Annotated in this window: 26 protein-coding genes; 12 read left to right on the top strand and 14 right to left on the bottom strand. The window is 74.0% G+C overall.

Annotated elements, in window-relative coordinates; genetic code table 11:
- Positions 1-112: 112 nt before the first annotated feature.
- Entirely contained in the window at positions 113-1,039 is a 927-nt protein-coding gene (locus ACIRPX_RS41740) for a phytanoyl-CoA dioxygenase family protein (RefSeq protein WP_404205328.1), read from the bottom strand.
- 595 nt (positions 1,040-1,634) lie between these two features.
- On the opposite strand from ACIRPX_RS41740, the gene ACIRPX_RS41745 reads away from it, so the two are divergent.
- Entirely contained in the window at positions 1,635-2,960 is a 1,326-nt protein-coding gene (locus ACIRPX_RS41745; protein ID WP_404205329.1) for a PLP-dependent aminotransferase family protein, read from the top strand.
- A 188-nt stretch (positions 2,961-3,148) separates the two neighbouring features.
- On the opposite strand, the gene ACIRPX_RS41750 is transcribed toward ACIRPX_RS41745, so the two are convergent.
- Positions 3,149-3,910, bottom strand: coding sequence for an ABC transporter permease (locus ACIRPX_RS41750; RefSeq protein ID WP_404205331.1), 762 nt, complete (start codon positions 3,908-3,910; stop codon positions 3,149-3,151).
- Positions 3,907-4,887: an ATP-binding cassette domain-containing protein gene (locus tag ACIRPX_RS41755; protein ID WP_404205332.1), complete on the bottom strand. Its 981-nt coding sequence runs from the start codon at positions 4,885-4,887 to the stop codon at positions 3,907-3,909. Before ACIRPX_RS41755 ends, ACIRPX_RS41750 begins: the two co-directional genes overlap by 4 nt.
- A gap of 247 nt (positions 4,888-5,134) precedes the next feature.
- Between ACIRPX_RS41755 and ACIRPX_RS41760 the strand changes: the two genes are divergently transcribed.
- Both ACIRPX_RS41760 and ACIRPX_RS41765 read left to right on the top strand, forming a co-directional pair.
- On the top strand, positions 5,135-5,710 hold the full coding sequence (locus ACIRPX_RS41760) for an IS607 family transposase (RefSeq protein WP_404205333.1): 576 nt from the start codon (positions 5,135-5,137) through the stop codon (positions 5,708-5,710).
- On the top strand, positions 5,703-7,334 hold the full coding sequence (locus ACIRPX_RS41765) for an IS200/IS605 family accessory protein TnpB-related protein (protein ID WP_404205334.1): 1,632 nt from the start codon (positions 5,703-5,705) through the stop codon (positions 7,332-7,334). Before ACIRPX_RS41760 ends, ACIRPX_RS41765 begins: the two co-directional genes overlap by 8 nt.
- On the opposite strand, the gene ACIRPX_RS41770 is transcribed toward ACIRPX_RS41765, so the two are convergent.
- The 9 genes from ACIRPX_RS41770 to ACIRPX_RS41810 all read right to left on the bottom strand — a co-directional run bounded on the left by ACIRPX_RS41770 (position 7,327) and on the right by ACIRPX_RS41810 (position 33,341).
- Positions 7,327-8,049 carry a thioesterase II family protein gene (locus ACIRPX_RS41770; protein ID WP_404205335.1) on the bottom strand — a complete coding sequence of 241 codons (723 nt, stop codon included), beginning with the start codon at positions 8,047-8,049 and terminating at the stop codon, positions 7,327-7,329. The two genes, ACIRPX_RS41765 and ACIRPX_RS41770, sit on opposite strands and share 8 nt — an antisense overlap.
- Complete coding sequence (locus ACIRPX_RS41775) at positions 8,046-13,028, bottom strand: amino acid adenylation domain-containing protein (protein WP_404205336.1); 4,983 nt, start codon at positions 13,026-13,028, stop codon at positions 8,046-8,048. The genes ACIRPX_RS41770 and ACIRPX_RS41775 overlap by 4 nt, the downstream gene beginning before the upstream one ends.
- Positions 13,025-20,821: an amino acid adenylation domain-containing protein gene (locus ACIRPX_RS41780; protein ID WP_404205337.1), complete on the bottom strand. Its 7,797-nt coding sequence runs from the start codon at positions 20,819-20,821 to the stop codon at positions 13,025-13,027. Before ACIRPX_RS41780 ends, ACIRPX_RS41775 begins: the two co-directional genes overlap by 4 nt.
- Before the next feature lie 10 nt (positions 20,822-20,831).
- Positions 20,832-28,601, bottom strand: a complete 7,770-nt coding sequence (locus ACIRPX_RS41785) for an amino acid adenylation domain-containing protein (protein WP_404205338.1) — start codon at positions 28,599-28,601, stop codon at positions 20,832-20,834.
- A 40-nt stretch (positions 28,602-28,641) separates the two neighbouring features.
- On the bottom strand, positions 28,642-29,832 hold the full coding sequence (locus tag ACIRPX_RS41790; protein ID WP_404205339.1) for an NAD(P)/FAD-dependent oxidoreductase: 1,191 nt from the start codon (positions 29,830-29,832) through the stop codon (positions 28,642-28,644).
- Positions 29,833-29,989: 157 nt separating this feature from the next.
- The gene (locus ACIRPX_RS41795) at positions 29,990-30,220 is read right to left on the bottom strand and encodes an acyl carrier protein (RefSeq protein ID WP_404205340.1); all 231 of its coding nucleotides are present in this window, start codon (positions 30,218-30,220) and stop codon (positions 29,990-29,992) included.
- Between the two features lie 63 nt (positions 30,221-30,283).
- On the bottom strand, positions 30,284-31,894 hold the full coding sequence (locus tag ACIRPX_RS41800; protein ID WP_404205341.1) for an amino acid adenylation domain-containing protein: 1,611 nt from the start codon (positions 31,892-31,894) through the stop codon (positions 30,284-30,286).
- A 47-nt stretch (positions 31,895-31,941) separates the two neighbouring features.
- Entirely contained in the window at positions 31,942-32,997 is a 1,056-nt protein-coding gene (locus ACIRPX_RS41805; protein WP_404205342.1) for an LmbU family transcriptional regulator, read from the bottom strand.
- 131 nt (positions 32,998-33,128) lie between these two features.
- Entirely contained in the window at positions 33,129-33,341 is a 213-nt protein-coding gene (locus tag ACIRPX_RS41810) for an MbtH family protein (RefSeq protein ID WP_384266276.1), read from the bottom strand.
- A 570-nt stretch (positions 33,342-33,911) separates the two neighbouring features.
- Here ACIRPX_RS41810 and ACIRPX_RS41815 point away from each other — a divergent pair.
- The 7 genes from ACIRPX_RS41815 (at position 33,912) to ACIRPX_RS41845 (ending at position 42,126) form a co-directional block, all read left to right on the top strand.
- Positions 33,912-35,090, top strand: a complete 1,179-nt coding sequence (locus ACIRPX_RS41815) for a serine hydrolase domain-containing protein (RefSeq protein WP_404205343.1) — start codon at positions 33,912-33,914, stop codon at positions 35,088-35,090.
- 131 nt (positions 35,091-35,221) lie between these two features.
- The gene (gene argC, locus ACIRPX_RS41820) at positions 35,222-36,250 is read left to right on the top strand and encodes an N-acetyl-gamma-glutamyl-phosphate reductase (RefSeq protein WP_404205344.1); all 1,029 of its coding nucleotides are present in this window, start codon (positions 35,222-35,224) and stop codon (positions 36,248-36,250) included.
- Positions 36,247-37,398 (top strand): bifunctional glutamate N-acetyltransferase/amino-acid acetyltransferase ArgJ, encoded by a 1,152-nt coding sequence (gene argJ / locus ACIRPX_RS41825; RefSeq protein WP_404205345.1) that lies wholly within the window; start codon positions 36,247-36,249, stop codon positions 37,396-37,398. The genes argC and argJ overlap by 4 nt, the downstream gene beginning before the upstream one ends.
- 74 nt (positions 37,399-37,472) lie before the next feature.
- Entirely contained in the window at positions 37,473-38,378 is a 906-nt protein-coding gene (gene argB / locus ACIRPX_RS41830; RefSeq protein ID WP_404205352.1) for an acetylglutamate kinase, read from the top strand.
- Entirely contained in the window at positions 38,375-39,655 is a 1,281-nt protein-coding gene (locus tag ACIRPX_RS41835; protein WP_404205346.1) for an acetylornithine transaminase, read from the top strand. Before argB ends, ACIRPX_RS41835 begins: the two co-directional genes overlap by 4 nt.
- Positions 39,656-39,976: 321 nt before the next feature.
- Positions 39,977-40,630, top strand: a complete 654-nt coding sequence (locus tag ACIRPX_RS41840) for an LmbU family transcriptional regulator (RefSeq protein ID WP_404205353.1) — start codon at positions 39,977-39,979, stop codon at positions 40,628-40,630.
- Positions 40,631-40,881: 251 nt separating this feature from the next.
- Entirely contained in the window at positions 40,882-42,126 is a 1,245-nt protein-coding gene (locus tag ACIRPX_RS41845; protein ID WP_404205347.1) for an RNA-guided endonuclease InsQ/TnpB family protein, read from the top strand.
- A gap of 13 nt (positions 42,127-42,139) precedes the next feature.
- Here ACIRPX_RS41845 and ACIRPX_RS41850 read toward each other — a convergent pair whose 3' ends face one another.
- Positions 42,140-42,802: an FMN-binding negative transcriptional regulator gene (locus tag ACIRPX_RS41850; protein ID WP_404205348.1), complete on the bottom strand. Its 663-nt coding sequence runs from the start codon at positions 42,800-42,802 to the stop codon at positions 42,140-42,142.
- A 246-nt stretch (positions 42,803-43,048) separates the two neighbouring features.
- Here ACIRPX_RS41850 and ACIRPX_RS41855 point away from each other — a divergent pair, with 246 nt between their 5' ends.
- Together ACIRPX_RS41855 and ACIRPX_RS41860 are read left to right on the top strand one after the other, a co-directional pair.
- Positions 43,049-44,407, top strand: coding sequence for a lysine N(6)-hydroxylase/L-ornithine N(5)-oxygenase family protein (locus ACIRPX_RS41855; protein ID WP_404205349.1), 1,359 nt, complete (start codon positions 43,049-43,051; stop codon positions 44,405-44,407).
- Positions 44,408-44,965: 558 nt separating this feature from the next.
- Positions 44,966-45,448 carry a hypothetical protein gene (locus ACIRPX_RS41860; RefSeq protein ID WP_404205350.1) on the top strand — a complete coding sequence of 161 codons (483 nt, stop codon included), beginning with the start codon at positions 44,966-44,968 and terminating at the stop codon, positions 45,446-45,448.
- Between the two features lie 202 nt (positions 45,449-45,650).
- On the opposite strand, the gene ACIRPX_RS41865 is transcribed toward ACIRPX_RS41860, so the two are convergent.
- On the bottom strand, positions 45,651-46,115 hold the full coding sequence (locus ACIRPX_RS41865) for a nuclear transport factor 2 family protein (RefSeq protein WP_404205351.1): 465 nt from the start codon (positions 46,113-46,115) through the stop codon (positions 45,651-45,653).
- Between the last annotated feature and the right edge of the window lie 204 nt (positions 46,116-46,319).

The following is a 46,319-nucleotide window of genomic DNA, read 5'->3' on the forward strand; positions in this document are numbered from 1 at the left end:
GCGGGGGGGGGGGGGGGGGGGGGGGCGGGGGGCCCCCCCCCCCCCCCGCCGGGGGGCCCCCCCCCCCGGGGGGGGGGGGGGGGGGCCCCCCCGCCGCCCGGGCCCGGGGGTGTCAGCGCTTGGCGGTGCCCGCCCGCAGCCGGTCGATCATGTGCCGGGTGGTGTCCAGGGGGCTCTCCTCGACCGGTCCCGCGGAGCGGGCCGGCAGCGCCGCGTTCAGCTGCGCCACCCGGGCGTCCCAGGCGTCCTGCCCGGCGAAGGGCACCGTCTCGCCCTCCTGGAAGGCGGGGAAGGGGCGGTAGGTGTTCAGGCCGGCCTCGTCGGTGCCGCGCACCAGCAGCGGGTCGAGGTAGATCCCGTCGCTGTGGATGCGGGTGGTGGTGGAGATGTAGCCCATGTCCAGGCCGCAGCGCCGCTTGGCGGAGGTGTTGGGCTCCGAGCAGTGCAGCAGGTTGGGGTGGTGGATGGACACGTCACCGGGCTGCAGCTCGATGTCCACGACGCCGCGCTCCTCGGCCCACTCGCGCACCAGGTCCTCGTCGGAGGCGGAGAAGAGCATGTTGTCGGTGTCGGTGCGCACCGACGGCTTGTGCAGCGGCAGCACATGGCTGCCGGGGATCATCCGCAGGCAGCCGTTCTCGGTGGTGGACTCGTCCACCGCCAGCCACACCGTCAGCGCCTGCATGGGGCTCAGCGACCAGTAGGCGCCGTCCTGGTGCCACAGCACGGGCTGCCCGTCGTAGGGCGGCTTGCAGATGTAGTGGGCGGTGAAGCAGGCCAGGTCCGGGCCGAGGAAGAACTCCGCGATGTCCACCAGGCGGCGGTCGGAGACCAGCCGGGCCCAGAAGGCGTCGTTGCGGATCAGCGGGTGGTGGAAGTGCTCGGGGCGCAGGTCCGGATACTTGCGGGTGAGCCAGTCGACGTGGGCTGCCACCTCCTCCAGGAGGTCCTGCGGCACGACGTTGCGGATGATGGAGAAACCCTGCTCGGCGTATTCCGCCGCGGCCTTCTCCAAGACCCCGTCGCCAAGTGTGGTCATGCGTCAGCTCCTTCTCAGGTGTCAAGTACCGCCGCTCGGCGGGAAACGGCTCTCTTCCGGCGGCGAGGCGCACACGGCGCTGCCGCTCGTCGAGTTCACTCCCGGAAATCCGGATATGGAGAGGTGGCCGAACCGGAATGCCCGTGCGGCAGCGCCAGGACAATGCGGTGGATGATCGGCCGGGCGGCTCGCTTCGTGGTGTGCGGATCGACGGCTCATGCCCTGTCGCGATTCGACCGGGCCGGGTCAGCTCCGGCCACGTCGCGGCGGCAGGCCCTGAGCTTTCTCGCCATTCCTCAGCAATCCCATACTCTGTCCGCCGGGCAGGGGGTGTCAATGTCCGAAAGCCCCGCGGGAAGGGGCCTTTCGGGGCCTTCGGCGGAAGGCCGGTGTCCCGCCGACGGGACGGTGGAAAAGAGGTGCCTTCACCGCGGCGGGCAGGTTCGCTCTTCACGTCCCGCCGGGCGGAGTTCTATTCTTGAAAGCCCGCGATCGGGAATTCCATGGAGCACTGCCCTACATCAACGACACCAGCTCGAGGCTGAGTTGTCCGGCGGATGAGGATGACGCGACTATGCCCCCAAAACCAGGGCCGATGCGGCTGAGTGTCACCGATCTGCACGCCTCGGTCGACGATCCCGCGCTCACCTCCATGACCTTGCTCAACGAACTCGCGGGACGGTATCCGGACGCGGTCTCCTTCTCGGCCGGCCGGCCGTTCGAGGGCTTCTACGACGTCGACGACCTCGCCCGTCATCTCGCCACGTTCCGCCGTCACCTCGAGCACGACAAGGGCCTGCCCGCGGAGCTGGTGCGGCGCACGTTCTTCCAGTACGGCCGCACCAAGGGGTTCATCCACGAACTCATCGCCCGCCAGCTGCAGATCGACGAGGGCCTGACGGTGGACCCGGAGAGCATCGTGGTCACCACCGGCTGCCAGGAGGCGATGGTGCTGCTGCTGCGCGCCCTGGTGCGCGACCGGCGCGACGTCGTGCTGGCCGCCACGCCCAACTACGTCGGCTTCATCGGCGCGGCCCGGGTGGCCGGCGCCCCGCTGCGGGCCGTGCGCGAGCACGAGGGCGGCATCGACCTGGACGACCTCGCCCGGCAGATCCGGGCGGCCCGGCGCGAGGGGCTGCGCCCGCGCGCCTGCTACGTCGTGCCGGACTTCGCCAACCCCAGCGGCGCGAGCATGTCGCGCTGCGACCGCGTCGCCCTGCTGGAGCTGGCGGCGCGGGAGGAGATCCTCGTCATCGAGGACAACCCCTACTCCCTCTTCCACGCCGGCACCGCCGCGCCGCCCACCCTCAAGGCGCTGGACGAGCGGCACCAGGTGGTCCACCTCGGCTCGTTCGCCAAGTCGGCGTTCGCCGGCTCCCGGGTGGGCTACGTCATCGCCGACCAGCCCGTCACGGCCGGCGCGGCACCCGGTGTGCTGCTCGCCGACCACCTGGCCAAGCTCAAGAGCATGGTGACGCTGAACACCTCCACCGTCGCGCAGGCCGTCATCGGCGGCTACCTGCTGGAGAACGGCTGCAGCCTGAAGCGGGCCACCGCCCGCGAGGCCGCGGTCTACCGGCACAACCTCGCCACCCTGCTGCGGCGGCTGCGCTCGGTGTTCGCGCCCGCGCCGGGCACGGCGCCGCAGGTGTCCTGGAACACGCCGCAGGGCGGCATGTTCGTCGTCCTGACGCTGCCGTTCCCGGCCGACGACGCGCTGCTGGAGTACTCCGCCTCGCGGTTCGGGGTGCTGTGGACGCCGATGCACCACTTCTACGGCGGCACCGGCGGCTTCCACCAGGCCCGGCTGTCCTTCAGCGTGCTGACCCCGGACCAGATCGCGCTGGGCGTGGACCGGCTGGGCAAGCTCGTCCAGGACCAGCGCGCCCGGCGCCCCGCCGCCGCGGCCGCCCACGCCTGAGACACCCCTCTCCCCTCTCCCCCGGCCCGCGTACAACGGCCCCCGAACTCTGCGGAGTGCGGGGGCCGTTGACCGTCCACCCGACGGCGGGATGTACGGCGGCGGGCGTACGGAGCCGCCCCGGCGGCGTGGCGCCGGGGCGGCTGGAAGGGGGAAGGGGGTGATGGTGGCCGGGGCGGGGCGGGGGGTCAGGCCCGCTTCTTGAAGGTGGAGACCGCCCAGAGGTAGCCGACGACGGCGAAGCCGACGCACCAGGCCAGGGCGGCGGCCGCGTCGGAGCCGGAGGGGTGGCCCTGCAGCAGGCCGCGCAGGGTCTCGATGATCGGGGTGAAGGGCTGGTACTCGGCGAACTGCCGCACGCCGGCGCCCATGGTGTCGGCGGGCACGAACGCGCTGCTGAGGAACGGCAGCATGATCAGCGGGACGGTGCCCAGGCCGGCCGTCTCCACCGACTTCGCGGCCAGTCCCAGGGCGACGGTCAGCCAGCCGGCGCCGAAGCTGAGCAGGACGAGCAGGCCGATCGCGCCGAGCCAGTCCGCCGCGCTCGCGGAGGGGTCGAAGCCCATCGCGAAGGCGACGCCGATCAGGGCGGCCTCGGCGACCAGGCAGCGCACCGTGGTGATGACGACGTGTCCGGTCAGCACCGAGCCGCGGGAGACGTCCATGGTCTTGAACCGGTTGATGATGCCCTTGGTCATGTCGTCGTTGACAGCCGTGGCGGTGGCGCCCAGGCCGTAGCTGACGGCCATCACGAGCAGGCCCGGGGTGGCGTAGTCGATGTAGGCGTCGCCGACGCTGAACGCGCCGCCGAACACCTTCACGAACATCAGCATGATCACGATGGGGAACAGCACCGCGTTGAAGACCGTGGTGGGGTTGCGCAGGGTGTGCTTGAGATTGCGGCGCAGCATGATCGAGGAGTCGGCCAGCGGGGTGGCGAGGGTGCTCATCGTGCGATCGCCTCCTCGGCGCGCTCGGCGTCCGCCTGTCCGGCGGCGGCGGATCCGGTGGCCGTGCGGTCGGTCAGGGCGAGGAACACGTCGTCCAGGTCCGGCGTGTGCACGGAGAACTCCTGGGCGTTGAGGGTGTGTTCGTCGAGCCGGTCCAGCAGGGCGCGCAGCGAGCGGGACTGGCCGTCGCTGGGCACCCTCAGGGCCAGTTCCTCCTCGTCGCGGGTGGAGCCGGGCAGGAGGCGGGCGGCCGCGTCGAGTTCGGCCGGCTCGGCGAAGCGCAGCCGCACGTGGGTGCCGGGGATCTGCCGCTTGAGCTCCTCGGCGGTGCCCTGGGCGACCAGCCTGCCCTGGTTGAGGACGGCGATCCGGTCGGCGAGCTGGTCGGCCTCCTCCAGGTACTGGGTGGTGAGGAAGACGGTGGTGCCCTCGGCGACCAGTTCGCGGACGATGCCCCACATGGTGCGCCGGCTGCGCGGGTCCAGGCCGGTGGTGGGCTCGTCGAGGAAGATGATCTGCGGGCTGCCGACCAGGGTCATCGCCAGGTCCAGCTTGCGGCGCATGCCGCCGGAGTAGGTGGCGGCCATCTTGTCCGCCGACTCCCCCAGGTCGAACCGTTCGAGCAGGCGCGTGACCACCTCGGCCCTCGCGGGCACGCGTTTCAGGTCCGCCACCAGCTGCAGGTTCTCCCGGCCCGACAGCAGATCGTCCACCGCGGCGAACTGGCCGGTCACGCCGATGGCCGCGCGGACGTCCTTGGTCGCGCTCGCCACGTCGTGTCCGGCCACGCGCGCCGTGCCGGCGTCGGCCGCCAGCAGCGTGGTCAGGACGTTCACCGTCGTGGTCTTGCCCGCCCCGTTGGGGCCGAGCAGGGAGAAGACCGATCCCGCGGCGACCTCGAAGTCGATGCCGTCGAGCACGACCTTGTCGCCATACGCCTTGCGCAGCCCTGAGACTGCAATCGCGGAACTCTTCATGCTGCCACTGTCCCCAGCCGGCCTGACGGCGGCCTGTCACGGCCCTGCCATGCCCCTCGAGAGCTGCTGGAGGCGGCCCGTCGCGGCCGCCGCACGGCGCGGAGGGCGTCCGCGGCCGCGGACGCCCTCCGGTCAGATCCCCAGCCCGTGCCGGGGCGTTGTGGTGCCGTCAGGGGGTTTCAACTGCTGACCCTTGAGATCGGATAAGTGAGCGTAACCACATGTGAGTGAGTGTCGTTGTCGGAGTGTGAATCTGACGGAATGGGCGAAGACGCAGGGTGTGCATCCGCAGACCGCGTATCGCTGGTTCCGTGAGGGGACGTTGCCGGTACCGGCTCAGCGGGTCGGACCGCGCACGATCCTGGTGAACATCGAGACCCGCATCGCTCCGGAGGCGGTGGGCGGCCTGGGGCTGTATGTCCGCGTCTCCTCCCACGACCAGAAGGGCGATCTGGAGCGGCAGTTGGCCCGGTTGTCCGCGTGGGCGGTCAAGGCGGGCGGCAGGGTCGTCCGGGTCGAGTCCGAGATTGGCTCGGGTATGGACGGCAGCCGCAGCAAGGTCCGTCGCCTGCTGGCCGATCCGGACGTGACCTGCGTGGTCGTGGAGCACAAAGACCGGCTCGGTCGCATGAACGTCGAACTCATCGAGGCTGCCCTGTCCGCACACGGTCGCCGTCTCGTTGTCCTGGATGACGGCGAGGTCGAAGACGACCTGGTGCGGGACATGGTGGAGGTGCTGACGTCGTTCTGCGCCCGCCTGTACGGGCGCCGGTCGGCGAAGAACCGGGCCAGGGCCGCGCTGGAGGCCGCCGAACGTGGCTGATTCCAAGTTGCGGGCAATCAAGGCGCCGTTCGTGGCGCTCGGGCCGTCCGGGGTGGCGATCCGCGACCGACTGGGGCACCTCACACCCGAGGATGAGAAGGTCTTGCGGCTGGTCGGCGGTCATCTGGGCACGCTGGCCGGGCGGGACCTCAAGGCCCGATGCCAGGCTGGGCTGGACCATGACACCGACGCCTGGGCGGAGCGCAAGCGCGCTCTGACCGAGGAGTCGTCGTCGAGGTGGGCCGGTTCGATCACGAAGGCCACGCACGATCAGTGGGCTCTGTCCCGCCGGGCTCAGCTCGCGCATATCCACAACCTCGAAGCAGGGGTGCGCACCATCGCGCACCGCCTGTCCCTGCCGGTCGGTGAAAGGGGAAGCAAAAGGGCGCCGGGCGGATACCGCAGCGCGCAGGAGTGGTTCACCAAGACCCGCCGTCTCCACCTGCTGGAAGACCGGCTGGAGGCCGCACGCGCCGACCGTGAGTGGGGAGTCGTACACGTGGTGCGGGGAGGGAAGCGGCTGGCGCGCACCCGGCACAACCTTGAGGCAGCCCAGCTCACCGAGACCTGCTGGCGCCGGGAGTGGGAGGCCGGGCGGCGTTTCCTCCAGGCAGACGGGGAGTCCGGGAAGCGATTGGGGAATGAGACGATCCGCGTCACCCCGGACGGCGAAGTGAGCATCAAGCTCCCCACACCGCTGGCGCACCTGGCCAACGCCCGGCATGGCCGGTACGTGCTCACCAGCACCGTCCAATTCCCCTACCGAGGCGACACCTGGCGCGATCGCGTCACCGCGAACCGGGCCGTGGCCTACCGCATCCACGAGAACGTGGAGCGGGGCCGCTGGTACCTGACTGCGTCGTGGACGATTCCGCCGGTCAAGACCGTTTCCCTGGACGCCGCACGCGCCGGCGGCATGGCCGGGGTGGACACCAACGCCGATCATCTCGCCGCCTGGCGGCTGGACGAGCACGGCAACCCGATCGGTGAGCCCCGCCGCTTCTGCTACCAGCTCGACGGCTCCGCGGATCATCGTGACGCACAGGTCAGGCAAGCTCTCATCCGACTCCTGCACTGGGCTGCCCGGCACAACCTGAGCATCGCGATCGAGGACCTGGACTTCACGGCGGAGAAGACCCGCGAGAAGCACGGCCGCCGCAAAAAGTTCCGCAAGCTGATCTCCGGCATGCCCGTGGCCAAGCTGCGTGCCCGGCTCGTGTCCATGGCCGCCGAACTCGGCGTGACGGTGGTCGCAGTCGATCCCGCCTACACATCGAAGTGGGGCGCCCAGCACTGGCAGAAACCGCTGACCAGCACGAACCGCAAAACCACCCGACATGACAGCGCTGCTGTCGCGATCGGACGACGCGCCCTGGGGCACCCGATCCGGCGACGGACGGCACCGCCCCCGCACGACCGGAGCGATTGTGCGGGGCATCGGACCGTCCAGGCCGAACCGGGCACCCCAGGGCGTGAGGGAACCCGCCCCCACATCCCCGGACCACGGACACGATCCGTGTCGCCGGACGCGGAGCGAAAGCGGGCGACCAGGACACCCAAAACCGTTCGGGATGTCCGCAGTGCACAGGTATGGGTCCAAGACTCACTCCTGCTCACTAATTAGGAACGGTGGAGTGTGCCTCGATGACGTCGAGGATCTGCGGGCCGTGGTCGACGAGGTACATGTGGTCGCCGGGCAACTCCGTGTAGTGGAAGCCGGCCGTGGTGGCGTCCCGCCACTGCCGGGCCTCCTCGGCGGTGACCAGGCCGTCGTGGTCGCCGCGCAGGGAGCAGATGGGGACCGGCACGGGGGTGTCGGTGCTGGGCCGGTACGCCTCGTGCATCTCGCAGTCGGCCTGCAGGGCGGGCAGGATCAGCTCCCGCATCTCGGGGTGGTCCAGCGCCTCGTGCCGGAAGCCGGCGAACTCCTCGACGCGGGCGAGGAATTCGTCGCCGCGCAGGCCCGCCGCGCGGCGTTCGCGCTGGGTCCAGGGGCCCGGTGAGCCGCTGACGACGAGCCCTTGGACGGGCACGCCGCGGGCGAGCAGCAGGTGGGTGAGCTCGTAGGCGAGGACCGCGCCCAGGCTGTGGCCGAACAGCACCGTGCGGGTGCCGGGGCCGAGGTCGGCCGCCACCCGGTCGATCTCGTTCTTGGCCGCCTCGACGACGTTGCGGTAGGGCTCCTGCATCAGCCGGCGTTCCCGGCCCGGCAGTTCCACTGCCGTAACCCGCCAGCGGCCGGCGGCCGGCTCTCGCCAGGGGTGGAAGAAGGAGGGGCCGGCCCCGGCGAACGGCACGCACAGCAGTGTGGCCCGCTCCCCCGCGTCCGCGGCGCTCACCGGGCGGCCAGCCTGCGGGCGATGACCTGCATGATCTGGCCCGCCGGTTTGGGCATGTGCAGGTCGTGGTGGGTGGCGTCCACGTCGAACTCCTCGATGGTGCCGGCCACGTGCGGGCGCCAGTCGGGCCCGTAGGAGGTCAGGCCGTCGACCTTGTCCAGCTTGGCGTTGAAGTACAGCAGGTCGCCGCGGTAGACGGGCGAGTCGAACACGCCCATCTTCTGCAGGTTGTTGGCGCCGACCCGGGCCATGGTGTCCAGGAAGGCGTCCATGTTGCCGGTGTTCATGAACTTGCCGAAGACCTCCTCGACGTCGGCCCGGTAGAGCTCCTTGGTGCGGCCGGCGACCTCGCGGAAGCCGTTGTCGGGATCGGAGTTGGCGGGCTGGGAGTCCAGCACGGCCAGCAGGGCCACCTCGAGGCCGCGCTGCTCCATCGCGGCGGCGACGGCGTGGGCGATCGGCCCGCCGAAGGACCAGCCGATCAGGTGGTAGGGGCCCTCGGGCTGCACGGCGAGGATCTGGGCGAGGTAGTCCTCGACCATGTCCTCGACCGAGTCGGCCACCGGCTCGGTGCCGTCGGAGCCGCGGGACTGCAGGCTGTAGGCGGCCCGGTCCGGCACGTGCGGGGCGAAGGTGAAGAACGCCCAGCCCAGGCCGCCGCCGCCGTGGAAGAACCAGACCGGCTCCTTGCCCGTGCCGGGGTCCCGGTTCAGCGGCAGCACCACGCCGAAGGAGTCGGCGTGGTCGCCGGGGATGCTGCCGACCAGCAGCAGCGCGGCCAGTTCGGCGACCGTGGGGTACTGGATGATGGTGCGCAGCGGCATGTCGACGTCGAACCGCTTGCGGATGCGGGCGCTGAGCCGGGTGGCGAGCAGGGAGTGCCCGCCCAGGGCGAAGAAGTCGTCGTTGATGCCGACCCGCTCGAGTTTGAGCAACTCGGCGAAGAAGTCGCACAGTTGCTCCTCGTGGGAGTTGCGCGGCTCGCCGCTGCCGGCGGTGGGCGCCTGCTCGGCCGGCAGCGCCGAGCGGTCGATCTTGCCGGCCGGGTTCAGCGGCAGCCGCGAGAGCGCCACCATCGCGGCCGGCACCATGTAGTCCGGCAGCCGGGCGGCCAGGTGGGCGGGCAGTTCGGCCAGCAGCGGGCCGATCGCCTGGGCCAGGGCGGGGGTGTTGGCGCGGATCCGGCCGGCCACCGGGCTGGGCACGAACGAGCCGGTCACCGGCCGGGGGGCGGGCAGCAGCAGCGCGTCGAAGCTGTGCGGGGCGTCGGTGGCGGGGGTGAGGACGGGGTGGAGGTTCTTGCGGCGGGCCAGGGCGGCGACGTCCTCGGGGTCGACGGGCCGGCCGGCGGGCGCATCCAGGTCGACGACGCCGGCGTAGAGGGCCGCGACGCTCTCCTCGGCCAGCCGGGCGCTGGGGATCGCGGTGAGGCGGAGGGGGCCGCGGGCGTGGTCGGCGAAGTCGCTCAGCGCGGCCAGGTCGCCGACCTCGGCCCACGGCACCGCGGGCACGCCGGACAGGTCCAGGACGGCGGCCGGGTCCTTGTGCAGGACGACCTCGTAGCGGTGGCGGGTCAGCGCGTTGTGCGCGGCGCCGGCCTTGAGGCGGATGTCGACGCCGGTGCCGTGCGCGGCGGCGAAGTCGGTGAACCATTCGGGGGCCAGGGCCAGTTCGCGCTGGGCGAGCAGGGCCGCCTCGACCGCGGAGCGGATCTCCTCGTGGGAGGCGTAGGGCTGGGCGGCCTGCTGCTGGGCGGCCGCCGCGATGCGCAGGGTGGCGGCGTTCTTGACGTCGCCGACGATCAGCCGGCCGCCGGGCGCCAGCAGGCCGAGGGCCTGGGTGAGGACCTGGGCGAGGTAGCCGGCGCTGGGGAAGTACTGCACCACCGAGTGGACGACGATGGTGTCGAAGACGCCGGCGGGCAGGCCGCCGATGTCGTCGGCGGCCTGCACGCGCAGGCGGACCCGGTCGCCGAGGCCGGCGTCGGCGACCTGGGCGCGCAGCCGCTTGACCGCGGCGGCGCAGAAGTCCGTGGCCCAGTACTCCTCGACCTGGCCGGCGACCTTCGCCAGCAGCAGGCCGGAGCCGGCGCCGATCTCCAGCAGCCGGCGCGGGGAGTGGGCCAGCACGTGCGCGGCGGCCGCGTCCTGCCACTGGCGCAGCTGGCCGGGCGGGACGGGTTCGCCGTCGTAGAGGGCCGTCCAGGTCTGCACGTCCTCGCCGAGCGGCTCCTCGGCGGCCTGCGCGTAGTGGTCGTCGTGGATACGGCGCCAGGCCTCGACCTGGGCGTCGTGGTCGGCGACGGCGGTGTCCGGGTCGGGTTCGACGTAGGCGACCAGGCGCGCCTCGCCCTTGTGGTCCTCGCGGACCACGACGGCGGCCTGCTTGACCGAGGGGTGGGCGCTGAGCACGTGCTCGATCTCGCCCAGTTCGATGCGGAAGCCGCGGACCTTGACCTGGGAGTCGGTGCGGCCCAGGTATTCGACCTGGCCGTCCTTGTTCCACTTCACCAGGTCGCCGCTGCGGTACATGCGCCGGCCGGGCGCGCCGAACGGGCAGGCCACGAAGCGCTGGGCGGTCAGGGCGCTCTGGCCGAGGTAGCCGCGGGCCAGGCAGGTGCCGGCCAGGTAGAGCTCGCCGGCCACGCCGGGCGGGACCGGGCGCAGCGCCGCGTCCAGGATGTAGACCTGGTTGTTCCAGATGGGGCGGCCGATGGGCACCCGGTCGGCGCCGGGCACGTGCTGGTAGCCGGTGATCTCCACGGTGGCCTCGGTGGGGCCGTAGAGGTTGTGGGCGGCGCAGCCGGGCAGCAGGTCGGTGAACCGGTTGGCCAGGGCGGCGGGGAAGGCCTCGGCGGCGACCTCGATCCAGCGCAGGCTGGTGCAGCCGGCCGCGGCGGGTTCGGTGACGAACGCCGACAGCAGGGAGGGCACGAAGAACGCGCCGGTGACCCGTTCGCGGCGGATGAGGCCGGCGAGGTAGGCGGGGTCGCGGCGGCCCTCGGCGCCGGCGACGACGACGGCGGCGCCCGTCTGCAGGTGGGAGAACATCTCCGGCACCGAGGCGTCGAAGCTGGCCGAGGTGTGCACCAGCATGCGGTCGGCGGGGGTGACGTCGAAGTGGTCCAGGCCCCAGGCCAGCCGGTTCATGATGGAGCGGTGGGCGACCGGGACGCCCTTGGGGCCGCCGGTGGAGCCGGAGGTGAAGATGACGTAGGCGGCGTTGTCCTCGGACAGGGCGCGCACCGGGTCGGTGTCGGGGTGGCCGGTGGTGTCGGGCAGGGTGTCCTCGAGCAGCAGCAGCGGGTCGGCGCCGGCCAGGATGTGCCGTACCCGGTCGGCGGGCAGTTCGGTGTCCAGCGGCACGTAGGCGGCGCCGGCCTTGACGACGGCGTAGACGGCGACCAGCAGGTCGACGGAGCGGGGGATCTTCACCGCGACGATCTTCTCGGGGCCGGCGCCCTGGGCGATCAGCCAGTGGGCGAGGCGGTTGGCGCGCCGGTTGAACTCCGCGTAGGTGAGGCGCTCGTCCTCGCCGATGACGGCGGTCGCCTCGGGGGTGCGGGCCACCTGGGCCTCGAAGGCGTCCGGCAGGGTGGTGGGGGCCAGCGGGCGGGCGGTGTCGTTGATCTGCCGTACCAGCCGGTCGTGTTCGTCGGCGTCCAGCACCTGCAGGGAGCTGATGGGGGCGTGCGGGGCGGCGGCCAGCTGCTCCAGCAGCCGCACGAAGCGGGCGGCGATCCGTTCGGCGGTGTCCCGGTCGAAGAGCTGGGTGGCGTACATCAGGTCGCCGCGCAGCGCCCCGGCCGGGTCGTGGGCGAGGCTGAAGAACAGGTCCGCCAGGGAGGTGTGGGTGAGGAACTGCTCGAACCGGGCGGTGAGGCCGGGCAGTTCGAAGTCGGCCTTCTCGAAGCTCTGCCAGGCGAACATCACCTGGAACAGCGGCTGGTAGGAGGTGGAGCGGTCGGGGTTGATCAGCTCGACCAGCGTCTCGAAGGGCACGTCCTGGTTCTCGTAGGCGGCCAGGGCCTTGTCGCGGATCTGCGGCAGCAGGTCGGCGAAGGAGGGGTTGCCGCTCAGGTCGACGCGCAGCACCTGGGTGTTGACGAACAGGCCGACCAGGTCGGCCAGGCCCTCGTCGGTGCGGCCGGCGATCGGGTTGCCGATGGTGACGTCGTCGCCGCCGCCGAGGGTGTTGAGCAGCACCCCGAGCGCGGCCTGCACCACCATCGACATGGTCATGCCGCGCTCGTCGGCGAGTTGTTGCAGGGCGGCCGCCACCGGGGCGGGCACCTCCAGGCCCAGGGAGTCGCCCTGGGAGGTGCGGGTGGCCGGCCGCGGCCGGTCCAGCGGCAGGCTCAGCGGCTGCGGCACACCGGCCAGTTCCTTGCGCCAGTAGTTGGCCTGCGCCGCGGCCAGCGAGCCGGCGTCGGTGACGTCGCCGAGCAGTTCGCGCTGCCACAGCGCGTAGTCCTTGTAGGTCACCGGCAGCGGCTCGTAGTCGGGTGCGCGGCCCTTCAGGCGGGCGGTGTAGGCGAGGGTCAGGTCGCGGGCCAGCGGGCCGCCGGAGACGCCGTCGGAGGCGATGTGGTGGATCAGCAGGACCAGGAGGTGTTCCTCGGGGGCGCACCGAAACAGCCGCACCCGGAAGGGGATGTCGGCCATCAGGTCGAAGCGGTGGGCGATGAAGGCGTCCACCGCGCCGGGCAGTTCCTCGGGCGTCACCTCGACGACGGCGACCTCCACCGGCGCCTTGGCGGCGGGCAGGATCAGCTGGTGCGGCTCGTCGTTGTCGTCCAGCACGTAGGTGGTGCGCAGCGTCTCGTGCCGGGCGACCACGTCCCCGAGGGCCGCGGCGAGGGCGTCCTGGTCCAGCGGCCCCGACAGGCGGAACGCCGGGGAGATGTTGTAGGTCTCGGCCCCGCCCTCCAGCTGGTGCGTGAGCCACATGCGGCGCTGCGCGAACGAAAGCGGAATCACGAGTTCTGCTCCTCTACGATCATCCTGCGGAGAGCGGGGCGGAGGGGGACGGCCGACTCCTCGGCCCAGGCGGCCAGTTGGGCCACCGTCGGCAGGTCGAAGATCTTGCGGATGGGGATCTCCATGCCGATCTCGGCGCGGGCCCGGGTGATCAGCCGGGTGGCGAGCAGGGAGTGCCCGCCCCGTTCGAAGAAGCCGTCGTCGATGCCGACCTGCTCCACCCCCAGCACGTCCGCGAACAGGGCGGCCAGGGCCCGTTCCTGGGCGGTGCGCGGCGCCCGGAAGGCGGTGGTGGCGGCCAGTTCGGGTGCGGGCAGGGCCCCCAGGTCGAGTTTGCCGTTGGGTGACAGCGGCAGCCGCTGAAGCGGCACGTGGACGGCCGGCACCATGTACTCGGGCAGCCGGCCGGCCAGGTGCGCGTGCAGGGCGGCGGTGTCCGGGACGGGCCGGCCGGGCGCGGGCACCAGGTAGGCGGCCAGGTAGGGGGTGGTGCCGTCGGGCTGCCGGGTGACGACGGCGGCCTGGGCGATGTGCGGGTGGGCGGTCAGCGCCGCCTCCACCTCGGCGGGTTCGACCCGGTAGCCGCGGATCTTGACCTGGGTGTCGATGCGGCCCAGGTGGCGTATCTCGCCGTCGTCGGTGAGGCTGGCGAGGTCGCCGGTGCGGTACATGCGGGTGCCGGGCGGCCCGTAGGGGTCGGGCACGAACCGGTCGGCGGTCAGGGCGCTCTGGCGGTGGTAGCCGCGGCCGGCGCCGGCCAGGTACAGCTCGCCGGGGGTGCCCGGGGGCAGCAGGGCGAGGCCGGGGTCCAGGACGTAGGCCCGCACGCCGGGGAAGGGCCGGCCGATGGGCACCCCGTCCGGATACGGCTCGTCGGGGTCCAGCAGGTGGCCGGTGGCGTAGAAGGTCTCGCTGGGGCCGTAGCTGTTGATGACGCGGGCCTTGGGCCAGCGGGCGCGGACCCGCTCGGCCAGCGCCGGGGTGAGCACCTCGCCGGAGATGTTCAGGGCGGTGGGGGTGATGCGGTCGGCGAGCTGGTCGACGAGTTCGGCGAAGGCGGAGGGCACCGAGCAGACGACGTCGACGTCCCAGCTGTCGCGTTCGGCCAGCTCCAGCACGTCGCGGACGATCTCGGCGGTGCCGCCGGTGGTCAGCGCGGCGAACGTCTCGAAGGTGGCGACGTCGAAGCCGAACGAGGCGGCCACCAGGATGCGCCGCCCGTCCTGCGCGCCGGCCTGGCCGACCATCGTCTCGACGGCGTTGACGACCGTGGTGTGGGTGACGCCGACGCCCTTGGGCACGCCGGTGGAGCCGGAGGTGTAGATGACGTAGGCCAGGCTGTCGGGGCCGGCCGCGGCCCGCCGCCCCGCCGCGGCCGGCGCCGGGGCGGGGGCGGTCAGGTCGACGTCGTCGAGGAGCAGCAGCGGGATGTCGGTGGCCGGCACCAGGGGCCGGCGGCCGGTGTCGGTGAGGATCAGGTGCGGGCGGGCGGTGGGCAGCACGTGCGGCAGCCGGGCGGCGGCGTAGGCGGGGTCGACGGGCAGGTAGGCGCCGCCCGCCTTGAGTACGCCCAGCAGCGCCACCACGGTGTCGACGGTGCGCGGCAGGACGACACCGACCACGCGCTCCGGGCCCACCCCGCGCGCGGCCAGTTCGGCGGCCAACGCCTCGGCGCGGGCGTCGAGTTCGGCGTAGGTCAGCGAGGCGCCCTGGGCGGTGACGGCGACCCGCTGGGGGGTGCGCGCCACCTGCGCCTCGACCAGCTCGGTGAGCGTGGTGCGGTGGGCGCGGGCCGCGTCCTGGTCGAAGCGGGCCAGCATCCGCTCCCGCTCCCCCGGCTCCAGCGCGTCGAGCTGGGCCAGCTTGCGGTCCGGGTCGCCGGCCAGCTGCCGCAGCAGGCGCACCAGCCGGCGGCCGTGGCGCTGCACCGTCGGCCGGTCGAAGACGGCCGGCGCGTACTGGATGACCAGCTGCAGGTGCGGGTCGGCGGCCGCGGTCAGGCACAGCGCGTAGTGGTTGCCGGCCGAGGGGCGCAGCCCGGTGAAGGTGATGCCGTCGGCGGCGTCGCTGGCCGCGCCCAGGCCCTCCCGGTCGACCGGGTAGGACTCGAAGACGACGAGGGTGTCGAACAGGGAGCGCACCCCGGCCGACTTCTGGATCTCCGCCAGCCCGTAGTAGTGGTGCTCCGCCAGGGCCGCCTGCCGGCTCTGCAGCCCGCCCAGCATCTCGCCGACGCTCTGCCCGGGCGGGCAGGTGACCCGCACGGGCAGGGTGTTGATGAACATGCCGACCATCGACTCCACGTCCGCCACCGCGGGCGGCCGGCCGGAGACGGTCGCCCCGAACACCACGTCCTGGCGGCCGGTGAGCCGGCCCAGCAGCAGCCCCCAGGCGGCCTGCACCAGGGTGTTGACGGTGACGCCCAGCTGCGCGGCGCGGCGCACCAGGTCGTGCGCCTCCTGCGCGTCCAGCTCCACCTCGACCTGGTCGCGGCGGCCGTCGTCGCGGCCGGCGGCGTCCGGTGCCAGCAGCGCCGGCTCGGCGATGCCCTCCAGCTCGGCCGCCCAGGCCGCCGCCGCGGCTTGCGTGTCCTGCCGGGTCAGCCAGGACAGGAACTCGCCGAAGTCGCGGGGGGCGGGCAGCGCGGACAGGTCGCCGTCGGCGGCGTACAGCAGCAGCAGGTCCTGCATCAGCAGCGGTGTGGACCAGCCGTCGTAGAGGGCGTGGTGGGCGGTCAGCACCAGTTCGGGCCGGTCGGGGTCGAGGTCGGCGAGGGCCAGCCGGATCAGCGGCGGCGCGTCGGCGCGGAAGTAGCGGGTGCGGTCCTGTTCGAGGAAGGCCTCGAACCGTTCGCCGCGTTCGGGTTCGGGCAGCGCGGTCAGGTCCAGGTGCTGGAAGGGCAGGGTCACCGTCTCGGGCACGACCTGCACGAGGTCGCCGTCGGCGCGGGGCACGAACGCCGCGCGCAGCGCCGGGTAGCGGTCCAGCAGGGCCTGCCCGGCCCGCTGCATGCGCTGCGCGTCGACCCGGCCGGACAGGTGGAAGACCAGCTGGATGTGGTACGGGTCGAAGGACGCCCCGGCCAGCATGGCCTGGAAGAGGATGCCGGACTGGGCGGGGGTGGCGGGCCACAGGGTGGTGAGGGCGCCGAAGCGCTCCTGCCAGCGGTCGATCTCGTGCTGGCCGACCTGGACCAGGGGGGCGTCGCTGGGGGTGAGGCCGCCGGCGTCGGCGCGCAGGGTGTGCCGGGCCAGCGCGGTCAGTGCCTGGACCCACAGCCCGGCCAGCTCGGTGACCTCCTCGCGGGTCAGGACGGTGGTGGCGAAGCCGAAGTAGGCGGTCAGTTGTTCGCCGTCGCCGGTGTCGGCGGCGACCGCGTTGATCTCCAGCGCGGACAGCACCGGCATGTCGGCGTCGGGGGCGGCGATCAGGTCCTGGTGGCCGGTGTCGGGGGCCCAGCCCAGGTGGCGCAGCTCCTCGGGCAGGTCGGCGGCGGAGGCCTTGCCGAGGTAGTTGAAGCCGATCTGCGGCCGGCGGGCGGTGCGCAGGGCGGCGGCGGTGCGCGGGTTGAGGTGGCGCAGCAGCCCGTAGCCCAGGCCGTGGTCGGGCAGGGCGCGCAGCTGTTCCTTGACGGCCTTGACGGCCTGGCCGGCCGCCGGGCCGGCGGCGAAGGCGTCGGTGAGGTCGATGCCGGTGACGTCCAGGCGGGCCGGGTACATGGCGGTGAACCAGCCGACGGTGGCCGACAGGTCGGCGCCGGGCACGAGGTGTTCCTCGCGGCCGTGGCCCTCCAGCCGGACCAGGGTGGGGGCGGGCCGGGTGCCGCGGCCGCGGTGCCAGCGGGCCAGTGCGAGGGCGAGGCCGGCCAGCAGTCCGTCGTCGGCGCCGCCGCGGAAGACGGCCGGCAGCGTGTCCAGCAGGGTCCGGGTGACGTCGGCGGGCAGCTGCACGCGGACGGTGTCCACGGTGGAGGCGACGTCGCGGGTGCGGTCCACCTCCCGCGCGCCCAGCAGTGGTTCGTCGCCGTCGAGCAGTTCCTGCCACAGCGGGAGCCGGGCCATCTGTTCGTCGCTGGTGGCGGCCTCGGCCAGGGCGTGGCACCAGCGGCGCAGCGAGGTGGCGCCGGCGGGCAGTTCGGGCTCCCTCCCGGCCCGCACGTGCTTCCAGGCGGCGGCGAGGTCGGGCAGCAGGACGCGCCAGGACACGCCGTCGACGACGAGGTGGTGCAGCACGATCAGCAGCCGGTCCGCGGCCGCGTCCGGGGTGGTCAGGTGCACGAACTGGGCCATCCGGCCGGCGTCCGGGTCCAGGCGGCCGGCGGCGGCGTCCAGGTCGGCCTGCACCCGGGTGGCGTCGTAGGGGGTGTGGTGCAGCAGGGCGGCGGCGCGCACGCTGCCGGCCGGCTGCATGCGCAGGCCGGGGTTGACCCGGTCCAGGCGGGCGCGCAGCGCGTCGTGCCGGTCCAGCACCGCCTGCAGGGTGGCGAGCAGGTCGGCCCGGTCGATGCCGCGGGGCAGGGTCAGCAGCGCCGACATGCAGAACCGGCCGATGCCGCCGCCCAGTTCGAGGACGTGGGCCGCGGTCGGCGGCAGCGGGGCCCAGCCGACGGCGCCGCCGGGCAGTTCGGCCAGCACCACGCGTTCCTGCTCGCCGCGTTCGGCGACGAGTTCGGCGAGCCGGGCGACGGTGCGGTGCTCGAAGATGTCGCGGGTGGTGACCAGCACGCCGCGGGTCTTGGCGCGGGCGACGACCTGGATGGAGCGGATGCTGTCGCCGCCGCTGGTGAAGAAGTCGTCGTCGACGCCGACCTGTCCGGCGCCCAGGACGTCGGCGTAGACGTCGGCCAGGACGCGTTCGGTCGCCGTGCCGGGGGCGCGGTAGGCGGTGCGGGTGAACTCCGGGGCGGGCAGGGCGGCCCGGTCGACCTTGCCGTTGGCGGTCAGCGGCAGCCGGTCCAGGACGACGAGCTGGGCGGGCACCATGTAGTCCGGCAGGCGTTTGGCGGCGAAGCGCCGCAGATCCGCCGCCGACACCGCGGCGTTGATGTCCACGTCGCCGCCGGCCGCGTCGGTGCCGCGCGGGGCGACATGGCCGACCAGGCGTGTGGTGCCGGTGGGGTCGGCGCAGACGGTGACCACGGCCTGGCCGACCGCGGGGTGCCGGGCCAGCACGGCCTCGATCTCGGTGGGCTCGACCCGGATGCCGTTGACCTTGACCTGGTGGTCGGCGCGCCCGGCGTAGGTCAGCTGCCCGTCGCCGTCGAAGCGGGCGAGGTCGCCGGTGCGGTACATGCGGGTGCCGGGCGGGCCGAAGGGGCAGGCCACGAAGCGTTCCGCGGTCGCGGCCCCGTTGCGGTGGTAGCCGCGGGCGAGGGGGCCGGCCAGGTAGAGCTCGCCGGCCACGCCCGGCGGGAGCGGGGTGAGTTCGGGGCCCAGGACGTGGGCGCGCAGGTTGGCCAGCGGGGCGCCGATGGGCACCGCGCCGCTGCCCGGCCACGGTCCGGGCACGGTGAAGGTGGTGGCGTAGAAGCTCTCGGTCTGCCCGTAGGCGTTCATCACGCGGGTGGCGGGCAGGGCGGCCTGCACCTTGCGCACCAGGTCGCCGGAGAGGGCCTCGCCGGCGAACACGACGGTGTCCACGGCGAGGTCGAGGCCGCCGTCGCCGCCGGCGGCGATCTGGTCCAGCAGGGCGGCGAACACGGCGGGGACGGCGCTGAGGGTGGTGCCCGACCAGCTGTCGCGTTCGGCGAGTTCGAGGACGTCGCGGACGATCTCGACGCTCGCGCCGCTGGTGAGGGCGGTGAACAGTTCGAACACGGAGACGTCGAAGTTGACCGAGGTGGCGGCCAGCATGCGCGCGCCGGGGCCGACGCCGGTGCGGCGGCGCAGCTCGGCGAGGCCGTTGACGACGGTGGCGTGGGTGAGGGCGACGCCCTTGGGGGTGCCGGTCGAGCCGGAGGTGTACATCACGTAGGCGAGGTGGTCGGGGCCGGTGCCGCTGTGGGCGGGGTCGGCGACCGGGCCGTCCAGGGCGAGGTCGAGGTCGAGGCCGTCCAGGTGCAGCACGGGCGGCCGGCAGCCGGCCACCGTCCGCTCGGTGTCCTGGTCGGTCAGGACCAGGGCGGGCGCGGCGCTGTCCAGGAGGCGGTGGACGCGGGCGGAGGGGTAGCCGGGGTCGATGGGCAGGTAGGCGCCGCCGGCCTTGAGCACGGCGAGCAGGGCGACGGCCAGGTCGGTGCCGCGGGGCAGGGCGACGGCCACCAGGGCGTCCGCTCCCACGCCGTGCTCGCGCAGGATCGCCGCGAGCCGGCCGGCGCGCACCTCCAGCTCGCCGTAGCTCAGGCAGTCGCGGCCGGCGAGGACGGCGGGGGCGCCGGGGGTGCGGGCCGCCTGCGCGGCCACCAGCTGTGCGACGGTGGCGGCGGGCCGCGGCGCGGTGGTGTCGTTCCAGCGGGCCAGGCGCTCGTGTTCGGCGGCGGTGAGCACGTCCACCGCGCCCAGCCGGGTCTCGGGTGCGGCGACCACCTGGGTGAGGATGCGCACGAACCGGTCGACGAGGAGTTCGGCGGTGGTGTGGTCGAACAGCTCGGTGGCGTACTCCAGGCGGCCGTAGGCGCCGCCGGCGGCGGCCGGGACGATGTTGAAGAACAGGTCGAACTTCGCGGTGTCGGTGCCCGCCGGGAGCGGGGTGATCTGCAGGCCGGGCACGTCGAGGTCGGACCAGGCGAACTGCCAGGCCAGCATGACCTGGAACAGGGGCTGGTAGGCGGTGGTGCGTTCGGGGCTGAGGAGTTCCACCAGGTGCTCGAAGGGCACGTCCTGGTGGTCGTAGGCGCCCAGCGCCCGCTCGCGCACCTGCTCCAGCAGTTCGCGGAAGGTGGGGTTGGCGGACAGGTCCACTCGCAGCACCCAGGTGTTGGCGAAGAACCCGACCAGGTCCTCCAGCTGCTCATCGGCGCGGCCCTCGATGGGGCTGCCGATGGTCAGGTCGTTGCCCGCGCCGAGGTGGTGCAGCAGCACGGCCAGGACGGCCTGGGCGAGCATCGGGGCGGTCGCGCCGTGCGCGGCGGCCAGCCGGCCCACCGCGGCGATCAGTTCCGGTTCGAGCTGGAAGTCGACGTGCCCGCCGTGGTGGCCGGCCCGGGTGGGGCGCGGCCGGTCCAGCGGCAGCTGCACCGGCTGCGGCACGCCCGCCAGTTCGCCCCGCCAGTAGGCGAGTTGCTCGGCGGCGACGCTGTCGGGGTCGTCCTCCTCCCCCAGCATCTGGCGCTGCCACACGGTGTAGTCCTTGTACTGCACCGGCAGCGGCTGCCACTGCGGCGGCGTGCCGTGGCGGCGGGCGGCGTAGGCGGCCAGCAGGTCCCGCAGGAAGGGGCCCATCGACGCCCCGTCGGCGGCGGTGTGGTGGAAGACGAACACCAGCACGTGCCGGTGCGGTGATTGCCGCAGCAGGCCGGCGCGCAGCGGCAGGTCCGCCTCCAGCGCGAACCCGGCGGACGCCATCTCGCCGACGGCCGCCTGGACCGCGTCGGCGGCCACCTCCCGCACCGGCAGCGGCACGTGGGCCTGGGCGGGGGTGAGGATGTGCTGGGCGGGGGTGCCGTCCTCGTGCTCGACCAGCAGGGTGCGCAGGCTCTCGTGCCGGGTGACGACGTCGCCGATCGCCGCGGCCAGCGCGTCGGTGTCCAGCGGGCCGTCCAGGCGCAGCACGAACGGGATGTTGTACGTCGCCGACGGTCCCTCCAGACGGTGGAGGAACCACAGCCGGCGCTGAGCGAAGGACAACGGGATCATCGCGGAACTCCTAAACGTTCATCTGGCGCAGCTGGGGGCGGTTCGACTTGCCCGACGTGGCGATCCGGCCGGCCAGTTCGGCGACGGTGGGGCTGCGGAAGACCGTGGTGACCTTGATGTCGGCGCCCAGTTCGGTGCGGATGCGGCCCACCAGCCGGGTGGCGAGCAGGGAGTGCCCGCCGACCTCGAAGAAGTCGACGTCGATGCCGACCTCGTCGACGCCGAGGAGTTCGGCGTACAGCCGGCACAGCACTTCCTCGTGGTGGTTGCGCGGTCCGCGGCCGGTGGCGGTCTCGGTGCGTTCGGGGGCGGGCAGGGCGTTGCGGTCGAGCTTGCCGCTGGGGGTGGTGGGGAACGCGGCGAGCGGCACGACGGCGGAGGGGATCATGTAGTCGGGCAGGTGGGCGCGGGCCTGCTCGGTCAGGGCGGTGAGGTCCACCGCGGCCGGGCCGGTGCCGGGGGCGGGCAGGACGTAGGCGACCAGGCGCTGGTCGTCGGGGGTGTCCTCGCGGACCACGGCGACCGCGGCGTCCACCTGCGGGTGGGAGGCCAGGACCTGTTCGATCTCGGCGAGTTCGATGCGGAAGCCGCGGATCTTGACCTGGAAGTCGGCGCGGCCGACGTATTCGACCTGGCCGTCGCCGCTGAAGCGCACCACGTCGCCGGTGCGGTACATGCGGGCGCCCGGCGGGCCGAAGGGGCAGGCCACGAAGCGGTGCGCGGTCAGGGCGCTCTGGGTGAGGTAGCCGCGGGCGAGCTGGTCGCCGGCCAGGTACAGCTCGCCGTCGACGCCGGGCGGGACCGGGCGCAGCGCCGCGTCCAGGACGTAGACCTGGGTGTTCCAGACGGGCCGGCCGATGGGCAGCCGGTTCTCGCCGGGCCGGTGGCGGTAGGCGGTGACCTCGACGGCGGCCTCGGTGGGGCCGTAGACGTTGTGGACCGCGCAGCCGGGCAGCAGGCGGGTGAACTTCTCGGCCAGGGCGGGCGGGAAGGCCTCGCCGGCGACCTCGATCCAGCGCAGGCTGGTGCAGCCGGCCGCGGCGGGTTCGGCGACGAACGCCTCCAGCAGGGAGGGCACGAAGTCGGCGCCGGTGACCTGTTCGCGGCGGATGAGGCCGGCGAGGTAGGCGGGGTCGCGGCGGCCGTCCGGGCGGGCGATCACGACGGCGGCGCCGGCCTGCAGCGGGGCGAACAGTTCGGGCACCGACACGTCGAAGCCGGCGGTGGTGGACAGCAGCACCCGGTCCTCGGGGCCGACCTGGAAGTGGTCCAGGCCCCAGGCGAGCCGGTTCATGATGGCCCGGTGGGCGACCGGGACGCCCTTGGGGCCGCCGGTGGAGCCGGAGGTGAAGATGGTGTAGGCGGCGTTGTCCTCGGACAGGGCGCGCACCGGGTCGGTGTCGGGCCGGCCGGCGGTGTCGGGCAGGTCGGTGTCCAGGACGAGCAGCGGCCGGGCCCGGTCCAGGATGTGCTGGACGCGGTCGGCGGGCAGTTCGGTGTCGATGGGCAGGTAGGCGGCGCCGGCCTTGACGACGGCGTAGATGGCCACCATCAGCTCCACCGAGCGGGGGATCTTGACGGCGATCAGCTGTTCGGGGCCGGCGCCCTGGTCGATCAGCCAGTGGGCGAGCCGGTTGGCGCGCCGGTTGAACTCGCCGTAGGTGAGCGTCTCGTGCTCGCCGATCAGGGCGGTGCGCTCGGGGGTGCGGGCCGCCTGGGCCTCGAAGGCGTCGGGCAGGGTGGTGGGGGCCAGCGGGTGGGCGGTGTCGTTGATCTCCCCTACCAGCAGCCGGTGTTCGTCCTGGGCCAGGACGTCGACGGCGGCCAGGGGCTGGGCGGGGTCGGCCAGGACGTGCTCCAGGACGCGGACCAGGCGGGCGGCGATCTCCTCGGCGCCGGCCCGGTCGTAGAGGTTGCGCTGGTAGTCCAGGGACAGGCGCAGGTAGGGGTCGGAGGAGTTGAGGGTGAGGGGGTAGTGGGAGCCGGCGAAGGGGCGGATGGCGTCGATGGTGAAGCCGGCCGCGTCGTTGGCCTCGACGATGCCCTCGCGGTCGATGGGGTAGTTCTCGAAGACGACGATGGTGTCGAACAGGGCGGGCAGGCCGGTGGCGCGCTGGATGTCGGCCAGGCCGTAGTAGTGGTGGTCGAGCAGGCTGATCTGCCGGTCCTGCAGGTCGGTGATGATCTCGCCCAGGGTGCGTCCGGGCGAGCACCGGGCGCGGGTGGGCAGCGAGTTGATGAACAGGCCGACCATCTCGTCGCTGCCGGCCAGGTCGGCGGGGCGGCCGTTGACGGCGGCGCCGAAGACGACGTCCTGCTGCCCGGTCAGCTTGGCCAGCAGGATCGCCCAGGCGCCCTGCAGCAGCGTGTTGAGGGTGACGCCCAATTGGGCGGCGCGGCGGGCCAGTTCGCGGCCCTGGTCGATGGAGAGCGGCACCTCGACGCGGCCCAGCGAGGTGGCGGTGCCGTGCGCGGTGCGGCCGGCGGCGATCAGGGTGGGCTCGTCGAAGCCGTCGAGTTCGGCGGCCCAGGCGGCGGCGGAGGCGTCCCGGTCCTGGCGGGTCAGCCAGGCCAGGTAGTCGCCGTAGGAGCGGACCGGGCCGAGGTCGCCGGCCTGCGCGTACAGCCGTACCAGGTCGGTGATGACCAGGGGGGAGGACCAGCCGTCGAAGAGGGTGTGGTGGGCGGTGAGGATGAGCTTGGCCTGCCGCGGGCCGCAGGTGAGCAGGGCCAGGCGCAGCAGCGGCGGCCGGGTGGGGTCGAGCGGGTCGGCCCGGTCGGCGGCCAGGGCCTCCTGCAGGGCGGTGTCCTGCTCGGCCGGGGTGCGGCCGGTCAGGTCGAGGTGGCGCCAGGGCAGGGTGACGGTGTCCGGGACGACCTGGACGGGTTCGCCGTCGGCGGTGGTGGTGAACGCGGAGCGCAGGTTGGGGTGGCGCTCCAGCAGGGCCTGTCCGGCGGCGCGCAGGCGGGCCGGGTCGACGCCGCCGGACAGGTGCAGCACGAACTGCATGTGGTAGACGTCGAAGGCGCCGTCGGCGAGCGCGGCCTGGAACTGGATGCCCAGCTGGCCCGGGGCCTGCGGCCACACCTGCCGCAGGCGGCCGTAGCGCTGTTCGAAGGCGTCGATGTCGGGCTGGGTGACGGTGACCAGGGGGGCGTCGGCGGGGGTGAGGCCGCCGATGTGGGGGCGGGCGGCGTAGGCGGCCATGCCGTGCAGCACCCGCGTCCAGGTCTGGGCGAGTTCGTCGGCCCGGGCGCGGGTGAGGAGGGTGGTGGGGAACATGAACGCGGCCTGCAGCCGGGTGCCGTCGGGGGTGTCGGTGGCCACCGAGTTGACCTCGAGGGCGGACAGGGCGGGCAGGTCGGGGTCGGGTTCGGGGATCAGCTCGGCCGACCAGTCGGCGGGCCCCCAGCCGTGCTGGCGCAGCTGCTCGGGCAGGTCGGTGGCGGAGATCCGGCCGAGGTAGTTGAAGCCGATCTGCGGTGCGGCCAGGCCGTCGAGCTGTGCGGCGGTGGCGTCGTTGAGGTGGCGCAGCAGGCCGTAGCCCAGGCCCTTGTCGGGGATGGCGCGCAGCTGTTCCTTGACCTGCTTGACCAAGGCCGCGGTGGCGGGGCCGCCGGCCAGGACGTCGGCCGGGTCGATGCCGGCGGGGTCGACGCGGGCGGGGTACATGGTGGTGAACCAGCCGACGGTGCGGGTGAGGTCGGCGCCGGGCACGGCGTCCTCCTCGCGGCCGTGTCCCTCCAGCCGCACCAGCAGGGGGTCGCCGGTGCCGCGCCAGTGGCCGACGGCCAGGGCGAGCGCGGCCAGCAGCACGTCGGTGGCGGTGCCGCGGAACGCGGCGGGCAGGGTGGTCAGCACCGCCTCGGTGACGTCGGCGGGCAGCTCGACGCGGACGGTGTCGACGGTGGCGAACACGTCGACGGCCGGGTCGGGGCGGCGGGCGCCCAGCGGCGGGTCGGGGGTGCTCAGCACGTCCTGCCAGTGGCCGAGTTCGGCCTCCCGCCCGGGGGTGTGCGCCTGCTCGTCGAGGGCGGCGGCCCAGCGGCGGGCGGAGGTGCCCACGGCGGGCAGGTGGGGGGTGCGGCCGGCCCGGACGTGCTGCCAGGCCTCGGCCAGGTCGGACATGAGGATGCGCCAGGAGACGCCGTCGACGACCAGGTGGTGCAGCACGATCAGCAGCCGGCCCGGGCCGGCGGGCGGCGCGAAGTGGACGAAGGCCGCCATGACGCCGGCCCGCGGGTCGAGGCGGCCGGCCGCGGCGTGCAGCTGGGTGCGGGCGGCGGCCGGCACGGCCGCATCCTGCCAGTGGCCCTCGCACTCGACCCGGTGCACGAGGTCCGCGGCGCGCACGCTGCCGGCCGGGCGGACGCTCAGGGCGGGCGTGCCGGTGCCGGTCAGCCGGGCGCGCAGCAGGTCGTGGTGGTCCAGGACGGTGTCCAGGACGGCGGTCAGCTGGGCGGTGGTGATGCCGTCGGGCAGGTCGAGGACCATCGACATGGCGAACCGGTCCAGGCCGCCGCCCGCGCCGAACACCTGCCGGGCCACCGGCGGCAGCGGCAGGGTGCCGAGGCCGCCGTCCGCGTCCTCGGCCAGCACCGGCGTCTGCTCGCCGCGGGCGGCGGCCACCTCCGCGAGGCGGGCCGCGGTGCGGCATTCGAAGATCTCCCTCGTGGACAGGGTGAGGCCGCGGGCGCGGGCGCGGGCGACGACCTGGATGGAGCGCAGGCTGTCGCCGCCGGCGGCGAAGAAGTCGTCGTCGACGCCGACGCGGTCCACGCCCAGCACATCCGCGTAGGCGGCGGTGATGATCTGCTCGGTCTCGGTGCGCGGGGCGCGGTAGGCCGCGCCGGTGAACTCCGGTTCGGGCAGGGCGGCGCGGTCGAGTTTGCCGGTCGGCCCCAGCGGCAGCCGGTCCAGGGCCACGAACGCGGAGGGCACCATGTAGTCGGGCAGCCGGGCGGCGGTGAACGTGCGCAGTTCCGCGGCCGAGGCGCCGGCCAGCACGTCGACGTCGCCGATGCCGCCGGCGCCGTCGTCGCCGACCGCGCCCTCGCCGGTGTGCACCACGTAGGCCACCAGCCGGCGCCCGCCCGCGGGCACCTCCCGGCTGATCACGACGGCCTCGCTGATGCCGGGGTGGGCGGTGACGGCCGCCTCCACCTCGGCGGTCTCGATGCGGAAGCCGCGCACCTTGACCTGGCCGTCGCTGCGGCCCACGCACTCCAGGTGGCCGTGTGCGGTGTGGCGGGCCAGGTCGCCGGTGCGGTACATGCGCGCGCCGGGCGGGCCGAAGGGGTCGGGGAGATAGCGCTGCGCGGTCAGTGCGGGCCGGCCGTGGTAGCCGCGGCCCAGGCAGCTGCCGGCCACGTACAGTTCGCCGACCACGCCGGGCGGCACCGGTGCCAGGCCCGGGCCCAGGACGTGGGCGCGCATGCCGGTCAGCGGGCGGCCGATGGGGGCGACGGTGTCCTGCGGCCACTCCTGCCCGGCCGCCAGGGTGAAGGTGGTGGCGTAGAAACTCTCGCTCTGGCCGTAGGAGTTGACGATGCGGGCGGCGGGCAGCGCCCGGCGGATCTGCCGCACCAGCCGGCCCGGCAGCACGTCGCCGGCCAGGACGACGGTGTCCAGGCGGGGGGCCTTGGACAGGTGCGGCACGAGTTCGGCGACGACGGAGGGCACGCCGCTGAGGACGTGGCCGTCCCACTGCTCGCGTTCGGCCAGCACCAGCGCGCTGTCCACGAGCTCCGCGCTGCCGCCGCCGGCGAGGGTGGTCAGCAGCTCGAAGACGGACACGTCGAAGTTGACGGAGGTGCCGGCCAGCATCCGCCGGCCCGGCCCGGCGTCCACCGCGTGCGCCAGGTCCGTCACGCCGTCCACGATCGCGCGGTGGGTGAGGGCGGCGCCCTTGGGGGTGCCGGTGGAGCCGGAGGTGTACATCACGTAGGCGAGATGGTCCGCGCGCAGCGGCGCGGTGCGGTCGGCGTCGGCCGGGGCGCGGTCGGGCGTCTTGGGGCCGGCGTCGGGCTGGTCCGTCAGCAGCGGGGTGAGGGGGTGGGCGGGCAGCCGCTGCCAGGTGGCGGTGTCGGTGACGGCGAAGCGCGGCGCGGCCTGGCCCAGCACGCTCTCGGCGCGGCCCTGCAGGTGGCGCGGGTCCAGCGGCACGTAGCCGGCACCGGACTTGAGGATGCCGAGCAGGCCGGCCACCAGGTCCTCGGTGCGCGGCAGGGCGAGCGCGACCAGGTCCTCGGGTCCGGCGCCGCGGCGGATGAGCCGCCAGGCCACCGCGTTGGCCCGCTCCTCCAGCTGCCGGTAGGTCAGCGTGCGGCCGGCGCACACCAGGGCGGGGGCGTCGGGGGTGGCCGCCGCCTGCCGTTCGAACAGCTCGGGCACGGTCGCCGCGGCCGCAGTGGTCGCGGGCCGGGGGGCGGGGTGGGCCAGCAGCCGGGCCCGTTCGGCCGGCTGCAGGACGTCGACGGTGGCGACGGCGCGTTCGGGGTCGGCGACCAGCCGGCCCAGCAGGCGCACGAAGCGCTGCGCGAGGGCGTCGGCGGTGGCGCGGTCGAAGAGGCTGGTGGCGTACTCCAGGCGGCAGCTCGCGCCGCCGGAGGCGTCCGGGAGCAGGTCGAAGAACAGGTCGAACTTGGCGGTGCGGGTCTCCAGGCGCTCCACCACGACGCCCAGGCCGGGCAGTTGCAGGGGCGGCACCGGCGGCTGCCAGGAGAGCATGACCTGGAAGAAGGGGTTGTAGGCGGTGGAGCGGTCGGGGTTGAGGAGTTCCACCAGCCGTTCGAAGGGCAGGTCCTGGTGGTCGTAGGCGGCCAGCGAGCGCTCCCGCACCCGGCGCAGCAGGCGGCGGAAGGTGGGGGCGCCGGTCAGGTCGGCGCGCAGCACCCAGGTGTTGACGAAGAAGCCGACGAGGTCGCGCAGGTCCTCGTCGGTGCGGTCGGTGATGGGGGCGCCGATGGGGATGTCGTCGCCGCAGCCCAGGTGGTGCAGCAGCACCGCCAGCGCGGCGTGCATGACCATCGAGACGGTGGTGTCCTCCTGGGTGGCGAGCTTCTCCACGGCCTGCAGCAGGTCGGCGTCCAGGGTGAAGGGGATGCGGTCGCCGTCCGGGCGCATCACCCGCGGCCGGGGCCGGTCGGTGGGCAGCGCCAGCGGCTGCGGCAGGTCGGCCAGCGCCCGGCCCCAGTAGGCCAGTTGGCGGGCGGCCAGGCTGTCGGGGTCGTCCTCGTCGCCGAGCAGGTCGCGCTGCCACAGCGTGTAGTCGGCGTACTGCACCGGCAGCGGCTCCCAGGTGGGGGCGCCGCCTTCGCTGCGGGCCGCGTAGGCGGTGGTCAGGTCGCGGAACAGCGGCCCGAAGGACTCGCCGTCGACGGCGATGTGGTGGGCGACGACGACCAGGGTGTGGTCCTGGGCGGTGCAGCGCACCAGCAGGGCGCGCAGCGGGATGTCGGCGGCCAGGTCGAAGGTCTCGGTGGCCGCCGCCTCGACGGCCGCCGCCCGCCTGTGCGGCGGCACGTCGACGACCGGCAGCTCCAGCGGCCGCTCCTCGGCGGCCAGGACCTGCTGGTGCGGGACGCCGTCGCCGTCCTCGACGACGACCGTGCGCAGGACCTCGTGCCGCTCGACGACGTCACGCAGCGCGGCCCTGAGGGCCGGCACGTCCAGGGCGCCGGTCAGACGCAGGGCGAACGCGCCGTTGTAGGTCGGCGACGGGCCTTCGAACCGGTCCACGAACCACAGCCGGCGCTGCGCGAACGACAACGGGATCATTGTTTCTCCAAATCGGCGACGCCACGCGGAGGGCGGGTCGTCACTCGGCCGAGTCGAGCAGGGTCAGCAGGTCGTCGTTGTAGAAGTCGTCGATGGAGCAGGCGCCCGACAGCGTCGAGAAGTAGCGGTCGATGTGCTCCTGGTGGCCGACCAGCTTCTGCAGCATGTCGACGCGTCCTTGAGGCTTGAGCTCGGCCACGTTGAGCGCGCCCTGGTAGTGGCTGAGGGCCTCGCCGCTGAGGTTGTTCTCGTAGCGGCGCAGCGCGGCGGCCAGCGCCCGCTCGTCGTGCAGCTGCCCGCCGATGTACTCGGTGAGGGTGTGGGCCTGCACGAACGCCTCGGTGATGCCGCGGGCGGTGATGGAGTCCTTGTGGTTGACCGCGTCGCCCACCAGCACCCAGCCGGGCCCGTAGGCCTTGCGGAAGTAGTTCTCCTGGTGGCCGGTGCCGTACAGCTGCTCGACCCGCTCGCCGGCCCGCATCCGCTCGTACAGCTCGGGCGCGGTGCTGCGGAAGGAGTCCAGGTAGAAGGGCTCGACCTCCTTGCGGACCTGCTGGTACTCGTCCTGCGGGAAGTAGGTCATCAGCAGGGTGAGGTCGTCGTTGGTGGGGATGACGCCGATCCACCGGCCGGGCCGCTCGTACAGCTCGAAGTGGGAGGGCACGCCCGCCCAGTAGCTGTAGTAGGTGCAGCTGACCCGGGCGTGCTCGATGACGTTTTGGGCGCCGGTCCTGCGGGCCACCAGCGAGCGCATGCCGTCCGCGCCGACCACCAGGCGGGCCCGCTCGGTGGTCTCGGTGCCGCCGGGCGTGCTGTAGCGCACCCCGGTGACCCGCTCGTCCTGCCACAGCAGGTCCTTGACCGCGCAGCCCTGCCGGAAGTCGACGCCGGCCTCCACGGCGCCCTCGGCCAGCAGCGGGTCCAGGACGTAGCGGCGCGGCGCGTAGGTGTGGCGCAGGCCGTCGACGGGCAGCGAGAAGCCCTCGATGCGCACCCCGGGGCCCTGGTAGCTCTGCCTGGTGATGGGCCGGCAGCCGGCGTCGCGGAGCTTGTCCAGCAGCCCCCACCGGCTCAGCAGGCCCATGCCCTGCATGTGGATGTAGTGCGAGGACAGCGTGTCCTGCGGGAAGGTCGCCTTCTCCAGCAGCAGGACCCGGTAGCCCTGCCGCGCGAACAGCATGGCGGTCGGCGAACCCGCACAACGGGCACCGATGACAATCACGTCGTACATGGCGCGCCTCTCTTACCGAATAGTGTTTGACGCAACGCGGCTGCGGCCGGAGAGGCCCCCGGACGGGACACGCTGTCGACGCGGCGGAACGCGGCGGGGACGGTGCCTGGCGGGCGGATGGCCCGGCCCGCCGGCCGACCGGGCTGCCGGCAGGGGGTCAGGAGGCCAGGGCGCCCAGGGAGTCGATGTAGGCGGCGATCCGGTTCACCGTGGGGTGCAGGAACATCTGGTCCATGGGGACCTCGACGCCCATGTCCTCGATGAAGGCGCCCTGGATCCCGACCATGATCACGGACTGGCCGCCCAGGGCGAAGAAGTCGTCGTCGCCGCCTATGTCGTCGCGGCCCAGTTCCCGGCACCAGATGGCGCGCACGAGGTCGGCGGTCATCGCATGTTCCCTTTCTCTTTCGTCTTCTCTTTCGTCGGCGTCGTTCATGTGTGTCCGGCCGCGTCAGCGGGCGGCCTGTTCTTCCGGTGCGTGCGGCCGGGCCGCCGCGGCGCGGGAGGCGGGCGGGGCGGCGGCCGCGGCCAGCGCGGCCCGGTCGACCTTCCCGTGCGGGCTGAGCGGAAGGTGCGCCACGGTCACGAACCGGGCCGGGACCATGTTCCGCGGCAGCGACGCCAGCAGGCCGGCGCGTACCGCGTCCTCGTCCGGTGCGCCGGCGGCGGGCAGCAGGAACGCGGTCAGCTCGCCCTCCCCGCCGGCGCCCGGGGTGACGGCCACGGCGGCCTCCCGGATGCCGGGCAGCCGGCCCAGCGCGCGTTCGATGTCACCCGGGTCGATGCGCATGCCGCGCACCTTCACCTGGGCGTCCATCCGGCCGGCCACGACCAGGTCGCCGCCTGCGTCGATGCGGCCGCGATCGCCCGTGCGGTACAGCCGCACCGGCTCCCCGTCCACGTCCACGACGGTGAACCTGGCGTTCTCCGGGCCCGCGGCGCCCAGGTAGCCGGCGCCCACCCCGGCCCCGGCGATGCAGATCTCGCCGTCCTGGCCCGGCCCGACCGGCCGCAGCCGGGCGTCCAGCAGGTGGATGTCGGTGTTGTGGGCGGGCGTGCCGACGGGGGCGATGTCGCCGCCGCCGCGCCAGTGCCGGGAAAGGTCGTAGGAGGTGGCGACGTCCGTGCACTCGGCGACGCCGTACTGGTGCAGCAGGGTGCAGGCGCGGCCCGGGCGGCGGGCCCACTCCTCCAGGCGCTCGCTCTTGAGGGCCTCCCCGCCGAACAGGACGTGGTCCAGCCGGGCCAGCGCGGTCCCGCCGCGCGCCAGCTCCCAGTCCACCAGCACGTACAGGGTGCTGGAGGCGCAGTGCACGACGCGGATGTCGTGCTCGCGCAGGGCCCGGTAGGCCATCATCGCGTCGAAGTTGCGGCTGGCCAGCAGGTGCTGGGTGGCGCCGCAGAACAGCGGTGTCATCAGGGCGCGTTGGGACAGGTCGAAGCCGAAGGCGCTGACCACGAGGTGGTGCGAGCGGGCGGTCAGGCCGTACTCCAGGCGCAGCCACCGCATCAGGTTGAACCAGCCGGCGTGGCGCACCGCGGTGAGTTTCGGGGTGCCGGTGGAGCCGGAGGTGAACACGGCGTAGCACAGGTCCTCGCCGCTCACGGCGACGCCGGGCGAGGTGGCCGGCAGCGCCAGCAGGTCCAGCCCGGCCAGGTCGACGACCTCGCAGGGCGCGGCCTCGACCATCGCCGCGGTCGCCGCCGAGGCGGCGACCAGCGCCAGGCCGGGGACCTGGCCCAGCAGCAGTTGCAGCCGGGCCGGCGGGTAGGCGGGGTCGAGGGGCACGTAGGCGGCGCCCGCCTTGAGCGTGCCGAGGATGGCCACGAGCAGCTCGACGGAGTAGTCCAGGCAGACGCCGACCGTGGTGCCGCGGCCGTGCCCGCGGGCGCGCAGGAAGTGCGCGAACCGGTTGGCGTGCGCGTCCAGTTCGGCGTACGTCACCTGCCGGCCGGCGTGCACCACGGCGACGGCGTCCGGGGCGGTGCGCGCGTGCGTCTCGAACTGCTGGTGGACGACGGGCGCCGGGGGCAGCGCCACCCGCTTTCCCTGAAGGATCATCAACTGACTCCGATGTGAGGGCAGTTCGGCTCGGACGGCACCGGCGCTCAGACGCCGGACCGGCCGGAGGGGGCGGACCGGGCGGCGGGGGCGGGCCGGTCGAGGGCGGCGAGCTGGTCGGCGGCGGGCCGGTCGGTGGCGAGCTGGTCGGCGGCAGGCCGGGCGGCGGGGGCAGGCCGGTCAGCGGCGGCGAGCTGGTCTGCGGCAGGCCGGTCTGCGGGAGCAGGCCGGTCAGCGGCAGGCCGGTCTGCGGGAGCAGGCCGGTCAGCGGCAGGCCGGTCAGCGGCAGGCCGGTCGACGGTGGCGAGCCGGTCGGCGGCGGGCCGGTCGACGGTGGCAGGCCGGTCGACGGTGGCGAGCCGGGCGGCGGGAGGCCGGGCGGCGCCTTCCAGGACCTGGGCGGCCCAGCGCTCCAGCGGCAGGCCGTGCGCGGCGGCCGCCCTGGCGTGGTGGGCCAGCTGCCCGGCGGACAGCTCGATGGTGAGCGTGGTGACCTCGCCGCCGCCCGCCCCGGCCGGCGGGGCGGGCCGCGGCGGGCCCGGTACGGCGGCAGGGGCGGGGTCGGGGGCGGGGTCGGGGGCGGGGGCGGGGGCGGGGGCGGGGTCGCTCTGCACGGCCAGGTGCGCGCGCACCGCGCGGCGCAGTTCGTTGCGCGACCACTTGTGCTGCTCGGCCTTGCGCAGCCAGTAGTCCTGCTCCGGCGGCGCCAGCCGGGTCACCTCCGCGTGGTGGGCGAAGCTGAGGCCGTCGCGGCGGCGGTGCTGCTCGAAGCGGCGGGCCACCCAGGCGTAGTTGCGCAGGGTCTGGTAGTCCAGCCCGGTGCGCTCGACGGCCTCCTTGTAGCGCCGCCACCCGTAGGTGGCCTCGCCGTAGATCAGCCAGTCCGCCAGCCACCACGCGGAGGAGTTCACCAGGCCGCGCAGGTTGGCGCCGATCTGCTCCCAGGAGCGCTCCGGCAGGTTGTGCGGGAACGTCATCCCCGACTTCTGCACCGTGGCCTGGCTGCCCACGAAGGACAGCACCACCTCGCGCTGCGCCTGCTCGCCGCCGCCGTCCGCCGGCCTCGGCGCGTACCTGCTCGCGGTCCGCACAGCCCCCGTCACCGCCCTCAACTCCCCACTCGATGTGTCGTTTCGCCCGCAGTGCCGGCCGGCACCGCGGCCGGCACCACACGGATCGCCTCCGCGCCCGCGCATCACGTCCGCGCCGTGGCGCCGTCGTGCCGTGGCGGCCGTCAGTCGGCCATCGCCTCCTGCAGGCTCTTGGGCCGCAGGTCGGTCCAGTGCTGCTCGACGTACTCCAGGCACTGCGCGCGGCCGGCCTCGCCGAAGACCACCCGCCAGCCCGCGGGCACCTCGGCGAACACCGGCCACAGGGAGTGCTGCTCCTCGTCGTTGACCACCACGTAGAAGCGGCCGTCCGCGTCGTCGAAGGGGTTCGTGCTCACCTGGCACCGTCCTTGTCCGTCATGGGGTGGGTCCGGGAAATCCGCCGGAAGCCGCCGGGCCGCCGTCGCACACGGAGCACCGGCGCATCGGCGCGCCGGGTACGAGGGCGCCGGCCGGCGCCGCGTCCGGTCGACGGGACACGCCCGGTGTCCGGTCGACGGGACACCCGCGGCGGTGGCCCTCCCGGCGATGCCACGTCACCGTAGGAAGGCCGGCGCCGGCGCGACAAGGCTCCACCGGCCGCGGCCCGCCCGGCCGGCGGCAGACGCCGCGCGCGGCCGCCGGCCCCCTGTACCGGGCCGGTCCCGTGTGCCACGATGCCGCGCCTCGGCCGCCGCGCCGCGGACGCCTGAGGATCACTCGAAAGGCGCCGCACGCCCGCACGAGAACCACCCGAGACGGACCGGCGGCACACACCCAACTCGGCCTTTTCAGGGGCGACTTGCCGCCCCGGGGGCGGCTCGCTGCGCAAGCTACCGGCGTTCGAGAGGGGTGACCTAGTCTGCCGCCGACGCACCGCACAAGTACGACATCAGCCAGGTGCGGACGATTCCTCAGGGGGAACGACGATGACGACACCGACCAGACGCAGGGCCCGCCTGGTGGCCCTGGCCGCGGCGGCGCTGACCGCCGCCGCGCTCACCGCGCCCGCACCCGCGGCGGCCGGCCCCGTCCGCGCGGCGGGCGGCCACCAGGCCACCCGGGCGGCGATCGAGGCGGCCGTCGCGGCCGGGGTGCCCGGTGTCACCGCCGAGGCCCGGGACGCGGCCGGGGTGTGGCGCACGACGGCGGGCGTGGGCGACCGCACCACCGGCGCGCCGCGCAGCCCGCGGGACCGCTTCCGCACCGGCAGCATCACCAACACGTTCGTGGCCACGGTGCTGCTGCAGATGGAGGCGGAGCACAAGCTCAGCCTCGACGACCCGGTGGAGACGTTCCTGCCGGGCGTGGTGACCGGCAGCGGCAACGACGGCCGCAGGATCACCGTGCGGCAGCTGCTGAACCACACCAGCGGTCTGTACGACTACCTCGCCGACCCGGCGTACTACGAGAAGTACACCCTGGGCGAGGGCTTCCTGCGGCACCGCTACGACACCCTCACCCCCGCCCAGCGCCTGGCGGTGGCCTTCTCCCACCCGCCGATGTTCCCGCCCGGGGCCCGGCACTCCTTCTCGCACACCAACGACATCCTCTCCGCGCTGATCGTGGAGAAGGTCGGCGGCTCCTCCTACGAGGCGCAGGTGCGCCGGCGCATCCTCGCCCCGCTGAGGCTGAGGGCGACGTCGAACCCCGGCACCGCCACCACCGTGCCCAGGCCCAGCAGCCGCGGCTACTCCAAGCTGTTCTACGGCACCGACCCCGACCGCATCGACGACGTCACCGACGTCAACGGCTCGCAGAACTGGGGCGACGGCGACCTCATCTCCAGCGCCGGCGACCTCAACCGGTTCTACGGGGCGCTGATGGGCGGCCGGCTGCTGCCCGCCAAGCAGCTCCAGGAGCTGAAGACGACCGTCGTCAACCCCGACTTCCCCGCCTCCTCCTACGGCCTGGGCGTGGAGCTGCTGACGCTGGGCTGCCACACCAGCGTCTGGTACCACGACGGGGGCGTGGTGGGCTCGCTGACCCTGTCCGCGTTCAGCGAGGACGGCCGCCACCTGCTCACCTTCAACTACAACGGCGACTGGGAAGTCTCGCAGCTGCTGGCCACCCTGAACGCCGAGTTCTGCCCCGCCCCGTCGAACTGACGCCCCGCCCCGCCGCCCCGCCGGGGCCGGCCGCCACACCGCAGCGCAGCGCACCGCACCGCGCCGGGCCGGGCCGGGCCGGTGCGCGGGACCACGCAAGGACGACCTGCTTTCGCCGACGAGGAGGGTTCATGACAGTGCGAGCGGCCGTGGCCGGGGCCAGCGGCTATGCGGGGGGCGAGCTCCTGCGCCTGCTTCTGGGGCACCCCGAGGTGGACATCGGCGCCGTCACCGGGCACACCAGTGCGGGGGCGCGGCTGGGCCGTGTGCAGCCGCACCTGGCGGCGCTGGCCGAGCGGGAGGTGCAGGCCACCACCGCCGACGCGCTGGCCGGCCACGACGTGGTCTTCCTCGCCCTGCCGCACGGCCGGTCCGCGGCCGTGGCCCGGCAGCTGGGCGAGCGGGTGCTGGTCGTCGACTGCGGCGCGGACTTCCGGCTGGCCGATGCGGCCGACTGGGCCCGCTTCTACGGCTCGCCGCACGCCGGCACCTGGCCCTACGGGCTGCCCGAACTGCCCGGCGCCCGGCAGGTGCTGGCCGGTACGCGGCGCATCGCGGTGCCGGGCTGCTACCCCACCGCCGTCTCGCTGGCGCTGTTTCCGGCGTATGCGGCGGGCCTGGCCGGGCCGGAGGCGGTGGTGGTCGCCGCCTCCGGCACCTCGGGCGCGGGCCGCGCGCCGCGCTCCGACCTGCTGGGCGCGGAGGTGATGGGCTCCATGCGGCCCTACGGGGTGGGCGGCGGCCACCGGCACATCCCGGAGATGGTGCAGAACCTCAGTGCCGTCGCCGGGCACCGGGTCGGCGTCTGCTTCACCCCGACGCTGGCGCCGATGCCGCGCGGCATCCTGGCCACCTGCTCCGCGCCCGCACGGCCCGGCGTCGGCGCGCACGACGTGCGCGCCGCCTACCACAAGGCGCTGGCCGACGAGCCGTTCGTGCGGCTGCTGCCGGAGGGGCAGTGGCCCGCCACCGCCGCCGTCACCGGCTCCAACGCCGTGCACCTCCAGGTGGCGCTGGATGCGGCGGCCGGCCGGATCGTCGCCGTCAGCGCCCTCGACAACCTCACCAAGGGCACCGCGGGCGGCGCGGTGCAGGGCATGAACATCGCGCTCGGCCTGCCCGAGACCCTGGGGCTTTCCACGATCGGAGTCGCACCGTGAGCGTCACCGCAGCACGAGGCTTCAGCGCGGCGGGCATCGCCGCCGGCATCAAGGACAACGGCGCCCGGGACCTGGCGCTCGTCGTCAACCACGGGCCGCGCGCGGCGGCCGCGGGCGTGTTCACCGCCAACCGGGTGCAGGCCGCGCCGGTGCGGTGGTCCCGGCAGGTCCTGGCGGGCGGGCGGGCCCGCGCCGTCGTCCTCAACTCCGGCGGCGCCAACGCCTGCACCGGCCCGCAGGGCTACCAGGACGCCTGCACCACCGCCGAGCACACCGCCCGGCTGCTGGGCCACGAGGCCGGCGAGGTGGCGGTCTGCTCCACCGGGCTGATCGGCGTGCCGCTGCCGATGCGGCGGCTGCTGGCCGGCCTCGACCGGGCCGGCGCCGCCCTGTCCGCGCACGGCGGGCCGGACGCGGCCCGCGCCATCATGACCACCGACACCGTCCCCAAGACGGCCGCCGCCGGCCGCGGCGGGTGGAGCGTGGGCGGCATGGCCAAGGGAGCCGGCATGCTCGCCCCCGGCCTGGCCACCATGCTGGCCGTGCTGACCACGGACGCGGCCGTCGAAGCCGACGTGCTGGAGCGGGCGCTGCGCGCCGCCACCCGGGTCACCTTCGACCGCATCGACTCCGACGGCTGCATGTCCACCAACGACACGGTGCTGCTGCTGGCCTCCGGCGCCTGCGAAGCCACCCCGGACCACGGGGAGTTCACCGAGGCCGTCCGCGCCGTCTGCGCCGACCTGGGCCGGCAGCTGATCGGCGACGCGGAGGGCGCGAGCAAGGACATCCGCATCGAGGTGAGCGGCGCGGTCAGCGAGGACGACGCCGTCGAGGTGGGCCGCGCCGTGGCCCGCAGCAACCTCCTCAAGTGCGCCCTGCACGGCGAGGACCCCAACTGGGGCCGGGTGCTGGCCGCGATCGGCACCACCTCCGCCGTCTTCGAACCGGACCGGCTCAGCGTCGCCATCAACGGCGTGTGGGTGTGCAAGCACGGTGCGGTGGGCGAGGACCGCGCCCTGGCGGACCTGTCCGGCCGCGAGGTCCGCATCACCGCCGACCTGGCCGCGGGCCCCGCGTCCGCGGTGGTGTGGACCAACGACCTGAGCGCCGGCTACGTCCGCGAGAACAGCGAGTACGCCTCGTGACCGGCGCCCCGGACCCCTCCCCCGCCCCGCCGCCCGGGCCCGGCCGCACGGGTGACGGCGCGGACGGGGGCGGGGTGCTGCCCAAGGCGCGCGCCCTGGTCGAGGCGCTGCCCTGGCTGGCGCGGATGCGCGGCAAGACCGTCGTCATCAAGTTCGGCGGCAACGCCATGGTCGACGACGACCTCAAGGCCGCCTTCGCCATGGACATCCTCTATCTGCGCCACGCCGGCCTGAGCCCGGTGGTGGTGCACGGCGGCGGCCCGCAGATCAGCGCCCAGCTGCGGCGCCTGGGCCTGGAATCCCGCTTCGAGAGCGGCCTGCGGGTGACCACCGACGAGACCATGGACGTGGTGCGGATGGTGCTGGCCGGGCAGGTGCAGCGGGACCTGGTCGGCCTGCTCAACGCGCACGGCCCGCACGCGGTCGGCCTGACCGGCGAGGACGCCCGCCTGCTGACCGCCGTCAAACGCTACGCCCGCAAGGACGGCCGGCCGGTGGACATCGGCCGGGTCGGCGAGGTCGCCCACGTCGACGCGGGCATCGTCCGCGCGCTGCTGGCCGACGGCCGCATCCCGGTCATCTCCTCCATCGCCCGCCCGCACGACGCCAAGGACGCCGCCGAGGGCGGGGTGTTCAACGTCAACGCCGACACCGCGGCCGCCGCCGTGGCCGCCGCGCTCGGCGCCGAGGCCCTGCTGATCCTGACCGACGTGCCCGGCCTGTACGCGAACTGGCCGCACAGCCAGGACGTGGTGGCCCGCCTGACCGCCGGCGAACTGGCCGCCCTGCTGCCGCGGCTGACGTCCGGGATGATCCCCAAGATGGAGGCCTGCCTGCACGCCGTGCGGCACGGGGTGCGCACCGCCCGCGTCGTCGACGGCCGCGTGGAGCACTCCGTCCTGCTGCAGCTGTTCACCGACGACCGCATCGGCACCGTGGTCGTGCCCGACGACGAGACCGGCCTGGAGGAGACCCCATGAACACCCCCGCGCACGGCACCGGCAGCAACGGCAGCGGCAACGGCACCGGCAGCAGCGGCAACGGCAGCGGCAACGGCAGCGGCAGCGGCAACGCGGAGTTGACCCGGCGCTGGCAGGAGGTGATGACCCAGGCCTTCGGCACCCCCCGCCTGCCCCTGGTGCGCGGCCGGGGCAGCTGGGTGTGGGACGCGGAGAACACCGGCTACCTCGACTTCGTCGGCGGCATCGCCGTCAACGCGCTGGGCCACGCCCACCCCGCCGTGGTCCGGGCCGTCACCGAACAGGCCGCCCTGCTGGGCCACGTCTCCAACCTGTTCACGGCCGAGCCCCCGGTGCGCCTGGCCGAACGCCTGCTGCGGCTGTCCGGCCGCCCGGGGCGGGTGTACTTCGCCAACTCCGGCGCGGAGGCCAACGAGGCCGCCTTCAAGATCGGCCGGCTGACCGGGCGGCGGCACATGGTGGCGGCCGCCGGCGGCTTCCACGGCCGCACCATGGGCGCCCTGGCCCTGACCGGGCAGAGCGCCAAGCAGCAGCCCTTCCGGCCGCTGCCGGGCGAGGTGAGCCATGTGCCCTACGGCGACGCCGCAGCCCTGCGCGCGGCGGTCACCCAGGACACCGCGCTGGTGATGCTGGAGCCGGTGCAGGGCGAGAACGGCGTCATCGTGCCGCCGCCCGGCTACCTGCACGCCGCCCGCGAGATCACCGCCGCGGCCGGCGCCCTGCTGGTGCTGGACGAGATCCAGACCGGCATCGGCCGCACCGGCCACTGGTTCGCCGCCCAGGCCGAGGGCGTCGAGGCCGACGTCGTCACCCTGGCCAAGGGGCTGGGCGGCGGCCTGCCCATCGGCGCCACGCTCGCCTTCGGGCCGGCCGCCGGCCTGCTCACGCCGGGCACGCACGGCTCCACCTTCAGCGGCAACCCGGTGGTGTGCGCGGCCGCCCTGGCCGTCCTGGACACCATCGAGGAGACCGGCCTGCTGGAGCGGGTGCGGGCGGCCGGCGGGCGGCTGCGCCGCGGTCTGACCCGTCCGCCGCACCCGCTGGTGCGGGAGGTGCGCGGCGCCGGCCTGCTGGTGGGCGTCGCGCTGGCCGCCCCGTGCGCCGCCCGCGTGCAGCGGGCGGCCCAGGACGCGGGGCTGCTGGTCAACGCGGTGGCCGCGGACGTCATCCGCCTCGCCCCGCCGCTGACCGTGTCCGACGCCGAGGTGGACACCTTCCTGGAGCGCTTCCGCGCCGCCCTGTCCAGCGCCCGCGGCCGGCAGCCGCAGGCGGCCTGACCGCCGCCCCCGCCCCGGGGGGGCAGCTGGCGGGAAACCGCCGCCCGCCCCGGCGCCGGGACACCCGGCCCGGCGGGGGCGGCGGCCCGCCGGCCTGGCCCGAAGCGGGTGCGCCGGATGGCCGTTCGAGTACGGCTACGGTGGTGCTCCAGAGCGCCCTGGGAGGCTTCTGGCCGGTTTGGTGGACCCTTCCATGGAGGCATGATGATGCGTCAGGCCGGTCGAAGCGCAGCGCCGAACGGCGGCCCGGCAGCCGCGCCACCGCAGCCGCCGCGCCCCGCGGGAACCGGGCCGCGCCGGGCGCCGGTGCTGACGACCCGGGTGGGCCTGCAGATGCCGGCCAAGATGGCCTACGACGAGTGGGAGCGGGCCGGCCGCCAGCTCGCCGACGTCCTGGACTCCTCCTCCTGGTGGCTGGGCGACTGGCTGGTCTACGGCAAGGACCACTACACCGACCGCTACCAGCGCGGCATCCGCGCCGCGGGCCTGTCGTACCAGACGCTGCGCAACTACGCGTGGGTCTCCCGGCGCTTCGACCTCACCCGGCGCCGGCCGTCGCTGACCTTCCAGCACCACGCCGAGCTGGCCTCGCTGACGGTGGACGAGCAGGAGCTGTGGCTGGACCGGGCCGAGCAGCGGCAGTGGACCACCAAGCAGCTGCGCACCGCGATCCGCGCCGCGCGCCGCGGCGGGCCGCAGCCGGCCGCCGCCGAGCCGAACTGCCGTCTGGAGCTGCCCGGCAGCCGCTTCCAGCGCTGGCAGCAGGCCGCGCAGCAGCTGGGCGTCGACTTCGAGCAGTGGGTGACCACCACCCTGGACCGCGCGGCCGCCGGCGCCCTGCAGGAGACCGGCACCCCGCCCGGGCCGGCGGAGCTCGCCGAAATGACGCGCCGGCCGGCCCTGCCCGCCGCACAGGAGGGCACCCGGTCTGCGTCCCTGGCCGGGCGGGGCCGACCGCTGGCCGTCGGCGCCTGACCGCGCCGCACACGGTGATATCCGGCGGGGGTATCGGGCTCCCTGCAGAACACTCCAGCGTTCACGCCGGGGATCAATGCCTCCGAAAGACTGCTCTGACGTGCCCTCGAGAGCGGACGTTTTTGCTGCTCGATGTACGGGCGGGCGATCGCCAACGGCACGCCGCCGCACGGCGCACCTGCCGAAATCACGTGCCTGCCACGCCTTGGTCCCCGTCCCTCCACGAGACGGCCCGAAATAGGATCCTGCTCATGCAGCTCCGCTACAACTACCGGGCCTACCCGGACGCCGCACAGCGCCGTGCGCTGGCCCGTGCGTTCGGATGCGCCCGCGTGGTGTGGAACGACTGCCTGCGCGACCGGCAGGACGCACACGCGGCCGGGCTGCCGTATGTGACGTCGGCCGAGCTGTCCCGGCTTCGCATCACCCAGGCCAAGCGCTGCGAGGAACGTGCCTGGCTTGCGGAGGTGTCGGCGGTCGTCCTGCAACAGTCGCTGCGGGACCTGGATGCCGCCTACAAGAACTTTTTCGACTCGGTCAAGGGCAAGCGGCAGGGCCGCAAGGTCGGCCCGCCCCGCTACAAGTCGAAGAAGGACACCCGGCAGTCGATCCGCCTCAACACCAGCGCCTTCTGCCTGAAGGCCAACGGCACGGTGTACGTGGCCAAGGTCGGCAGCCTCAAGGTCACCTGGTCGCGCCGGCTTCCGGCCGCACCCACATCCCTCACCGTCACCAGGGACAGCTGCGGCCGCTACTTCCTCAGCTTCGTCGTGGACACCGAGCCGGACGTCCTCCCCGCCCTTCAGGCCGACGCAGGCCTCGACCTCGGCCTGTCCGCCTTCGCCGTCCTGTCCGACGGCAGCAAGATCGACAGCCCGCGCTTCCTGCGCCGGGCCGAGAAGAAACTCAGGCGTCTTCAGCGTGAGCTGTCCCGCAAGGCCAGGGGATCGAAGAACCGGGACAAGGCCCGCATCAAGGTCGCACGCCAGCATGCCAAGGTCGCGGACCGGCGCCGGGACTGGCACCACAAGGCATCCACACAGATCATTCGCGACAACCAAGCGGTGTACGTGGAAGACCTCGCGGTGTCCGGCCTCGGCCGCACCCGGCTCGCCAAGTCCGTGCACGACGCAGGATGGTCCGCGTTCGTGCGGATGCTGCAGTACAAAGCGGCCAAGCACGGCCGCACCTTCGCCAAGGTGGACCGGGCCTTCCCGTCCACACAGCTCTGCTCGGCCTGCGGATTCCGGGACGGCCCCAAGCCCCTGCACGTCCGTGAGTGGGCGTGCGGCGCCTGTGGCAGGGTGCACGACCGCGACCACAACGCGGCCCGCAACGTCCTGTTCGAAGGACGCCGTATCGTCGCCGCCGGACGGGCGGAGACGCCAAACGCCTGTGGAGCGCCGGTAAGTCGGGCCCCCGTGCCCGCACAGCGTGGTGAAGCAGGAAGCCCCCGGAAGGGTCACACGACCCCGGCCGGAATCCCTGGACTGTAGGCCAGGGAGCACGTCAAGGCAAGCGGTCCATCAGCGCGGCGGTCTCGCGCCGGTAGGTGCAGGCACTGTGCCGGAAGGAGTCCCGCACCCGGGCGCGGACCTCGCCCGGCTGTTCCTGGCTGAGCTTGAACATGCCCTCGGCGCCGGTCACCGTGAACCGGAAGGCGCCCACGGCCGGCGCGATCTTGCGGAAGTACTCCAGCGAGTCGGTCATGTCCCAGCCGGTGCCGAAGCGGTCCTCGAAGGCGCGCACGGTGGCCTGCACCACGCCCAGCGTCTGTTCCGCCGTCTCCAGCTTGTCCACCACGCCCCGCACGTGCACCGCGGTGAAGTTCCAGGTCGGGGCGGCCGGTGTCACCTCGTACACGGTGGGCGAGACGTAGGAGTGCGGGCCGGTGAAGGTCAGCAGCACCGTGCCGCCCGACTCCAGCGCGGCCCAGTGCGGGTTGGCCCGGTTCATGTGCCCCAGCAGGGTGGCCCCCACCAGCCGGCCGTCCGGGTCGGACGGGGCCTGCGGGTCGAAGGCGGCCTCCGGGTCGAAGATCACCGGCAGGTGGGTGGCGAGGGGGCCGCTGTCGGGGCCCGCGCTGGTGACGGCGAGGGCCAGCGGATTACCGCGGATCAACTCCGCCATCCACGAACTCTCCGGTTCGCGGTAGAAACTGGGCACGAACATCCGTATTCACCCTCTCGGCAACATGTGAATCGGGTTGTGAATCGGGGACGGATCGATAATCCGCGCCGACCCTACCGCCCGTCCCGTCGACGGGACACAGAATTCTGGTACCGGGTATCCGTGCGGTCGCCGAAGCGTCTTCGTGCCGTCTTCGAGTTGCTTTCCGGGCGCTTTCCGCAGAACACTCGACGACGGTCTGTCGAGCCACCGGTCGAGTTTTTCCAGAAGCAAGCGGGAGAATTTTCTATGGACACAACGGAAAGGCCCAGCCAAGGGATCTACGACGTGGTCGGCATCGGGTTCGGCCCGTCCAACATGTCGCTCGCGATCGCCCTGGAGGAACACGAGGCGAGCTCGCCGCAGCATCCGGTCACGTCCCACTTCTTCGAGCGGCAGCCCGCGTTCGGCTGGCACCGCAACATGCTGCTGCCCTCGACGACGATGCAGATCTCCTTCCTGAAGGACCTGGCGACCTTCCGGAATCCGACGTCCCGGTACGGCTTCATCTCCTATCTGCACGCCGTGGACCGGCTGGTGCAGTTCGTGAACAACCAGGACTTCTTCCCGACCCGGCAGGAATTCCACCAGTACCTGGAATGGGCGGCCGCCCTCCTCGGCGACAAGGTCACCTACGGCGCCGAGGTCACCGCGATCCGGCCGGCCACCGAGGACGGCGGCGCCGCGCCCGACCTGCTGCAGATCGAGGTGCGCACCCCGGACGGCGGCCGCAGCGTGGTGCACGCCCGCAACGTGGTCATCTCCACCGGCCTGGTGCCGCGCCTGCCGGACGGCGTCCGGGGCGACGAACGGGTCTGGCACAGCTCGCAGTTCCTGGCCCGCTTCCGGGCCCAGGACCCCGCCGGGCTGCAGAGCGTGGCGGTGGTCGGCGCCGGGCAGAGCGCCGCCGAGATCACCCGCTTCCTCTACGACTCGCTGCCGCACGCCCAGGTCAGCGCGGTCATCCCGTCCTACGGCTACTCCGTCGCCGACGACACCCCCTTCGCCAACCAGGTCTTCGACCCCGGCGCGGTCGACGCCTACTACTTCGGCACCGAGCGGGCCCGGGACTCGTTCTGGCGCTACCACCGCAACACCAACTACTCGGTGGTCGACGCGGACGTCATCCGGGCGCTGTACCAGCGCTCCTACGACGAGCAGGTGCGCGGGGGCGAGCCGCGGCTGCACTTTCGCAACCTGACCCGGGTCGCCGACGTCGAGCGCAGCGGCCGCGTCACGCGGGTGGCCCTGCACTCGCTGCTGGACGACCGCACCGAGGAACTCGCCGTCGACGCGCTGGTGTTCGCCACCGGCTACGACGGCGTGGACCCCGCCCGGCTGCTCGGCGACTTCGACCGGCACTTCCTGCGGGACGCGGCGGGCCGGCACCGGGTGGAGCGCGACTACCGCCTGCTCACCGCCTCCGAGTCGATGTCGTGCGGGGTGTACCTGCAGGGCGGCACCGAGCACACCCACGGCCTGACGTCGTCGCTGCTGTCGAACATCGCGGTCCGCAGCGGCGAGATCGCCGATTCGATCGTGCTGCGGCGCGCCGGGCGGGACCTGGACGGCGCCCCTGCCGTGCGGGTGGCCTCCCCGGCCGCCTGACCCGCCCGCCGCCTGCCCCGCCCCGCCGGGCGGGCCGGGATGGCGGGCCGGGCGGGTGGTCGCCGCGCTCCACCGCGACACCGGCCGCGCCCGGCCGCGCCGCGAGCCGCCCGCGAGGAAATGGTGCGCGGCCTTTCAGGTGCGCGGCCTTTTCAGGTGCGCGCGCGAAGAGCGGCGGGAATGACAGTTCTCCGATATCCGCCCTCCCTCTCCGCCGTCCCGTTGACAGGACGTAACATGCCGGCGCAACACTCGGGGCAAACCCCGGCCGTCTTCTTTTCCGGGCGGTGATGAAAGCAGCCGGTGTCGGTCATTGACGGGAATCGGTGTTCCTCCGGCCGGTGCCGGCGCGCGATGATGGTCGGCGCCGCCCGGCACGGGCCGGCGGGTCCTCGACGCCCCGCCGAACCGCCGTACGCCACCGGCCGGTTCCCCCCGGCCACCCCGGGACCCCGTACGCCCGCCGTGGCCGGCATCCCCCCACCCAAGGAGTCCTGCCATGAGCGCCCCCCGTCCCCCCGGCGCCCGGACGACGACATCCCAGCGAAGGCGAGGGCAGTGCCCGTGACCCACCCGCACGCGGCGCACAGCACGCCGCAGCCGGCCGTCCTGGGCCGGGAACTGACCCTCGCCGCCCACACCGACGACGAGAGCGCCCGCGCCCTCGCCCGCACCCTGGCCGGCCATCTCTCGCCCCGGGCCCGGCTGATCCTGCTCGGCGCCCTGGCCGACACCGGCCGGGCCCTGCTCGCCGACGGCGGGTGGGGTACGGCGCCGGCGGGCGTCGTGCGGGTGCGGTTCGCCGACGGGCCCGCGCTGGCCCGCGCCGCGGCCGCCTTCGCCGCCGGTCCGGTGGCGGGCTGCGGCGACGCCGTCAGCGACCCGGCGGAGCTCACCCTGCACATCCCGGCCGACACCGGCGTCGAGTGCCTGCGGGCGGTGCTCACGCGGCTGGACGCGGCGGCCGCGGCGGCCCGCTCGCTCACCGTGCACGGCCACGAACTCGACGACGTCCTCGCCTCGTTCACCGGCCCGCCCTGACCCCCTCACGGGCCGCGCCCGCCGGTCGGCGCCGGCCGGGGCGTCTTCGCCCTGTCGACGCGCCCGCCCTCGTCAGGGACGGCAGGCGGGCGCGGACGGGGAGGTGATGGTGCGCCGCCCACTCTAGGCACGCCCGGGCGCCGCGTCCCCGGCCCTGGGCGGAACGTCCAGCTCCGCTGCAGCGGTGCTGGACCCCGCCCGGTCAGGCCAGGTCGTCGCGGACCACCCGGCGGTGCGCGGCCCGCCACACCCCGCCGCCGTCGCACACCAGGACGTCCTCCATCACGCACACCGACAGCGTGCGGCGGCCGGCCGCGCCGGGGGCGGCGTGCACCAGGGCGGAGCAGCGGGTGTGCAGCGTGCCGTCGGGGCGGGGGTGCACGTCGAGCAGGCCGACCCAGTGGGTGAGGCGCTCACCGGCCCGGCGGCGGGCGGCGGCGCCGGCGCGCACGTAGCGGGCGAGCGCGTCGCGGGCCGGCAACGGCCCGGGCAGGAAGGGCAGTTCGAGCAGGGCGTCGTCGGTGAAGGCGGCCGCCCAGCGCTCGGTGTCGTGCGCGTCCAGAATCGGCAGCTGCCGGGCGTAGAACTGCTGCGCCTGCGCGTACAGTTCGGCGAATGTCCGGCTGTGCGGGGCGTGTGCGGCGCTGCCCACCAGCTCGACGGTCATCTCTTGGCCTCCGCCCGTCGGCCCGGACCGTTCCGGGCTGGGTAGGGCCAGTGTGGAAGGGCCGGCTGGAGCTGCTTTCAAGGACTCCTCAAGCGGGGCCCGCGCCCTGGCCGGTGACGGTCCAGGTGTCGCCGCCGGCGAGGAGGGTGGCGAGGTCGCCCTTGCCGTGTTGTGCGACGGCCAGGTCGAGCTGGTCGGCCATCT

Origin of the sequence: Streptomyces sp. NPDC101225, from assembly GCF_044767585.1 — a bacterium.
Classification (GTDB): domain Bacteria; phylum Actinomycetota; class Actinomycetes; order Streptomycetales; family Streptomycetaceae; genus Streptomyces.

What these genes read in the sequence shown, in the direction of transcription:
- ACIRPX_RS41740 (WP_404205328.1), bottom strand. Translation starts at nt 1,039, where the DNA reads ATGACCACACTTGGCGACGGGGTCTTGGAGAAGGCCGCGGCGGAATAC.
- ACIRPX_RS41745 (WP_404205329.1), top strand. Translation starts at nt 1,635, where the DNA reads ATGCGGCTGAGTGTCACCGATCTGCACGCCTCGGTCGACGATCCCGCG.
- ACIRPX_RS41750 (WP_404205331.1), bottom strand. Translation starts at nt 3,910, where the DNA reads ATGAGCACCCTCGCCACCCCGCTGGCCGACTCCTCGATCATGCTGCGC.
- ACIRPX_RS41755 (WP_404205332.1), bottom strand. Translation starts at nt 4,887, where the DNA reads ATGAAGAGTTCCGCGATTGCAGTCTCAGGGCTGCGCAAGGCGTATGGC.
- ACIRPX_RS41780 (WP_404205337.1), bottom strand. Translation starts at nt 20,821, where the DNA reads ATGATCCCGTTGTCCTTCGCTCAGCGCCGGCTGTGGTTCCTCCACCGT.
- ACIRPX_RS41785 (WP_404205338.1), bottom strand. Translation starts at nt 28,601, where the DNA reads ATGATCCCGTTGTCGTTCGCGCAGCGCCGGCTGTGGTTCGTGGACCGG.
- ACIRPX_RS41790 (WP_404205339.1), bottom strand. Translation starts at nt 29,832, where the DNA reads ATGTACGACGTGATTGTCATCGGTGCCCGTTGTGCGGGTTCGCCGACC.
- ACIRPX_RS41795 (WP_404205340.1), bottom strand. Translation starts at nt 30,220, where the DNA reads ATGACCGCCGACCTCGTGCGCGCCATCTGGTGCCGGGAACTGGGCCGC.
- ACIRPX_RS41800 (WP_404205341.1), bottom strand. Translation starts at nt 31,894, where the DNA reads ATGATCCTTCAGGGAAAGCGGGTGGCGCTGCCCCCGGCGCCCGTCGTC.
- ACIRPX_RS41815 (WP_404205343.1), top strand. Translation starts at nt 33,912, where the DNA reads ATGACGACACCGACCAGACGCAGGGCCCGCCTGGTGGCCCTGGCCGCG.
- argC (WP_404205344.1), top strand. Translation starts at nt 35,222, where the DNA reads ATGACAGTGCGAGCGGCCGTGGCCGGGGCCAGCGGCTATGCGGGGGGC.
- ACIRPX_RS41835 (WP_404205346.1), top strand. Translation starts at nt 38,375, where the DNA reads ATGAACACCCCCGCGCACGGCACCGGCAGCAACGGCAGCGGCAACGGC.
- ACIRPX_RS41845 (WP_404205347.1), top strand. Translation starts at nt 40,882, where the DNA reads ATGCAGCTCCGCTACAACTACCGGGCCTACCCGGACGCCGCACAGCGC.
- ACIRPX_RS41850 (WP_404205348.1), bottom strand. Translation starts at nt 42,802, where the DNA reads ATGTTCGTGCCCAGTTTCTACCGCGAACCGGAGAGTTCGTGGATGGCG.
- ACIRPX_RS41855 (WP_404205349.1), top strand. Translation starts at nt 43,049, where the DNA reads ATGGACACAACGGAAAGGCCCAGCCAAGGGATCTACGACGTGGTCGGC.
- ACIRPX_RS41865 (WP_404205351.1), bottom strand. Translation starts at nt 46,115, where the DNA reads ATGACCGTCGAGCTGGTGGGCAGCGCCGCACACGCCCCGCACAGCCGG.